Consider the following 47,160-nt stretch of genomic DNA (forward strand, 5'->3'; position numbering starts at 1 on the left):
GCGCACAAGCCGGTGTGCTCATTCGCAACGCGGCTGCACTCGAAGGACTAGCCAAAGTCGACACCCTCATCGTTGACAAGACCGGGACGTTGACCGAAGGCAAGCCTACGGTGACCGATGTGGAGGCCGTGAACGGCTACACAGAAAGCCAAGTGCTTGGATTTGCAGCAGCGCTTGAGAGTGGCAGCGAGCATCCGCTAGCTGTCGCTATTCTCAAGGGCGCTGCAGACAAGAAGATCAAGGTGGAGAAAGCGCGGGATTTTGAGTCCGTTACTGGCAAAGGCGTTGTTGGCCGGGTTGGCGGGAGCATTGGCGGTCATGCGGCTCGGCTGGGCAACAGCCTCCTAATGGATGACCACCGCATCAATATTCTCAGCGTGAAGGATTCGGTCGCGCGACTCCGCGGAGAGGGAAAAACCGTGATGTTTCTCGCGGTGGACAATCGGCTCGCGGGAATCGTCGCGGTAGCTGATTCGATCCGGGAGGGCACGTCGGACTCAATATCGATGCTGCATGATTTGGGTCTGCGGGTCGTGATGGCGACGGGCGATAACGCGACGACGGCCAAAACGGTGGCAAGCAAGCTTGGGATCGACGAGGTTCATGCTGGCCTGACGCCGGGCCAGAAGCTGGAACTGGTTGAAGATCTCCAGAAACAAGGCGCAGTCGTCGCCATGGCGGGAGACGGCATCAACGATGCCCCAGCGCTCGCGAAAGCAGATGTGGGCATCGCCATAGGCACAGGCGCCGATGTCGCGGTTGAGAGCGCAGACATCACCCTACTGAGGAGCGATTTGCGCGGTGTCGCACGCGGCACAAAACTGGCTCGAGCTACCATGCGCAACATCAGACAGAATCTCTTCTTTGCATTCGTCTATAATGCAATTGGTGTCCCTATTGCCGCTGGTGTGCTCTACCCTGTCGCCGGCATTGTTTTGTCACCGATGATTGCGGCCGCGGCCATGAGCCTTTCGTCCGTTTCCGTCATCGGGAACGCCCTTCGCCTACGTCGTGTCGAATTGTAACCGGAGGCCCCACGGATGAGCGCCGAGAGTCGCACCACGAAGTTTCTCAAGGACTACGCGCCGCCAGACTACCTGATCAGGGATGTGACCCTCGACGTGCAATTGGCACCAGAGAACACGCGTATCTCATCGAGTCTCGCAATCGAGCCGAATGCGGGAACAGTGGCCGGTACACCGCTCGTCCTGGACGGTGAGGAGCTGACACTCGAGAGCATCGCGGTCAACGGTCAGGCGCTCGAGGCCGGTCGCTATGCACTCTCGTCCGGAAAGCTCACGATACCAAATCCGCCTGTGGAATCATTCACCCTCGACATCACAACGGTGTGCAACCCCGAAGCGAACTTGGAGTTATCGGGCCTCTACCTTTCCAACGGAACGTACTGCACACAGTGTGAACCGGAGGGTTTTCGTCGAATCACATATTTCGTCGATCGTCCGGACGTACTGGCAACTTACACTGTACGCATTGAAGCGGACCGAGATGCGGTCCCGGTATTGCTCTCGAACGGCAATCCAGTCGACGCAGGCGATGTCGCAGGACCTGGCCGGCACTATGCGATCTGGCACGACCCACACCCTAAACCCTCTTACCTTTTTGCGCTCGTCGGCGGTCGGCTTTCGTCGATCCACGATACATTCACAACAGCCTCGGGGCGCGAGGTTGCACTTGGTGTTTATGTGGAGCCCGGCAAGGAAGATCGCTGCGACTGGGCGATGGAGTCCTTGAAGCGCGCCATGCGCTGGGATGAGGAACGGTTCGGTCTCGAATACGATCTCGACGTGTTCAACATCGTTGCCGTCTCCGATTTCAACATGGGAGCGATGGAGAATAAGGGTCTCAACATCTTCAACGATAAGCTCGTACTCGCCCGGCCCGATACAGCGAGCGACGGGGATTATACCTCCATCGAAAGTGTGATCGCACACGAGTACTTTCACAACTGGACCGGCAACCGCGTCACGTGCCGCGACTGGTTTCAGCTTTGCCTTAAAGAGGGACTGACAGTCTTCCGCGATCAGGAGTTCACTGACGATGTCCGCATGGGCCCTGTGATGCGCATTCTTACGGCGCGGTTGCTAAAGGCCCGCCAGTTTCCGGAAGATGCAGGACCACTCTCGCACCCTGTCCGGCCTGCCTCGTACATCGAGATCAACAATTTCTACACGGCGACGGTCTATGAGAAAGGCGCCGAGCTCTGTCGGATGCTACAGACACTTTTGGGCAAGGACGCGTTCCGACAGGGAATCGCTTTGTACTTCGAGCGCAATGACGGAATGGCCGCGACCGTAGAGGACTTCGTCTCCGCCATGTCAGATGCGTCGGGCCGCGATCTCACCCAGTTCATGCGCTGGTACACGCAGAGTGGGACGCCAGAGATCGCTTGCACGCTCGATTACGATGAGTACGGCAAGACGGCGCGGCTGAAGGTAAGCCAGGTAGTCCCGCCAACCCCTGGTCAGGGCAGCAAAGAGCCCATGCACATCCCCCTGAAGGTAGGTCTTATTGGCGCCAATGGCGACGAACTGCCACTCAAGCTAAATGGAGAACTCGTTCCCGACGGCCTATTGGAAGTCACGGATCGAGAGCAAATCTTCGAGTTTGAAGATATTCCTGCCCCGCCAACGCCGTCCATCTTGCGCGATTTCTCTGCGCCCGTGCGGGTAACAACAAGTCTGAAGCCGGAACAGATCGAGTTCCTGATGGTCCACGACAGCGATCCCTTCAATCGCTGGCAGGCGGCTCAGACCTATGCGACAGACTTAATCGCGGCTGCATCAAGAGACGGTCTCGACGCCGAAGCTGTCAGCGGCCCCCAGGCAACACGCCTAGCTCAAGCTCTGGAACCAACGCTCCGTGACGAGACATTAGCGCCAACATACCGTGCCGAGACTTTGAAACTGCCGAGCGAGTCTGACATTGCACGTGAACTTGCGCGCAATGTTGATACGGACGCCATTCTAGTAGCCCGCAACACGCTGCGCGCAACGTTGAGCGCAGGCATGGCCGATACGCTGTCAGACATCTATCAACGCAACGCAACGCAGGGGCCCTACTCGCCGGATCCGGAAAGTGCCGGCCTGCGGGCGCTCCGCAACGCAGCGCTGGATCTCATTGCTGCAACCGGCACGGATGACGCCATAGACCTCGCATTTCAGCACTATCGCAGCGCGACAAACATGACCGACTCCATCATGGCGCTGTCGACGCTCTCACATATACCGTCGGATGCTTGCGACGAGGCGCTCCACGACTTCTACACGCGCTGGGAAAACGATCCGCTCGTGCTCGACAAATGGTTCGCAGTGCAGGCGCGTGCGGGCAGGCCCGACTCGGTCGAAACCGTTCGCCGACTTCTTGGCCATCCAAAGTTCTCGCTGAAAAACCCGAACCGTGTCCGAGCCCTGATCGGGTCCTTTGCCATGGCGAACCCATCTGGCTTCAATCGAGCCGACGGCGCTGGCTATGATTTCTTGGCGGAGCAGGCGCTCGAGATCGACGGTTTCAATCCGCATGTCGCCGCGCGCTTACTGGGCGCCTTCGAAAGCTGGAAAACCCTGGAGCAAGGGCGGCAGTCCCGTGCGAAAAAGGCTCTTCAGAGCCTCTCTTCAGCGAGTTTGTCGACCGACGCTTACGAAATCGTGACGAAAACGTTAGGCGGCAGCTAGAATCACTTCTCTCTGTCAACGAGTTGTTAATCTAATTTCCACAGGTTTTTACTAGACAGATGCTTCAGTCCTCGATTCCATGGACAGAAGTGATTCGGAGATGCGGCAACTTCTCCGAGACGGCGACAGGAGAAGAAAGGGGACCCAATGGCGCGGGCTCGTCCTGCGCGAGGTGCGGGGATCTATTCCATCACAGGGCCACGATGGCAGGACATCCGCGCGCTCGTCGATCAACACCTCCCATCACAGGAGAGGTTGCGCCAACTCGTTCCTATCCTCGTCTTTGGCTTCCTAATCGTCGCAAGCCTCGGCTTTAACTATCAGATCGGTTCCAGTAAGGACGCTCGGATGACCGCCGCTCAGCGGCAGCTGGCTCTGAACGCTGATATTGCCTCTCTGAAACTCCGTGCCGAGGTCCTGGCCTCAGGCACCGATTGGCAAGGTGAACTGGCGCAGAGTCTGCCTCTTCGCGCCGCGCGCGAGGGTCGTGTCGTACTGTTGTCTGATGCCGCAGGCAGCATTCAGGCTCGCGTACCGATCGGCAGCCATTATCAGGGCAATCTGCTGACAGTCCTCGGCCCAGGTCAGCCTTTGACCATTATGGGCGCTGACGCGGGCGTGATGCGCATAGCTTTAAACGACGGCACGGATGCGCTGGTAACGGTACGCAACGTTCCGCGTACCGACGCGCAGTTGACATTCATTCAGCCAGTCGCAAGCGCGCTTGCCGGATGGCGTAGCGGCGCCACAATAGAAGTCTTGCTGCTTATTTGCGGTGGCCTGCTCCTCATGCTGTTCGCAGGGGCATTCTGGTACTTTGCTCCAATTCGAAAGGCGCGAGAGCCCGACGCGCTTACCCGTGAGCTAACAGAAGCCATCCCCGGCTGCGGAGTATGGCGCTGGAACCTGGCACGAGGCCATATCGATTGGTCGCCGCCAATGTACGCGCTGCTCGGCCTACAACCCGACTCATCGATGATGTCCTATGGGACGCTCGCCAGCAAATTGCATCGTGATGACGACCTACGGGCCGAGTTGGACCGCCATCTCCGCGAAGGCCTCAACCTTTTCGATCAATGCTTCCGGCTGCGTCATGCAGACGGTCATTGGGTTACGACTCGCCTGCGCGGACACATTACGCGCGACGCAGATACAGGTGAGCCCTACCTAACGGGGATGGCCGTGATGGCTGACCCCAATGCGGTTCCAGGAGCCGCGGACGCTAACGCCCGACTGCGCGATGCCGTAGAAACCATCTCCGAGGCCTTCGTCCTTTGGGACAATCACAACAGATTGGTGATGTGCAACAGCAAGTATCAGCAGTTTCACGGCCTTGCTGACGACATGGTGCAGCCCGGCAGTTCTTATGACGAAGTCATCGCCGCTGCCTCCGAGCCGATTGTATCCAAGCGCTTTGCTGTAGCGAACAAGAACGACCACCAGTCGCGAACATACGAAGCTCAGCTTGAGGACGGCCGCTGGCTGCACATCAATGAACGTCGTACGCGCGACGGCGGTTACGTGAGTGTTGGCACGGACATCACAGACCTTAAACAAAGCCAGACGAAGAATGCAGAGAGCGAACACCAACTCCGCGCAAGTGTTGCGGAACTCCGATTGTCGCGCCGCGAACTCGAGCATCAAAAACAGCAACTCGTGGACTTGGCTGAAAAGTACGCTTTGGAGAAAAACCGAGCTGAAGCCGCAAACCGTGCCAAGTCTGAATTCCTCGCCAATATCAGCCACGAGCTACGCACACCCCTTAATGCGATTATTGGCTTTTCCGAAGTCATGCAGCAGTCACTCTTCGGTCCGCTCGGTCACGAAAAGTATCAAGAGTATGCGCGGGACATCTATTCCAGCGGCGAGTACCTCCTCGAAGTCATCAATGACATCCTAGACATGTCGAAGATCGAAGCTGGCCGCATGACCCTCGATCTTGGTGACGTAGATGTAGCCGACATTGTCCAAGACAGCATGAAGGTCGTGAGCCAAGCGGCAGCGGAGCGCGGCATCGCACTAGAACGTCAAGGTCCGGAGCATTTCCCCATCCAAGCGGATCGGCGATATCTAAAACAGATCTTCCTCAATCTACTCTCTAACGCTGTGAAATTCTCTCAGGACGGCGGTCGCGTCGATGTTCGGCTCACGCGCAGCAATGGCCAGCTTAAGATCGCCATAAAGGATACGGGTATCGGCATCGCGCAGACCGATATCGCCAAGCTCGGCCGACCTTTTGAACAGGTCGAGAACCAGTTCTCTAAGAGCCATCAGGGGAGCGGTCTAGGCCTTGCCATCTCCCGCGCCTTGGTGGAACTCCACGGGGGGACAATTGAGATCAAGAGTCGCGAAGGTTACGGCACGACGGTGACATGCTCCTTACCTATCCGCACTCCACGTCCGGCCAATGTTGAGGAACCGCTGGCGAAGAGCGCCTGAGCTAACCTCATACAATGAGCCGATCGAAGGCGCTGTGTACGCGCGCCAGCGTCTCTTTCAACGTCGCCTCCAACGTCGCAAAATCAGGCATATCGGCGGACCGAGCCAACAGATCTCGCAGCGCTTGCGGCGCCTCACTGGCCTCGAAACTCTCTTCCAAGCAAAGCCGCAGAACTTGCGTCAACGACTGATACAGCCGCGCGGCAGGTATAAGCAATTCCGCGTCCGCGGGTTCAAGAACATGTGCCGCCGCGAGCTTGGTAAGAGCGACTTCGGTGTTCTGGTTCAGAATATCAGGCTGACGGGCCGCGCTCACAAGCTGGAGGAACTGCGTAATGAACTCCAGATCAACGATCCCGCCACGAACCTGCTTAAGATCCCAAATGTCTCTGGTCCCCTTTTCAACCGCGATCTTTCGGCGCATTTCGTGGACCTCTCCAGCGACGGCGCTACGATCGCGCGGTCGCGTGAGTACATTCCGAGTGGCCGCGTTGATTGCCTCACGCAATGTATCTGGCCCTGAAACCACGCGCGCGCGAGTCAATGCCAAGTGCTCCCAGACCCAGGCGGACCGCTCTTGGTATTCGATGAACCCAGATAGCTTGGTGGCAACCGGTCCCTGGCTGCCCGAGGGGCGGAGCCGCATATCGACTTCGTAAAGCGCACCTTCGGCCGTCTGCGCCGATAAAGCCGCAATCAAGCGCTGCGTAAACCGAGTGTAGTACTGGGGGCCCTGAAGACTCCGCGCACCGTCCGATACCGCATTCTCTCCGATATAGTTATAGACGGTGATCAGATCGAGGTCCGACGCGGCGGTCATCTCTTCACCGCCAAGCTTGCCCATCGCCAATACCGCCGCCATACCACCGGGCAAACGACCGTACTGACTCACTAGCTCCTCACCTACACGGTCGGACAAGGCTTGTATCAAAGTGTCGGCGAGAACCGCATAGGCCTCACCCGCCTGCTCTGCGGAAATCGTTCCTGAAATTACACGAACGCCGATAAGGAAACTCTGTTCGCGGCCAACGATACGAGCACGGTCAAGGGCATCCTGATAGTCTGTCGCACGGGCCAGAGAACTGCCAACCACAGCTGAGAGCTGTTCCTTGGTCGGAACGTCTCCGAAGAAACCGGGGTCCAGTACGGCATCCAATAGACGAGGCCGTCGTCCTAGAATCTTGGCGAGCCGAGGCGCTGTACCCATTATGTCCGCCACCAGCCGAAGCAGACTTGGATTTGCCGATAGAAGTGAAAAAAGCTGCAAGCCTGCAGGCATGTTGGCCATAACCTTGTCGAAGGTTGACAAGGCAAGATCGGGCTGCGCCGTTCGACTGAAGGCTTCGAGAAGATTTGGCAAAAACTCTGTCAGCCGCTCCCGCGCCTTGGCGCTGCGCGTGGCGGGATAACGGCCAGCCTGCCAGGCCTTGATCGCTTCGATCGCGGCACTGGGATTCTCAAAACCAAGGCTCTCAAGAGCCGCGCGGGATTCCGGGTCGAACTCGTCTCCTAAAATAAGACCGGGAACCGAAGACGGAGGCTGAGGGAGCTTTTCGAACAACGCCTCATAGTGCTTCTCGACACACTCAAAACGTGAAGTCAGCGCGTCGCCAAATGCGTCCGTGTCGGAGAAGCCGCAAAGCCGCGCAAGCCGATCCAAGTCACGAGGTTCTGCTGGAACGAGATGCGTTTGCTGGTCCCCTATCATCTGAATACGGTTTTCAACCCGGCGCAAAAACAAATAGGCCTCAGACAGCTCCTCGGCCGCTTCGGATTCTATCCAACCGTCTTCTGCAAGCCGGGCAAGCGTCTTCAAGGTTCCGCGTGTTCGCAGCTCGGGATGACGTCCGCCGGCGATCAATTGCTGCGTTTGAGCAAAGAACTCAATATCGCGAATTCCGCCGCGTCCGAGCTTGATATCGTGACCGCGCACAGCGATCGCGCCGTGGCCCTTATGTGCATGCACGCGGCGCTTCATCGCATGGATGTCAGCCACGGCTGCAAAATCTAGGTACCTTCGCCAGATGAAGGGGGAGAGCTGATGAAGGAAGGAACCTCCGAGCCCCTCATCTCCAGCCACCACGCGCGCCTTGATTAGCGCTGCGCGTTCCCAGTTTTGGCCGAAGCCCTCGTAGTAGATCAGACCCGCCTCGGTCGAGAGCGCAACCTGTGTTGCACCGGGATCCGGCCTCAGTCGCAGATCGGTCCGATACACGTAGCCGTCCTTGGTCTGCTCTTGAAGCAAGCGCACAAGGTCTCGGGTTAGTTTGACAAAGAAGGCCGAGGGCTCCTCGGACTCTTCGAGTCCCGCCCGTTCTGGGTCATAAAAAACGATGATGTCGATATCGGATGAGTAATTCAGCTCCATGGCTCCGAGCTTTCCCATGGCGATGACGAAATATCCATCGACATCGGCCGAAGACAATCGCCCCGCCTCGTGGGCCCTGCGGAACAAATAGCGGACTGCTGTCCGTATCGAGATATTGGCAGCGTAGCTCAAGCCCGAAAGCGTTTCGGCTGTCGTCCAGACACCGCCAAGATCGGCAAGCGCCGTCAATAATGCGCTGCGCTTCTTGAATTCCCGTAAGAGAGCCATGGCGGCTGCTTCAGAAGGCGCCTCGGCAATACTCGCTTCGAGCTTCGCACCTGCCTGCTCCAAATGTGTACTGGGATCCTCGGTCAAGCACGCAGCAAGAAGAGCCGGGCTGCGCTCTGACAAAGCAGCAAGAAAGGGCGAACCAGAGAAGACAGCCGTGAGGAACGAAGCAACCTTCGGCGAATCCAGGAACTCGATCGCGCGCGCAGAGCCAGGATCTTGGACCAAGCCGCCCCGCACGGTCGCCAGCACATCGGCGCCGCGATCGGCGTCGAAAACTTCGGGTGATTCACAGATCTGCTCGGCGAACGCCGTCAAGTCGGCCTCAGCTCTCCTTCTGGCGACGGTTCGTCCGCCGTCTTCGCTTGCTGTGTGTCGTTCTCTAGCGGAAGGCTAAACACGACACAGAGGCCGGGCTCATTGTCCTCAAGCCTCAAGGACCCACCATGCAACCTCGCCACCGCCGCGACAAGGCTCAATCCGAGACCGCTGCCAGGTTCCGAACGGCTAGCTTCAAGACGCACGAAGCGGCTCAGAACACGTTCTCTCTCCGATTCAGGAACCCCGGGGCCGCGATCGCAAACCGCGACCTCGGCAACTCCGTCATGGCTGCAAGTTCGGACGATGACTTCGGATGCATGACCGTTCGCTTGGCTCGCCGGCACCAAGCCGTACTTCAATGCGTTGTCGATGAGATTGGCGATGGCTTGCCCGAGAAGCTGCCGGTTGCCACGCACAGGAATATTGCCCGCAAGATCCACCTTCAGAGCAATACCCCGCTCTTCGGCAAAGGGCTCATAGAGTTCCGCTGCATCGCTGACAAGTGCCGATAGATCGAGATTATCCCGGTCGTCTCCACCGGTCCCAGCTTCGAGCCTCGCAATAGACAAGAGCGCGTTGAATGTCTTCATGAGGCCGTCAGCCTCTTCGATTGTTCGTTCTAGTGCATCGCGATAGGTTGCGGCATCGGAGGGCTCACGCAGTGCCTCCTCCACGCGATTGCGCAGCCTGTTCAGAGGCGTCTTAAGATCATGTGCGATGTTGTCGGAGACTTCGCGCATGCCGGCCATGAGTTGCTCAATACGGCCAAGCATAGAGTTGAGACTTTCCGCCAAACGATCCAATTCATCGCCGGACCCGCTCACTGGGAGCCGCCGGGAAAGATCACCCGCCATGATCGTACGCGTCGTGTCGGAGAGGTCGTCAATTCGGGTCAGCAATCGGCGGCTAACCCAATAGCCTCCGCCAAGGCCCACGAGAGCCATCACGCCAAGTCCCCACAACATCGTGGACCGGATAAGTCTCGAGAGTTCTCGTCGGTCTTCGATGTCACGGCCGACAATCAATCGGTCGCCACCAGGAAGCCTGAAGACATTTGCGAAGGCAAGCCGCTGCTCCATGCCGCCTGGCGCAGGCCGGCTATAGAAGAACTCGACCGGCCCGACGCTGTCCCAGAGCTGAGGTGAGACAGCACTCAGGTTCCCTGCAAGTTGCTTCTCGTTCCCATCCGCGACCAGGTAGAGGCTATTGCCGGGTGTGCGGCTGCGTTGCGCGACGATCCGCACAAGCTGATCACGCCCGCCCGCCCGATACTGCTCTGCTAGTCCCTTGAGCTCCGCATCAATCGTCTGGTTCAACTGGCGGGACAGCAAAACAGTCGTGTTCCAATAAAGGTATACGATTGCCACGATGGCCGCTGCACTGAATAAGGCGAAATACGTCAGTGACAGACGAAAGGTGGTCGTTCGGAATAATTTAGTGAGCGCTGTCACGGATTGTATAACCGGCACCGCGAACCGTATGGAGGAGCGGCTGTTCGAAGTTCTTATCGATCTTCGACCGGAGCCTCGAAATGTGGACGTCAATAACATTTGTTTGCGGGTCGAAGTGATAGTCCCAGACGTTCTCGAGCAACATTGTGCGTGTAACGACCTGTCCCGCGTGCTTCATCAAGTACTCAAGTAAACGAAATTCTCGCGGCTGCAATAAGATGGACTCGCCCGCTCGTGTCACCTTGTGAGACAGGCGATCTAAGATAAGATCGCCAACCGCGAGCCGGGTGGAACCCTCTTCAGGCGATGTCCGCCGCGCGAGGACCTCAACACGCGCGAGCAATTCGCTGAACGCATACGGCTTCGTGAGGTAATCGTCGCCGCCGGCCCTCAATCCCTTGACCCGATCGTCGACCTCTCCCAATGCCGAGAGGATCAAGGCCGGAGTATGTATTTCATCTGTACGCAGAGCTTTTATGACACCGAGTCCGTCGAGCTTTGGCAACATGCGATCCACGATCAGGACGTCGTACGCATTCGCCTTTGCAAGCTCGAGGCCGGAGTCACCATCGGCAGCGTGCTCGGCAATGTGGCCCGACTCTTTAAGGGCCCGCTTTAGAAACGCTGCCGTTTCGAGATCATCCTCGATAACCAAGACCCGCATATCGCCTCAGCTCACTCTCGCTCTTAGTCTGGACTCTCGAGTCTAATCAATCGAGGGGAAGCAAAAAAGGGCGGGCGGCGCGGTTTGGGGGGGAAAACCGCGCCGCCGTCCAACAGAAGAGAGGCGATTCTAGCCCTTCTTCTGGGAAAGCGCGACGAAGCGCGTTTGGTCGCCGGTCTTGACCTGCATCAACACCTTAACTTCGTCCTTTTCACCTTTGGCCGACTCGGTCGCCTTCTTTAGTCCCTTTGCCACATCGCTCGGATTTGAGACGGCCACGCCGGCGACCTGGAGAATGATGTCACCGGGCTTCAAGCCCTTGTCGGCGGCATCACTTTCGGAGTTAACCTCCAAAATCACTACACCGTCTTCGCCGGCGCCCGGGATCTTACCAGCCGGCGCAAGCGATAGGCCTAGCTTCTCCACTTGCTCGGGCTCGTCAGCGGGCTCTTCGGTCCGTAGCGATGCCAACTTCTTGGCACTTGGGAACGAGCCCAGTGTCATGTTGACTTCGCGCCGGTCGCCATAACGGACAATCGCGAGGTTCACCGTCGTGTCAGGCTCCAGGTCGGCGATCTTACGAGCAAGATCGCGTGAGTCTTTGACCTCATTGCCATTCACCTCAACGATGACATCGCCAGCCTTGATATCCTGGTCGGCGGCAGGGCCATCCTCGGTCACCTTCGTGATCATAGCGCCCTTCGCCTTGGCTAAGCCTACCGAGTCGGCGATATCGTCATTCACGTTTTGAATAACCACACCGAGCCAACCGCGATCGACGCTACCATCATCTTTCAGATCGGCGATGACTTCCTTGACAAGCGCGGCCGGCACGGCAAACGCGATACCAACATTGCCGCCGGACGGCGAGAAGATCGCCGTGTTGACGCCGACAACATTGCCGTCGAGGTCAAAGCTTGGGCCACCTGAGTTGCCGCGGTTCACCGCAGCATCGATCTGGAGATAGTCATAGGGGCCAGAGCCAATGTCGCGGCTACGCGCCGATACAATGCCGGCTGTAACCGTCCCGCCAAGGCCGAACGGGTTTCCGACCGCGAGCACCCAGTCGCCAACTCGGGGGTACTTCTCCGACATGTTTACGAAGGGGAACTTCTTTCCGTTTCCATCAGTGACCTTAATGAGCGCGAGGTCCGTGCGTGGATCTGACCCGATCATCTTTGCATCGAACTTCTCGCCATCTTCCATCGTGACGGTGATGTCCTCTGCATCCTCAACGACGTGGTTGTTGGTGACAACGAACCCATCCTCAGAGATGAAGAAGCCGGATCCCTGCGCAAGACTCGGCATGCGCCTCGACGGCCCCTTGGGCTGCCCCTTGAAGAACTTTTCGAAGAAGTCCCGCGGGATGCCTTCCGGCAGGTTTGGCATTCCAGGAATGGGTGAATCGTCGTTGGATGCCGTCTTGGTCCCGCCTTTAACATTGATGCTAACGACTGCTGGCTTCACCTTTTGCACCAGATCTGCGAACGACAGTGGAGCGCGTCCATAGGGCGTCTCGATCGTCTGCTGCATCTGGGCCGTTTCGGCGACGGCCAATGGCACACGCGGGTTGAACGAAAGGCCAATCGCCCCTGCGGCGACCAGCGCCGTAGCGGCAAGGATAACGGGCCTTCGAACCAACTTCCGCGACCGGTTGTTCTCGTTCGCTGCTGGGTTCGTATGAGATGTCATTCGATTCCCCTCTCTTGGGACGGCAAAACCACTCCGGCAGTGCTACGACAAGCCGGAAATTCATCGTGATCTTAGGAATATAGGGAACCGCCAATTACGCTGCGGTTTCGGCGTCATTAATTTTCAGTAAGGTTGAGCGCGCAATTGTCTTGGGAAAAGTTGCGATCACATCTTGTCGGCTCCGTTGACGGCCCTCTTGTCAAGCAGTCGGTTTAACTGGGCCTGCTCGCTCTCCGTCAAAGCCGACGGGGTCGCTGTGGCCGTTGCGCGCCGGATGTAGGCGTAAAGTATGCCGCCGATGGCCAGGATTAGCAGAAGCGGGGTCGCCAGCCACAGCACCCACGTATAGGGCGTAAACCTCGGCTTCAGCAGCACAAACTCCCCATAGCGCGAAACCACGAATGCAATGATCTCTTCGTCGTTATCTCCCGCCAAGAGCCGCTCGCGCACAAGAACACGCAAGTCTTTCGCTAGAGGAGCGTCGGAATCGTCGATTGACTGATTTTGACAAACGAGGCAGCGCAATCCCGCAGACAACGCCCGCGCCCGCTCTTCTAGCGCTGGGTCCTTCAACACCTCGTCCGGCTGAACGGCGTGCGCGCTTGGCGCAGCGAGTATGAATGCCGCAAAAACCGCGAGAACCAGCGACAGGCGGTTGCTCATGGTGAGTTGCCCGCCGATAGGGCCGATTGCGTCTTTGGCTTGGCGCGTTTGGGGGCCCCTACCCGCAGTCGACGGTCTGACAGCGACACGCCCCCACCCAAGAACATGAGCAACGCGCCAAGCCAGATGAGCCGTACTAGCGGGTTAAAATAAACCCTCACGCTGTAGCCACCATCTTTCAACGGGTCACCAAGCACGATGTAGAGATCGCCGCGCCAGCTGTTGTAGATCCCGGCCTCGGTGGTCGCACTCTTCTCGACAGAATAGGCACGTTTGGACGGGATCAGCGTGGTAACCGGCTGGCCGGCCCGTGTCACACTAAAGAGGCCGGCCAATTCCTTATAGTTCGGCCCCTGCCTCTCTTTCACACCTTGGAAGGTGAGCTCATAGCCTGCGATATCAACAGTGCCGCCCGGCACAAGGGCCTCAATCCGCTCGCTCCGCCAGGCCGTGGTTCCGACGAGACCCAGCACCATCACGCCAAGTCCCGCATGAGCCAAGGCTGTCCCATAGGCCGCGCGGGGAAGATTGCGCAAGCGCCGCCAGCTTTCCGCCAAGCTCACCTCCGTCAGCTTTGACCGCGTGGCGAGTTCGGTCGCGGCGCCAACGATGAGCCACAAGCCAAGACCGATACCGAGCGGCGCCAGCCATGGGCCACTTTGATGCGTAGCGAGGATGGCAATCATCGCGGCGAGACTCACGACTGCCGCAACCGTCAGGCGCTGCGCGGCCGCGAGTAGATCACCGCGCTTCCAGGCAAGTAGCGGGCCGAATGGTACGGCCATAAGAAGAGGTATCATCAACGGCACAAAAGTGAGGTTGAAGAACGGAGCACCAACCGAGATCTTTTCCCCGCTCACAGCCTCCAAAGCGAGGGGGTAGAGCGTGCCGACGAAGACAGCCGCACATGAGACTGTCAGCAGAAGGTTGTTTAAGACCAGCGCACCCTCGCGGCTGATGGGCGCAAACAAGCCGCCTTGCGACAATGTCGGGGCACGCCAGGCAAACAAGACGAAGGAGCCTCCGATAAAGACAGCCATTATGCCCAGAATGAAGACACCACGTTCGGGATCCACTGCAAAGGCGTGAACGGATGTCAGCACGCCTGAGCGAACCAAAAACGCACCCATCAAACTCAGAGAAAACGTGATGATGGCCAGCAGTACCGTCCAGACCTTTAGTGCGTCCCGCTTCTCCATAACAAGCGCGGAGTGAAGAAGCGCTGTTCCCGCAAGCCAAGGCATGAAGGAGGCATTCTCAACTGGATCCCAGAACCAGAACCCGCCCCAGCCGAGCTCGTAATAGGCCCACCAAGAGCCCATCGCGATTCCAAGTGTCAGAAACATCCACGCCGCGAGCGTCCACGGCCGAACCCAGCGCGCCCAGGCTGCATCGATACGGCCGTCGATAAGTGCGGCAACCGCGAAAGAGAATGCCATGGAGAAGCCGACGTAGCCCGCATAGAGAAACGGCGGATGGAACGCCAGCGCGGGATCTTGAAGGACCGGGTTCAGCCCCTGTCCGTCGAATGGCGCCGGATCGATCCGCAGGAACGGGTTGGACGTCATGACGATAAAGAGCAGAAACGCTACGGCGATAGAGCCCTGAACCGCCAGCACGTTCGCCTGCAGTCGACGGGGAAGGTTGGAGCCGAACGTGGCGACGGCTGCACCGAACAACGCCAGGATCAACACCCAAAGGACCATCGACCCCTCATGGTTTCCCCACACGCCGGAGATCTTATAGATCATCGGCTTGGCCGAATGAGAGTTCTGCCAGACGTTCAGAACAGAGAAGTCGGACGTGACATAGGCGACCGTCAGAGCCACGAAGGCGACACAGACGAGAATGAATTGAAGCTGGGCAGCGGGAATCGAAACGGCCGCTAACCGAGGATCGTTGAGGCGCGTTCCGATAATCGGCAGAACCATCTGAACAATGGCAACACCAAGCGCGAGGATAAGAGCGTAGTGGCCGGTCTCTGCGATCATTGCGTCTTGACCTCCGCGTTAGTGTCGCCGTGGCGCCAGATACCCTGCTCCTTTAGTTTGGCAGCAACTTCGGGCGGCATGTAGTTCTCGTCATGCTTCGCAAGCACGTTATCGGCCTTGAAGGTTCCGTCGGGCATTAATGCGCCTTCTGTCACGACCCCCTGCCCCTCCCGAAATAGATCCGGCAGCACACCGGTAAAGGTGACGGGGAGAACCTCGGCGCCATCCGTTACCGCGAAGCGAACGGTGGTGCCCTCATCTCGTTTCACGCTGCCGGTCTCGACAAGGCCTCCGAGCCGGATTCGCTGTCCCGGCGTAATCTCCATCTTCGCAATGTCGCTAGGGCTGTAGAAGAACACGATGGAGTCGCGCATCGCGTATAAGACGAGTCCAACGGCTACGCCCAAAACAACAAGGCATGTCCCGATCAATACCCCCCTGCGCTGTTTGCGTGTCATGAAGTCAATCCTAAATCTTCCGCAAGGATATCAAGCTCTTCAATTGCCTGCGCGTTCCCCCGGAACTGATCCTTGGCCCGAGCCAATGCCTCCTTAGCATCATTGCTTCTTCCCAGTACTGAGTACGCGCGAACGAGGCGAAGCCAACCTGGCAAATCGTCACCGTTCGTCTCGAGCCTCTCCGCCAGTCTTTGAACCATGTTATCGACCATGGCTTGGCGCTCAGCGGGGCTCATGCTCTGCACCGCGGCGATATCGGCCGCGGACGGGCCCGGTTGAGGGACGGGAGGAGCCACTCCGCTCGGAACCTCTCCCGAGAGTTGTGCTTGTGCCCTCGCGATGCGCCCCTCAATCATCGCAGTCCAGCGCGCATCGTCTTGCCGGAGGTTTAGCAGATCACGCCAGTCCGTCAGCGCGTCTTCGAATTCGCCACCTTGTTCTTTTGCGATGGCCAATAGAATACGCGGCTCAACGAGCGTCTCGTCATACTTGAGCGCCTCCTTAAGCGCTTTGCGTGCTGACTCCGTGACGAGGCCCTGCTGCTCCATCACAAGGGCTTGGCCAAGCCCCGCGAGGCGTTTCGCCGAAGGGCCAAGTAGTCGAATAGCCTGGCGATAGGCATCCGCTGCATCTGCATAGCGCTGACTACCCAAGTAGATTGGTGCAATGGCATCCCACCCAGCACCCTCGTCCGGCTTCGCGCGCAGCCGCGCCTCGACTCGAGCGACGAGAACACCGATGTCTTTTTCGTTTGCGGGATCAGTCAACCGCGCGACCAAAGGCTGATCGGGCAAGCGCGGAGAGCCGTAGAAGAGGTATGCGCTCAACGCCGCAAGCGGCAAGCCAACGGCCACCGCAACAAACGCCACGCGAGGCAGCACGCCGCGTGCAGCGTCGCTCGCAGCTTCCGCACCCTTCTCATCCGCGGCCAGCAAACGTCGGGAGACTTCGAGCCGGGCAGCTTCTGCCTCGGCTTCACCGATTAGTCCACGCGCACGGTCAGTCTCGATTTCGTCGAGCTGATCTCGGTAGACCGCAGCATCAAATGCATTGCGCTCATCGGCGGCTTTTTGGCCGCCAACGAGCGGATAGAGCAGGAAGCACAAGACGGCGGCGGTGAGAGCCGCCAGGATGACCCAAAGCAGCACGAACAGGCCCTAACCTTCAGAGTTCAGACGGGTTTCTTAGGCATAAGACAGGGGTGCTAGCGAGGGCAAGCCGAAGGCCCCGCCGAAAAGATGAAATCGCGGCAATGTTTGGTCGTTAAGTCCTATCCGACTTGGCTCCAGCGCCCATCAGGTTGCCGGCAGGCCGTCCCGTTCGTGGTCTGAGGCGCACCATTGATGAACATGGTATGCGTAAAAGGTCGGCAGAAAGAATCGCCTTTTTTGTAAGGTTGGCCGGGCACGATCTGGCCGTTGTGCTGGTTAGCCGGGTTGCTCCACGACGTCGCCTGCCCTGCCTGGCCAAACTCTAGCGCTTTTTGTTGAGCTTCTGCGGCGAGCTTCTGATCCTGCGCGTCCAATCCCGCAGGGCCGGAATTTCCTGTCATCGAACCCCAAAGGGCATCCGTGCCGAGGTTGCCTCCGGTTCCGCAGGCCGCAAGCCCCAAGGGCAACAAGACAATTGCAAGAATGCTTCTCATCGGTCTTTTCCGAGTTCAGAGGGGCCCAGATGTCCCTCTGCTAAAGGCCGCAATGTTAAGTGTAACCTCTCATCGGAGTGTTAAGAATAGAAAATCGGCCTAAATTAGATTTCGGACCGGTTCTGCAAAAAACTTAGGCAGCAGGAAGATTTAGCCGAGCGCTAAGGCCCCCCTTGGGCCCGTCCTCCAGCACAAATTGCCCTTTGTATAGATGGGCTAAGTCCGCAACGATCGAGAGGCCAAGGCCCGAGCCCGGCTTGCTCTCATCGAGACGCTGACCGCGCTTAACCGCCTTTTCGCGCTCCTCTCGTGTGAGACCTGGACCATCGTCTTCTACCATCACGCAGATGGTGTCGTCCCCCAAGCACCTTGCCGTGACCGCGACAGAGCTTTCAGCCCATTTGCAGGCATTGTCGATGAGGTTTCCCGTCATCTCTTCGAAATCCTGCTTCTCACCTTGAAACTTGAGATCGGGATCGACGAAGACACCCAACCTGATGCCCTTTTCGCCATAGATGCGATCGAGTGCGCGCTTCAGAGCCATCAATGTGGGCTCGACTTCCGTTACACCGCCAATGACCCCAGAGCGTGCCGCGACCCGCGCTCGGTCGAGATGATGCGTAATCTGGGTTCGCATGAGCTCGGCCTGTTCCACGACCTTGTCCGAAAACTGCCCGTCATGCACGCGCGCCTCATTGCTAATCACGCTGAGTGGCGTTTTGAGCGCATGGGCGAGGTTGCCCACATGCGTTCTCGCTCGTTCGACAATGTCACGGTTTGATTGGATGAGTGCATTCAGCTCGGTCTGCAGAGGCTTGATCTCATCGGGAAGCTCACCCTCCAACTGCTCGGCGTCACCTGAGCGGATTGCCGCAAGGTCTTGGCGGATGGCTCGCAGGGGTAGCAGGCCAAACCGAACTTGGAAGAATGTCGCGACAGTAAGGCCCACACCAAGAACGACCAACGCCAACACAAGCATTGTTGTGAACTGCGCGAGATCTTCATCAATCTCGGCAGAGTTCCCAGCAACGGCATAGGAATAGGCTGGCTCTTCTTGGCCTCCGGGCCGAATTTCACGTTCTTCGATACGCAAATTCTCATCGTCTGGCCCCAGCACATAGCTACGCCGAGTCAACGTCTCGTCAGGAAGAATGTCGTCGTCGCTTGGGAGATCGAGCTGCTGGTCTAGCAACGACTCGGATGCGAACAGCAGGCCTTCTTCGTCTTCGTCCAAAGCCTTGATTTGCCAGTACCAGCCAGAGAATGGAATGTCGAAAAGTGGTGCGCCCAAGCTCTCAGGGGATTCCGGTTCGTCACCACCCTCGGCCGTGCTCGCGGCGATCAAGCTTGTCATGTAGACGTCGAGCCGTGCATCAAAATTGCGCTCAATGCTCTGGCGATAGAGCGACGTCAGCAATATCGCCGCAATCGGAATCACCATGAGGACCCACGCGGCTGCGGAGACGAAGAGTCGAAAGGCGAGAGATTTTGGCCCCATCGGGCTAGGCCCCATCGGGATCGTCCGTGAGACGGTAACCTAGGCCGCGCACGGTCTTGATCAGATCCACAGGCAGCTTCTTGCGCAAGCGACCGATGAAGACCTCAACAGTGTTCGAGTCCCGATCGAAGTCTTGCTCATACAAGTGCTCAACCAGCTCGGTGCGGGACACGACCCGGTCGCGCTGCATCATTAGATAGTGCAGCACACGATACTCGTGCGATGTGAGTTTGATCGCTCGACCATCGACTGTAACCCGAGCCGCTTTCGTATCGAGCACCAACGGGCCGCAAGAGAGGTCGTTGCTCGCGTGGCCCGCAGACCGCCTTAAAAGCGCGCGAACTCTGGCCAGTACTTCTTCCATATGGAACGGTTTAGCGACGTAGTCATCAGCGCCGGCATCCATGCCTGCCACCTTGTCGCTCCACCGCTCGCGAGCGGTCAAAATCAGTACGGGCATCTTGCGGTCATCGCGCCGCCATTGCTCGAGGACCGAGAGACCGTCTTTCTTCGGCAGGCCAATGTCGAGGACGACCGCGTCGTAGGGCTCCGTATCGCCGAGGAAGTGACCCTCTTCGCCATCGAACGCCGAATCGACGGCATATCCTGCGTCGCCAAGCGCGGTGACGAGCTGACGATTGAGATCTGGATCGTCCTCTACGACGAGAAGCCTCAAAGAACTGTCCTCCCTTGGCGTCTGGAATTACGGAATTGCTGAAGCATGTGCCTCAGGCTCGTGGCGATTGTTGGAACACATTCGCACTCGCGCATCGAGCTAAGACCCTACTGTCCTGTTTTGGCATTCACCGTGACATTCTTAACGGCGCCCTGTTTGCCGAGGACGGTGGCACGATAGACAAAATTGTTGCCGTTCTGGCAAAGCACAATCTTGATCACCTTCCCTCCACCCTTGGATTGGGCCTTGTTGACCGCCACTCTTCCGGGAACTAGTCCATTCTTTGAGATGAGGCCGCCGGCAGAGCCCACCGGCATGCACTGCGCGTGAGCCGGCGTTGCCGCCGAAATGGCAGCGAGGCCCACGACCACAATGGCCGCCAACATTCTGAACGCCTCAAAGCTCATACCGGTCCCAAACATCTCATCATGGGCACAAACATAAGGCACCACCCATGAACGGCTCCTGAACGTTTCCGGGGCTGATCTTCGCTGAACACATTGGCCCCAAACGTCTTTTCCAACTTACTCAATATGGTTCGACTCTACCCCGAGCATCGCAACTCATCACCGTCTTTTTCCTCGCGTCCAGACAAACAAAAGGAGCGGCCCCAGGGGACCGCTCCTCGAAATCTCGTGTGTATGCTGTGCGCCAGCGTCAGTTTGCTAGGCGCGCCTCCACCATCTTGCGCAGGACCACACGGTCGCGGGTGGAAACGCCGATGAGTTCGGCGACGCGCCAGACGAGGTTGGATTCAAACTCATCCACAACGCCGTCGGCCATGACGACTTCCCACAGCATCTCAACAATCCGTTTGCGTCCGTTCTGATCCAACTCACGGGTAAGCACCTTTGTGAATCGATAAAGATCCACGGCATTGCGCTCCTCCGCGGTCGCCTCTTGGAACAAGCGCTTGAGCTCGTCCGCCGACAGCTCAAACCGGCGCTGGAGCAACGCCTTGACCTTCTGTCTTTCGTTGCTGTCGAAGTTGCCGTCGATGCTGCCGGCATTGATCAACAACGCGGCCGAAGCGATCCGCAGCTCTTCTTCATGCAGATCCTTCAGGTCCGTCTCATCGTCGACACCCTCGACGAAGTTCACCAGTTTTGTCCAAAGCGACATTCAGACCCCGTCGGTCGGCGTTCCCTCCGAACACCCCTAATAAACAACAAAGGCCGGGACAAGCCCGGCCATTGCAGAAAAAATTCTGTTTTGACGCTTAAGCCGCAGCTTGCTGGAGCGGCTCTGTTACCGCGCGAAACCGCACGATGCCATGCATCGCCTCGCCATCGGGATCAATCCGAGCCTCGGAGAACGCATGGCGTAAGTTGACAAGGTAATGGCCGTCCAAACTCAGTGGCTGATCGTGAAGCAGCGTCCTCACCCCGTCCATGATCTCATGAACGGGATCGTCACTGTCTGCGTTGGTCCATATATGAAGCGTTAGATCGTGCTCGGAACCGTCGTCGGTGCCAGTGCTCCAATCCAGGTTCACTGTCTGCCCAAGCGTGATGTACGGAAGCGCTTGGGCCTGCGGCGCCTTGTTGTAGATCCGCGCGCCGCCCAGCTGAGATGTCAGCGCGGCCGAGTTGGAAAGCGTCTGATAGATGCTGCGTTGGAGCGCCCAGCTTGCTGCCGTCATTGCTATCCTCCACGAGAATTGTTGTCAGTCATGTGGGGACGCAGGCGCTGAATACAATGGGATGGCTCAGCGCTTCGCCCAACGCGCGCGTAAAGTATTTGTGAGGTCATGCTTAATGCGGGGTAAACGCGCGGGGAAAACCGGCCAAAGAAAGGGCCGCGCCCGCATTTTCGGCGTACCAAACTCCAGAAATCGCGCAGCCCGATGGGGCGTCCCGCCCGCTTCGACGGTCTGCGGATTGGCGGGCGCCAATTTAATCTCGCGCTCCGGCGCCATTTCGCCAAAGCGTTGCAAAATTTGATGGTCTTTCTTTGGGGGCGGGGCTGCCCACGGCATCAGACCATGGGAGCCGCGTGTGTTGGTGTCAGACGCCCTTCATCACAACGCCTGCGGTCAGCATGGCCCAGCCGAGCACAGCAGCCCAAAACGCGAAATGCGCAACGGACGCGAAGCCACCTTCGACGCCACCGAACACGCCGAAGAAGTATAACAAGACCGCAAAGACGATGCAGACGATGGAGACGTAGAAGACGTTCTTGGTCGGTGGTGTTAGCCGGATGGCCATTGCCCCTCCTTGGCACTGAGCTTCGAGTAGTACGTTGCGTTAAGCTAGCATGCACTCTGTGTTGCGCCCAACAGCCCGCGGCAGCAAGCCTGCCGCTGATCTAGACAGCCATGCCCAGGAGCGCAATAGGCTTGCCCCGACGGCAGACGAGTTGATGTGTGAAGAAGTGTGCGTTTCGTTCTTTAAGTCCTGCCGAGGCGCTCCAGTGGGCTACGGCAATGCAACGGCCCCAACAGAAAAGCTTTGGACCTAGTGGCGCACTGGCATGCCTTCAAACCAACAACGCCGCCCCATTTCTGGAAGCGGCGTCTAAACGCGATCAGCGACTCGGAACTAGGAAGAACACCACCTCAAGGGGCCGTGCCCCTCGCCCAACTGACGCGTTGTAGCACCAACCTAGCCAAACAGCGTCACGCTGTCAAGGACTTTTTTCCTAAGAAAACCCGCTCTCGGTGAACAGGCCTCCCCACCGTATCGGCAGAATCCTAGCTAACTCTTTGGCTTACAGGGGATGCCGTCAGCAAAACACTTCGAGTAGAGCCCCTGCACAACGCAACTGAGATTGGAGTCCTTAGCGAGGTCGAAGTCCAAATCCGTGTCCGGGAAAATCTTTGCCGCTTTCTGTTTCCAGCTCGCGATGGCCACGTTTTCAGCCTCGTCGCGATCGGAGGTGAAGCCCGGTCCACTGCCGGAGAGCATCTCGGTGCTGCAATCCACATCCCTAGGCGTCGCCTCCTCGAACTCGGGTTTGGGCACGGAAAGATTGAAGGCGTCATCTTGGGCAACGGCGCCGTTCCACGGGGTCATCAGCGCCAACGCGGCAATCGCGACGAATCTACTCAAAGCAAAGCACGGCATGGTTGGCACGCTCCTTCCCGGTGACCCTTGTCAATTGAGAGGCAATCTCCGCTCAGAAAACCATTCTTCCCGGCCTTTTTCGGTTATTCAAGCACACCCCGTCACCGGCAGTCCGGTATGCCCGCTGGCACGCTCCGGGCCCCAATCTCACGCAACTGTGATGCGCCTGGCCGGGAAGCAGCACCTGAGGCATTGGGACGCGCGTATGTCCTTGTTAAAGCCTTTCTTTATTACGACTATCGCAAAGTTGAGTGGCGCTTGGGGACACTTCTAGCACAGGATTTCCACGGGCTCTCGACAGCGGGTTGCTCTTCGGGTCATGGCTACATCTCGCGCGCGAACTGTATGGCGCTCAATGTTTGCCCAGCCCGTCAGGTCTGCTGGCAAACGAATTGTAGAACGAATTGGCCATGCTCACACTGCATAGAGCGCCGGTGGGGGACTGTACGATCTTGCGGAAGCTCAGCACGACATTGATGGTCGCCGCTATAATGGGGTCAGCGCTTAGTGCCTGTAGCCGCAAGGGTCTGGCCCCCGACGTCTCTTTCCTACCCACAGCTGCGGTTGAGGCTGAGGACAAGAGGGCTGCGTTCGAAGCGGCCAAAGCTGCCTGTCTCGAGCAGGCTCGTCGGAAAGGTATCTCGTCCGTAACCCGAATCCTCCTCTTCAAGGGGAAGATCTCCGAATCCGACTACGTAGATTGCATGGAATCCAAGGGCTTCGCAGAACTCGACTAAAGCGAGAATAGCGCGAGTTACGCTGCTAAGACTGGTCAGATTTTGGCTGGAACCCCTTGTCAAATCTCCATAAATGGCCGTATTCGGTGTATACGTAAGACTGGTCAGCTCTCAGGAGGCGGTCAGGTTTTGCATGGGCGGATCGTGCACCCGAAGGAGGTCGAATTCCATTGCGGGACATCCAAGGCAATAATCGCGGCAAGATAATCGATTGGCTCAAGATCGATTCATGGATCGACTCTGGCCTCTATGCCGCCCTGACGAGCTTCCGCGATTGGTGGGGCGCCTACTCTTCGTTCTTCGGCCGTTTCGAGGTCAAGGGCTTCTGGCGGGCCTGCAATGAACTTGTCTGCGACGGACTGTCCCTGTGTGTAGCCGGTTTGATGGTCGTGCTTGCCTTCGCTCTCCCATCGTTCGAAATCGCGCAAGGCAAGATTAACCTCTCTGACGAATTCAGCGTCACTTTCCTCGACCGCTATGGCAACGAGATTGGAAAACGCGGCCTCTTGCGCGACGACTCTGTGCCCTTGGAGGAAATTCCCGATCACATGATTAAGGCGACGCTCGCCACGGAAGACCGGCGCTTCTTCGATCATTTCGGTATCGACCTGATGGGCACGACCCGCGCCCTGGTGCAGAACGCACGCGCGGACACGGTGGTACAAGGCGGAAGCTCGATAACACAGCAGCTCGCCAAGAACATGTTCCTATCGCCTGAGCGAGCCATTACGAGAAAAATCAAAGAGGCGTTTATCGCCATCTATCTCGAAAACCACTACACGAAGCCGGAGCTGCTCAAACTCTACTTCGATCGCGCCTATCTCGGCGGCGGTTCGTATGGTGTGGAAGCCGCGGCTCAATACTACTTCAACAAGTCGATACGCGAAGTGACCCTTGCAGAGGCGGCAATGCTCGCCGGCATGTTTAAGGCGCCAACGCGCTATGCGCCGCACGTCAACCTCGCCGCGTCTCGCGCACGCGCAAACGAAGTGCTGAGTAACATGGTTGAGGCAGGTTATCTCAGCGAGGGCCAAGTCTACGGTGCCCGACTCAATCCGGCGCGCGTTATCGAGCGCGGGCAGACGAATACACCCGACTACTTCCTCGACTGGGGCTTCGAGGAAGTGCGTCGGATCATGGAAGGTCGGCCGAATCGTATCGTTGTTGCGCGAACAACGGTCGACCTCGGGCTTCAGAAGGTGGCGGACGACGCTGTCGAAGGCATCATCTCCAAGTACGGACGCTCTCGGAATTTCAATGCTGGAGCCCTAGTGTCCATGGAGACCAATGGCGCCGTGCGAGCCATGGTCGGTGGAAAGGACTATGGCGTTAGCCAATTCAATCGCGCCGCTCAGGCCTATCGGCAGCCGGGCTCCTCGTTCAAACCCTATGTCTATCTGAGCGCGATCGAGCATCTTGGCTACACGCCCAACAGACGCGTTGTCGACGGCTATGTAAGTTGCGGGCGTTGGTCCCCTAAGAACTACTCCGGCGGCTATCGCGGCGCGATGTCTCTCCGCACCGCGCTAGCAAAGTCCATCAACACCGTGGCGGTGAAGCTATCGCTTGAAGTGGATCGCCAGACCGTGCTTGACGACCTAAACAAAATGGGGGTCAAGCATCTCAAAAAGACGTGCTCCATGGCGCTTGGCGACAATGGCATGACGCCGTTAGAGCACGTAGGTGCTTGGGGCGTATTCGCATCCGGTGGCCTTGCCATCCGCCCCTATGGTATCGAGGAAATCAGCACGATCGGCGGCCAGCTTCTGTACAACCACGATAGGGACGAGCCCCGACCGAAACGAATCTTTAAGCGCGAGTCCGTCGAAACGCTGAACACCATGTTGCAGTCTGTCGTCGATGCCGGAACCGGCCGTCGGGCGCGACTTGACTACACCAATGTCGCGGGCAAGACCGGGACGAGTACTGCCTATCGCGATGCCTGGTTCCTCGGCTTCACTGGTCAATACGTCACTGGTGTTTGGTATGGCAACGACAACTTCTCGCCAATGGGCCGCGTAACTGGCGGTAGTTTCCCGGCCCAGACGTGGAAGACATTCATGGATGCAGCTTACGACGGTGACAACATCCCAACCGCGCCTGGCGTCGACCCGCATCCGCGTCAGATAAAGGAAAGACAGCGGTTGGCCGCCGTCATGGCGCAGAATACGAATGCGGACCTGCCATTACCGCCGCCTGTCGATACGTCCAAAGACATGTCAAAAGCGACACGGCAGGTTCTCGGCAATATCGCAAACCTCCTGCAGAATGCGCCTCCGGTGTCGCCGCGCGGAGCCGATCGGCAAAGCCGAGCCACGCAGCCTGAGAGTGTTCCGCGCGAGTCTGCCTCCAACCGCAAACCGGAGCGGGCGGCGCGTACGGCAAGTACCGACCGCCGCTAAGACACTGGCGTTGAGCCTTATGCGAAAGACGATGCTCGCGTGACAGCACTCCAAGACATGCCGCTCTCTAGCACGCAGGCGAACAACAACCTTTGGCAGGACGAAGGCGGTACGTCCATGCGTGCGCTGGGATACTTCATTGGGGCTTTTGTCATCGCATTGCTCTTGGGCATCGGGTCGGCATGGTACATGATTGAACGTGGCTCCTTGTTAACCACTACGCGAATAGGCCCATGGACAAGTTGGCTCAGCGAAGGGAACCCCAACGCCGACCCCTATACCCGCGCTCATCTCGCTCGCAGCGGACGTCTACCGCTTTCGTCAACGGCAGCGCGCTACTTCACAGCCAGCACAGATTCCAGCGGCAGTCAGCTGAGTGCAGGGTGTGAGTACATCATTTCTGGGGCCCCGCTGAATGCGCGGTGGTGGTCCCTCGCACTGTACGACGCCCGCGGGTCGATTATTCCAAACCCGTCCAACCGGTACAGCTTCAACAGTGAGGAAGCCATCCGCCGTTCGGACGGAAGCTACGAGGTCCACTTGTCGCGGAACGCTAGGCCTGGGAACTGGCTTCCTACCGGGCGCGACTCAGATCGACGGCTCACGCTCATGCTGCGGATCTATGGTCCTCGCGATACCGATGCCAGCGGCATTGGGCAGATCCTACCCGAGAGCCTTCCGAGAATCGAGCGGAAAGAATGCGCGTAAGACTTCCAGGACTCTATATCGCAATGGCTATCGTGCTCGCCGGCCTGATCCATGTGATCGCCGTCCTCATGTTGCCTTTGCTGGCACCGCGCAACGCTTATGCTCGGCTCGCGGACATGGGTCCAGCCAACACCATCATTCAGCTGCCCGCTCTCGAACCAGGGCAGCAGGTGATGCCGCAAATGGCGCCAGACGTACGCTACGCAATGTGTCTTTTCGACCTCACCGAGGGGCCGATCTACCTTCGAGCCAATGTTCCTGATGAGCTGTGGCTAATCGCTTTCTACACCCCCATCGGGGAGAACTTCTACACGGTGATCGGAGCCGACATGAAGCGCAGCAATGTTGATCTAGTCGTCACCACCGAAGACCAGTCCGTTGCGGACGCGACCGGCAACTCCGCTGAGGCGCTCGAGAACCTCGTCGTAGTCAACTCGCCTGTGAGTAAAGGGGTTGCCCTTATCCGCGCACCTCTGGCCGGCGCCAGTCGCAGCTTCGAGGCTGAGCGCGCGCTTGAAGCAACCTATTGCGGGCGGCAGCAAGCGCGAGCCAACGTTCCCACTACAACGATACCCCAACCCGCGTCCGCACGCTCAGCCCCGTGAATCTGCGCGGGCCTCGGCGGATGCCTGGTCGTCGTCGTGTTGCGATGCGCGTGGGTGTGCACCGTAACGCTCGATACGCACGCCCGGAAAAATGATGATCTCGCCAAGCGCCCTCGCAGACTGGGGCTCCTTTCGGCCGTCACACTGTGTCACGCGGAATTCCAATATGGTACCCATCTCAGGTCTCCACGGCTTGCTTCACGCGATGCGCAAACTAAGCCGACGCATCGTGCGTCTTTTCTGGATTAGGGCCTAGTTAAGGTTAACGAAGCCCTAATGAAGGCGCCTCGTTCATGCAGCGACCAGTGCATCGCCTAAGAAGTGCCGACCAAGCTTGTCCTCAACCGTGATTACCCATAGGTCTGGATCGAACTCGGTCTGGCGATTGAGGTATTGGGTAACAGAGTCCTCGTCGGCGCTATCGCCCTCGAAGCACCGTAGCCAGCGGCGTTCCGAGTCTACCGCCGATAGTCCAGCCGGCGCTGGCCCGTAAAGGTCGACCGTCCCATCCAGCCTATCGACGGTGATGAAGATTACGCCTGCCTCGTCGTGGCCGCGTCGAGCGACGATTGCCGGAACGTTTTCGGCCGCACACCGGCGCAGGAATGCGCTGACCCAAATCCCGCTCCTCAAGCGCATGCGCCGACTCTCTCCAAAAATTAGATGCGAAGGTGCAGAAGCTAGCGGCGTGCGGCTGTTCGTGTCAGGTCGCGTCCCGTCACTCTCTGAAACTCCGCAAGAAGCTCCGGCGTAAGACCGCCCGTTACTGCCATATTGCGATCGCGCTGAAATGCGCGGACTGCCTCAGCGGTCCTGTGCCCCCATGCGCCGTCAATAATCCCTGGAGCATAGCCAAGTTCGGCCAGAACTTGCTGCACACGAAGTACGGTGCTGCCGTCCGGCGCGTTCGCGGCAATACTGTCGTTCGCTGGAATGGAACTAGTTGCGTCCGACGTACCAATAGTGTCACCAAGCAGAATCTGACGCAGAACGTCGTCGGTTGGAAGACCCGTGACAGCGAGCCCCTCGCGCATTTGGAATGCAGAGATCGCCTTACGCGTCTTCTCAGATAGTTGGCCGTCAACCGGCCCGACGTCGAACCCGCGTAGCGCAAGTTCCCGCTGAATCGCGCGAACAACCAATCGCGACTCGCCAGCACCCTGAGGTGGCAAATCTGTCCCGACCGGACCTCTCGCTCCGCCAGGTTGTGTCGACTTCTTATATTCGCTAGCGGCGCTGCTGGTAGCTGACCCCGCGCTCGGGGACTCAACGCCAATGACGCGCGTATTAGCCGGGCCTGCCGAGCTTGCGCCGGCCATGTCGTGCAACGCATGCTCTTGTAGGTAGAGCGCGTTGTAAACGATGGCCGCGGTCATAACGAAAAAAGCCAGGAATAGAAGCCGCGCTGTAACTACGCCCATTATCCTCACGAGCCGGTTGCTAAGGTCTAGTCTGGTCGAATCGAGAAGAGCGCCACGCTCTCCCCTAGCGCATCTTGGCGCTGGAAAATAAAAAGTTACTAAACGCAGGTGCGCCACTAGGCCGCTGCAGCACTGTCTCCTAGTTTTTCTGCAGGAGTAGCCTCTGTCCGTTGAACGAGCGGTAGAATGATGCGCGCCGTTGTGCCCTCGCCCAAAGTGCTTTCGAGTTTCAGCGAACCGCCGTGGAGCTTCGCCAACCCTTGGACGACGGACAGCCCAAGGCCCGCACCCTCATGGCTCCTGTCGTAACAGCTGGCCGCTTGGACGAACGGGTTGCCAAGATGCGGAAGGTCTTCATCAGGGATACCAATCCCGTTGTCGGAGACGGTGAAGACCATTTTGTTGCCGCTCACCTTCGCCGCAACGGTGACTTGGCCCCCGGCCTCGGTAAACTTTATGGCGTTTGAGATCACATTGAGCAGCATCTGCTTACAAGCGCGTTTGTCCGCCGCGAGCTCACCCTGATTGTCGTCTAGTTCAACCTTCAGCGCTAAGCCCTTCGTCTCCGCTGTGTGACGGAGAACATCACAGCATGACTCCACCAAGGAGGCGACACAGAATGGCTCTCGGACAATGGTGAACTTGCCTGCCTCGATTTTCGACATGTCGAGGATGCCGTTGACAACGCTGAGCAGATGTTCGCCGCTCTCATGGATCAGCCGTGCATAGTCACGATAGCGCTCCTCGCCGAGCTGACCGAAAAGCTCCCGCTTTAAGATCTCCGAGAACCCGATAATTGCGTTGAGTGGTGTCCGCAACTCATGACTCATGCTCGCAAGGAACTGGCTCTTTGCACGATTTGCGCCCTCAGCCTCTCTGCGCGCTCGGAGTAGATCAGCTTCGTATTCCTTGTATTGAGAAACGTCTCGCGTGACGGTGACGACTGCGGAATCACCCCAGCTGTTCGTCTTCGGCATGGGCTGACACCGCATCTCAACCCAGACATTGCCTGGCTCATCGTCGGATGCATCCCGGCGAAGACGGAGTTCGACCGACGTCGGCTCATCGTCTGCGCTGCAGCGATTGAGTGCGGAAAGATAGGCGGGGCGGTCCCCAACATGGACATGTTCCAGTAGGCCGCCGCCAAGCACGTTAGGCGCTGTAGCACCAAGAAGTTGTTGGGCCGCCTGAGAGACAAACATCACTTGCCCGCGGCGATCATGGACTGTGATCATGTCGTTTGCGCACTCCGCAAGGAGGCGGTATCGCTCCTCGCTCTTTTCACTTACCTGTTCAGACTGGCGCTGAGCGCGTTGAGGGGCCAGCACAGGCCTAGCTACGTAGATCATGGTGATGCCAACGCCGAGAAAGGCGAGTGCGCCCCAGAAAGAAGGGTGGCCGCCTGTGACGAGATATAGAGACAATACGCAGAGTGCTAATGGGCCCGCCGGCAGTGCAGACGCGATGAATTTCCGACAATACGCCATTGTCAACGCATAGCGGCGCGCCGAAACTTCGACCAGCGATCGGATAGAGGCCGACACCTCGCGAATACTCTCTCGTTTCAACACACGCAACTCGGAGCGGCACGCAGCCGCTGCGCCCCCAAGGTCTCTTACGGCGTCGCATTATTCACTCGCCCGCTTAAGGAAAGCATAAAGGCGCGGCCTCCCGCCGCCTGAAAGCGGCTCTGCGCGGTGAGGCTCGAAGAACCTTCGTCTGCCGCTGTTCGAGATCGTCGAAGCGCTTCGTCACGCAGACCGGCGCATATAAACTTAATCTTCACTTTAAATGACGGGACTCAGCGTCCCTTCTGTAAATAATTCGAGTAAAGTTTTACATGGTCCGCGGAAAGAAGATTATTGTCCGAGGGGTATTGTTCGCTGAGCTGCCGATATGTGCAGCGTAACGAGCGGCAATGGAAAGGCCGCCGGTGACAGCGAGGGCAAACAAATGATGTTCCTAGTGCGATCCGCGTTCTGGCTTGTGCTACTTCTTGTTCTGATCCCGACGGATGCAGAACAACAAAAAAAGATGCTTAAGATGGCGCAGACGGCTGTGGCCGACATTCGCGGCTTTTGCGTGCGCAATCCGGCAACCTGCGACTCCGGTCAGTATGCCGTGAATGTGCTTGTCCAGAAGGCGCAGCATGGCGCTCATATGATCCAAGACCTGGTCAGTCCCCAGGCGGGGCCCCTCGCACCTTCGCAGCTAGCAAGTGACGTCGATAGACAAACTGCGGATCAGGCGTTGGCAAGCGAGGCGCCTAAGCGCGGCGCCGTTATGCCTGTTCCCTCGGCAGTACCGATTGAGCCAACGCCCTGGCTGCAAGGTGGGTCGCAGAATACACTAAGCCCGGAAGACCTCCAGACGGAGTGGAGCGATCCCAACGTATAGAATCCAGGGCATCTGCCGGTTCCAGGATCCTCGCAGATTGGTCCGTTTCCGACGCTGTTTGTGCCTATTGCTCCGGTTGCAGACGAGCCGGTCTATCTGTCAAAAAACCACGCGGGCGTTATCTTTAGCCGGTTCTCTCACAAGCCACTCGTCGCCAGTGAATAGCGGACCTATATTGAAGCCATGGACACCGCAACAACCACCGACTACCCGTCGTTTGAGGACATCCTCGAAAACTTCGAACTGCTCGATGATTGGGAGGACCGCTACCGCTATGTCATCGAGCTTGGGAAGATGCTCGAGCCGCTGCCGGACGCACTTCGCACGCCCGACACGAAAGTCCAGGGCTGCGTCAGTCAGGTCTGGCTCTCTACAACAGTCCACCCGGAGGGCGTTCCGCGGCTGAGCTTTGTCGGCGACAGCGATGCCCACATTGTACGAGGCCTGATTGCGATTCTGCTCGCGATCTACTCTGACAAAACCGCAAACGAAATCCTAGACATCGACGCCGTCGCGACGCTGGGCAAACTTCACCTCAACGACCATCTGACGCCGCAGCGGTCAAATGGGCTGATGGCAATGGTGACACGCATTCGTACCGATGCCGAGAGAGCTCGCTCAGGCGCAGCCTAGTCGATGGGCGGGCGATAATTTGCCCGCCCCGAGTGACTAAGTTTCTGCCCTACGCGCGGGCAGTCGCGCGCGTTTCCCCCCTGCGCAATACACCGTGAACTCAGAAGCGGCTTTTGCACCAGAAAATCGCTCAGGCGAGTGCTGCAAGCTGCCATGGCGTATGTCATGGCAAAGAATTCGATCGACTCGCGTACCATTGTCCGAGAGGGGCAAACGCAGCCATTGAACGACCACATGATCGCCTTTCTCTTCTCGAGCCTGCAACAGGCCCTGAGCACACACGGCCTCTGTCGCAATGCGCGAATGAACCGTTCGCCATGGCGCAGCGCGAGTTCCTGAGAATACCTCCGAGAGGCGTAGCCCTGTAATTTCTCGCTTATAGACGTGCCGCAACCGCGTGCCCGCGAGCCGGAAATGCCGCGGTAAAATTCTTCGCGCAGATCGATTAGCCCGAGATCCGGCAGAAGATGAGGGAATTTCAGCGGATCGAAGTGTGCGCGGACCGGCATTGCCCGATCCTCAGAAATGTCCTGCCAATAGTCGAAAAGCATACGCTGTCCCGGCAGCGCCAACTGTGCCCGAAAGGCGCAATTGGACAGCATCTGTTTCCCTCGCTTGATCGAATCGTACCGCTGCGACTGTGGGCGGGTTGCATCGTCACATTCAAGGGAAGCGCTGAATTTATCGAGATATCACAATAGGTTGTTGCGCCAATCGCCTTCGACACCGGATATTGCGCTTGGGGCGTGGCATCACTGGCTGCTCGGCCGGATGTCTCTAATCCACCGACCTACGAATATGACAGCTAAAGCTCGATACGCACGCTGGCCGCTGTCACCGACAAAGAGAGCAATCAACTAGCGGCGCCGCTGTCCAAGTCCCATGCGCTTAGCAAGATCTGACCGGGCAGCCGCATAGTTGGGCGCGACCATCGGATAGTCGTGCGGCAGCCCCCACTTCTCGCGGTACTCCTCCGGCGAGAGATCGTAATGGGTCCGAAGGTGACGTTTGAGCGACTTGAATTTTTTGCCGTCTTCGAGGCAAATGATGTATTCGGCCGTCACGGACTTCTTGATCGGAACAGCTGGGCGCAGTTCTTCTTTTGCCAGCTGCATGCCGGACGTAGAAGCCTTCTTCAACGCGTCAAACACATTGTTGATCAGGGCTGGCAAATCTGTCGCCACAACAGTGTTGTTGCTGACATAAGCCGAGACGATATCAGCTGTCAGTTCAACAAGCTCGTCCTTTTCTGCCGCTGCGTCCATGATTTAGCTCCTTATGATTTCGAGCTTCCGGTTGGAATGCTCGAAAAAGGGATTCCGCGCCGCAATTCGCGTTCACAATAATTGATTCCGCCCTAACAATCGTTTGATCGCGCCGTTTTTGTGGCTGGAACTTGGAAACTCTAGGAACTAAATGCGCCCTTGCGCAATTTGTTCCTTAGATTTGCTTCGTATAGCACTTCCTTGGCGAATCGCAACGAGTCTTTTTCTCACGAAGACTGTGGAAAAGTAAGGTTGGCTCTCAGTTTTTTTACTTTCACTGCGGTCTGAGACAGTTCAATTCTCTTGCATTCACGGAATGCTCAGCTTCACACAGAAAGCTTGAGGTAACGGTCGCGCGTTGCTGGATCAAGCTTGCGTGACACCTCCTACGGAACTGTGCAGGCTGCCCTATATTCTGCGCGGAACATCAAGACGACAGATAAGACGGTAGGTCATGACCAAAACTCACAAAAAGACCGGCTTGCCAATTCCCACCTCAAAGGGCGATTGGCGCGAAAGCCTGACGCCGGAGCAATTCCACGTCATGCACGAGCACGGGACGGAGCGCGCCTTCAGCCATCCGTATCATGAGGAGAAGCGCACTGGCATGTATCGCTGTGCCGGCTGCGGTGCGAATCTGTTCCACTCAGATACAAAATTCGACTCGGGAACTGGTTGGCCGAGCTTTACCGACGTGGCTGTCGCCGACACTGTGACGAAACATGAGGACACCAGCTTCGGCATGCGCCGTGTCGAAGTGCGTTGCGCCAATTGCGGAGCCCATCTCGGACATGTCTTCCCCGACGGTCCCGGACGAACGGGTCTGCGCTACTGCATCAATGGCTGTGCCCTCGACCTTGACACCGAGGACGCGGACAGCAACACCTCAGCCTAACTGCTAATCGCTTGGATGCGCCCTCTTATGGCGGGCGCATCTACGCTCTACCATGCCTCCATTGCGGCCAACTGCATCCCTTTCATGAACAAGCCTGACATCGCATTGCGCGGTCCGATCGCCCCGCGCCGCCCTTCCCACTCTCAGCATCATGGCATCGACCGGAGCGACGAGTACGCCTGGCTTCGCGCCGACAACTGGCAAGCCGTGATGCGCGATCCCACCGTTTTGCCTCAGGATATCCGCGCGCATTTGGAGGCCGAAAACACGCATACCACGGCAATCATGGGGGATAGCGAGGCACTTCAAGGCACGCTGTTTGCGGAAATGAAAGGCCGGATCAAGGAAGACGATGCATCCGTGCCAGCGCCTGACGGGCCTTTCGACTACTACACCCGTTTCGTCACCGGTGGTCAGCACCCGCTTTTCTGCCGGCGTCCTCGTGGCGGCGGCGAAGAAACCATCCTGATCGATGGGAACGCGCTCGCTGAAGGCCACGCCTATTTCAGAATCGCCCAAGTTGCCCACAGCCCAGACCACAAGCTGATCGCTTACGCGGTCGATACCAAGGGGTCAGAGTACTTCACGGCCAAGATCATCGAAGCCGAGACAGGCGCTGTTGTCGAGGCGGAGGTTACCGACGCCTGCGGTGGGATTGAATGGGCCGCCGACAGCGAGACGCTGCTCTACGTCTGGCTCGACGAGGAACATCGCCCTCGCAAGCTATTCGCTCACACAACTGGCGACGCTCACGCCGATAGCTTGATCCACGATCAGACCGATCCAGGCCTGTTTCTCGATATCGACCAAACCCAGGACGGGAAATACCTCCTGCTCAGCACGCATGACCACGAGACGTCCGAAGTCAGCCTGATTGACGCGGCCGCTCCCGAAACCGAGCCACGCCTCGTCGCACCCCGCGAAGCAGAGCACGAGTATTCCGTCGGCCATCACGAAGGTCGGTTGATCATCCTGACCAATTCCGGTGGCGCAGAGGATTTTCGTATCGTTGAAGCGCCCGCAGACGACCCGGCGCCCGCAAACTGGACTGAGATTGAGCCACATCGGCCAGGGCGCCTGATTCTCGATGTCATTGCGTTTAAGGACTACCTCGTCCGGTTGGAACGCGAGAACGGCCTGCCACGCATTGTCATTCGCCGTTTCGCAGACGGCGACGAACACGAAATTGCTTTCGACGAGGAGGCCTACGCGCTCGGTGTGAGCGCTGGTTTTGAGTACGACACCACGACCCTGCGCTTCACGTACTCGTCGATGACAACGCCATCGCAAACTTACGACTACGATATGGCGACGCGGGAGCGGGTACTCCGCAAGACGCAGGAGATCCCCAGCGGTCACGACCCGAGCCAGTATGTGACGCGCCGCGTCTTCGCCCCCGCAAAGGACGGCGAGACCGTACCCGTGACACTTCTCTATCAAAAAGACACGAAGCTCGACGGCACAGCACCGTTGCTGCTCTACGGCTACGGGTCTTACGGCATCACGATCCCGGCTGGCTTCATGTCGAACGCGCTAAGTCTCGTCGATCGTGGCTTCGTCTATGCCATCGCTCACATTCGCGGTGGCAAGGAGAAGGGCTTCGCCTGGTACAAGAACGGCAAGCGCGCAAAGAAAACAAATACGTTCACTGACTTTATTGCTGCAGGCGAATATCTCGCCGCCGAAAACATCACGTCGCGCGGGCGCATCGTGGCCCAAGGCGGTAGCGCTGGCGGCATGCTCATGGGTGCCGTCGCAAACATGGCGCCCGATCTTTTCCTCGGTGTCATAGCCGAAGTTCCGTTCGTCGATGTTTTGACGACGATGCTCGATGCAACCCTGCCCCTCACGCCACCCGAATGGCCCGAGTGGGGCAACCCAATCGATAGCGCCGACGACTATAAGACCATCGCTGCGTACTCGCCCTACGACAATGTGGGCCCGCAAGCCTACCCGAACATTCTTGCCGTCGCCGGACTCACGGACCCACGCGTGACCTATTGGGAGCCCGCGAAATGGGTCGCCAAGCTCCGTGTGAATGCCACCAGCGACAATCTCATCCTGCTCAAGACAAATATGGAGGCTGGCCACGCTGGCGCTTCGGGGCGTTTCGACCGCCTCAAGGAGGTCGCGCTGTCCTACGCGTTCGCGCTGAAATTGGCGCGACAGTCTTAGCGGCTCAGGGGGGTCGGCGCCGGTGGCTACTATGGGAGGCTTGCTTCGAGTAGGCTGATGAACTCAAGATAGAACACTTGAGTCGACAGGTTGGCACCGAACGATGAGCATTCTCGACATCCTAGCCTTTGTTTGGTTTTGCCTCTGCTATTTCGGCTACACATGGGCCGTAAACTATGGCCCCCTAAAATCGCGCCGTGGGCTCGTAGCCGCCGCCAATGACCGGCGGCTTCAGTGGATGGAAACGGCGCTCAGGCGCGACGTCCGGATCATGGACAGCCAACTTCTTACATCGCTGTCGAGTGGAAACGCCTTTTTTGCGTCCACATCCGTGCTCGTACTGGGGGCATTGACGGCAATGCTCGGGGCTGCGGACAACGTCAAAAACCGCCTCGAACAGTTGCCGTTCGTATCGGAAGCGCCCCTCGTTATGTGGGAGGTCAAGATCCTCTTCCTCATGTTCTTGATGATCATGGCGTTCTTTTCCTTCGCTTGGGCCTTCCGGCTCACGCACTACGTAGGCACGATGTTCGGTGCCTTGCCGCTTCAAGCGGACGCGAATACGGACGAGGCCCGATCCCACGCGCGCAAGACGGCCATGCTCGTCAGTGTCTCGGGGCGGCATCTAAACGCGGGACTGAGAACAATCTATTTCGCCATTGCCGGGCTGGCGTGGTTCCTCAGCCCAATACTCTTCGCTGTCGCGTGTGCCCTCGTAACCGCGATTGTCTATCAGCGGGAATACCGGTCTGAAGCATTTGCGATCCTCGATACCGAAAACAAAGGCGACGACACCATCGGAGGCAGCTAAGTACAACGCTGTCTTCCTCTAGGCGAAGCTGCGCCTGTTATGTAAAAAGTGCCTTCCATGCTTCTCTCTCGCGAAAAATCTCAGGTCCTGATCGTTGACGTTCAGGACAGACTCCTAAACGCCATCCACGGTGCGGACCGTGTTATCGACCGGTGCGTGTGCCTCGTGCTTGCTGCCAGGAAGCTTGGCATACCCATCACCATGTCGGAGCAATATCCGCAAGGCTTGGGGCCAACGCACGACTCTGTTCGAGATGCCTTCGCCAATGACGGCTTCGTTGCCGACAAGACCGAGTTTTCGTGTATGCGAAACGACATGTTGCGAGACAGGCTCCACGCACTGCGCCGCGAGGGGCGGTCCCAGGTCGTAGTTGGGGGCATCGAGGCCCATGTCTGCGTCAATCAAACTGCCATGGATCTCGAGTCTCAAGGCTTCGAAGCGTTCGTGGTCGCCGATGCTGTGGGTTCGCGAGCCAAGACCAGCTGCAAGCTCGCCCTGTCGCGCCTCCAGAAGTCCAACGTCGATATTGTGAATACGGAAATGGTGCTCTTCGAATGGATGGAGCGCGCCGGAACGCCGGAATTCAAGGCGCTGCACGCCCTCATCAAATAGGCTGAAACCCGCGCCCGCACGCCACCGAAATCGCCTGAACTGATCCTGCAGGGTCGGTTCAGGCTACATTCAGGTGGAAAAACGCACTCTCCACGGCGTCAGATCCCTGTACCTGATTGTAGCGAACCTTCCTCGGCACCGGGCGTGGAGTTCAGGGGCTCCACGCCCACCCTTTCCCGACCATTCCAGATAACCGCCATGAGAGAGCCGCCTGGCTTGCGTCGCCTCGAGGGACGCTTTAGCTTCGCGCCCGTTGTTCCTGTTCACTCAGTTCGCGGAGACCCGAAAGTGGCATTCGAACTCGCACCCCTCCCCTACGCTTACGATTCCCTCGCTCCATACATGTCGGCGGAAACGCTGGAGTACCACCACGACAAGCATCACAAGGCTTACGTGGACAATCTCAACAAGCTGATTGCCGGTACCGACTACGAGGGCAAGGACCTCGAGACCATCATCAAGACAAGCTTCGGCACAGACGCCGGCGTCTTCAACAACGCCGCGCAGAACTTCAACCACATCCACTTTTGGCCCTGGATGACAAAGGATGGCGGCGGCAAGAAAGTGCCGGGATCGATCCTCGCACTGATCGACCGAGATCTCGGTGGTTTCGACAAGTTTCGCGCGGACTTCCTCCAGGCTGGCGCGACGCAGTTCGGCTCGGGCTGGGCGTGGCTAACCTTGAAGGACGGCAAGCTAGAAGTGACCAAGACGCCGAATGGCGAGAACCCGCTGGTCCATGGCGGCTGGCCGCTGCTCGGCTGCGATGTCTGGGAGCACTCCTATTACATCGATTACCGCAATGCGCGTCCGAAATATCTGGAAGCGTGGTTCGACAATCTCATCAACTGGGATCACGTCGAAGAGCTTTACACCCAGGCGCCAGGTACGTAACCGCGGCGCTTTGAGCGAGCATTGAGACGGGCGCCTTTAGGGCGCCCGTTTTTTTGCCCAGTTGCATTCAGCGCAAAAGAGCCATAATTCTATAGATCAATAGAGTATTAGAGTGCTATGGTCAAAACGATCACTGCCGAGCAGCGCGATGAGGCAGCGGCCATTTTCAAGGCGCTGTCGGATCCTGCACGGCTCCAAATGTTGCTCATTTTGGCGGATGGCGAACGCAACGTGAGCGAGCTGGCCGAAATGGAGGGTGACAAGACGGGAACCGTCTCTGCGCGTTTGCAGGTGTTGCTGAATGCACGCCTAGTAACGCGACGGCGTGAAGGACACACGGTGATCTACGCCATAGCGGACGACCATGTGTTGAATCTAGTCACAAACGCGATCGAGCATGCGTGCGAACACTGAAGCACGGAGACAGAAGAGTGAGCTGTAATCTACCACAACACGAGCCCCACCCTCATAAGCACGGTCCGAATTGTGGACACACCGCGATCAAGCACAACGATCATGTGGATTATCTCCATGACGGGCATCTGCATCACCCGCACGAGGACCACGTGGACGAGCACACGATCGAAGCCTCACACGCAAATCCCGATCGCTGCACGCCGGACCACGACTGCGGGGGCCACGAAAAGGGCCATGTGCATGGCCCGGGTTGCGGCCACGAAGCCGTGCCTCACGGCGATCACGTTTGCTACCTGGTGAATGGTCATCTGCACCATCCGCACGGCGATCATTGCGACGATCATGGTCCGCTTGAGGTCGTGTCTGGCTGACTCAGAGGTTCAGGCTGAAGCTGCGCAGCGGGCGTCCTTCAGGGCGCCCGTTTTGTTTAAACTTCGACCCCGGCCATGGCGGCCTCGACCGCCTCGCTCGCTTCTAGCCAACGCGCTTCTGCATCCTCCAGCGCGCGGGCCAACTGACCGCGCTGCTTCATCAGATCGCTCGCCGCGGCGGGCGGCGCATCGATGAGTTTCGCGTCAACCGCATCGCGTTTTGCCGTCAGCTGCTTCATGTCGGCTTCGGCCTCCGCGATGGCTTTCCGCAGCGGCTTCGTGCGCTCCCGCGCTTCGGCCGCGGCCTTTCGCTTCTCTTTTCGATCAACCTTTATTGGGGCGCTTTCTGGCGCTGGCGCCTTTGCCGCTTCCGTCTTTCCGCGGCCTGATCTGGCCGCGCCCAAGATGCTGTCACGATAATCGTCGAGCGTCCCGTCAAACTCCGTTGCGCGGCCGCCATCGACCACCAGCAGGCGATCCGCGATGAGGCTCAAGAGGTGCCGATCGTGGCTTACCACGATGACCGCACCGCCAAAGCCCGCAAGCGCCTGTACCAAGGCTTCGCGCGCGTCGACGTCCAGATGGTTTGTGGGTTCGTCGAGGATAAGGATGTGGGGCGCATCGCGTGTCACCAGCGCAAGCGAAAGACGCGCACGTTCACCGCCTGACAACGCACTGATTCGTACGCTGACTTTATCGCCGGAAAAGCCGAACCGAGCGAGGTGATTTCGAACCTCCCCGGGCTTCGCAAAAGGCATGACCCGCTCCATGTGCTGGAGCGGCGTGTCTTCAGGGACAAGCTCCTCGATCTGATGCTGCGCGAAATAGCCCACGCCTAGCTTACCGCTCGCCTTGATCCGCCCGTCCATGGGAGAGAGTTGTCCCGCGAGCGCCCGCGCAAGGGTCGTCTTCCCGTTGCCGTTCCGCCCGACCAGCGCAATGCGGTCGTCCGGGTCGATACGAAGATCGATTTGCGACAAGACAGGCGTACCGGGCTCATAGCCAATCGCCAGCTTGTCCAGCATCATCAGCGGCGGCTTCACTTCTTTTGGCGAAGGAAAGTCAAACACAAGCGAGGCATCATCAAACACCTCTGCGGCCGGCGCCATGCGCTGCAACGCCTTGAGCCGGCTCTGTGCCTGCCGTGCCGTGTGGGCTTTGTAACGCCAGCGATCCACATAGGCTTGCAGCTTTCTGCGCTTTGTTTCCCGCTTCGCACGCATTGCCGCGTCCTGAGCCTGGCGTTCATTGCGTTGCCGTTCGAACTGATCGTAATTGCCCACATATAGAGTCGTCTTGCCGCGATCCACATGCACGATGTGGCTGACGACGTTGTTCAGCATATCGCGCTCATGGCTCACGATGATGAGGTTTGCAGGGTACGCCCTTAGAAAGGATTCGAGCCACAGCGCCGCTTCCAAATCGAGATGGTTCGATGGCTCGTCGAGGAGAAGCAATTCGGGTTCCGAGAACAGCAGCGCCGCGAGCGCGACCCGCATGCGCCAGCCGCCGGAGAACTCCGTCAGCGGCCGATGCTGATCGTCTTCCGGAAAGCCCAGCCCTGCGAGAATGCGCGCAGCACGCGACGGCGCTCCGTGTGCGTCAATCGTATTGAGCCGCTCGTGAATTTCAGCAATGCGATGCGGGTCAGTCGCCGTCTCGGCCTCGTCCAGAAGAGCCGCACGTTCCTCGGCGGCCGCGAGGACGGTCTCGAATGGGGTCGCGCTCCCACTTGGCGCTTCCTGACGGAGATAGCCGATTTTCATTCCGGCCGGTGCGTCGATGCGCCCTTCGTCGGCCTCGTAGATCCCCGCGATCATCTTGAGGAGCGAAGACTTGCCCGCACCATTGCGCCCGACAAGGCCTACACGGGCCTTCGGCGGCATTGCGACGGAGGCGTGGTCAAGGATTACGTGGCCGCCAAGCCGCAAGGTAATGCCATCGAGCGTAAACATGGCGCCCGTGTAGCACAGGCGCGGAGGGCTCCACTAGCGACCACAGACGCACCTCCAAGCGTCGCTGCGCCTACCGACGGCGCGAATGGCCGCCTAACGTATTGCGCCTGATTGCATCTTCCAGAACGCGCGTGGCCATGGGCACAACAGACCGGACAACCGACTTGCCGAGTGCTGTCCAGAAACTGTCGCCCCGAGACCCACCGGGCCGTTTGGCCGTCTTGCCTACGCCTTGCGCCTTCTCCTCGGCCGCCTCTAACTCGGCCGCAAGCTTCGCACGTTCTTCTGTGCGCTTTTTCAGGATCTCATGGGCCGATTCCCGATCGATGACCTCATCATAAGCCCCGGCGATTGGGTCCTTGGCCATAAGAACCTTGCGCTTTGCCTTGGTGATGGGACCGACTTGGGAAGATGGCGGCTTTACGAATGTATGCTGGACCATGCTGGGCTGGCCCTTCTCGTCCAAGGTCGAGACAAGCGCTTCGCCAATACCCATCGACATGATCATTTGCTCGGTGTCGAGATTGGGGTTTGGCCTGAAGGTCTCAGCCGCCGACTTCACCGCCTTCTGCTCCACGGGCGTGAAGGCGCGCAAGGCATGCTGGATGCGGTTCCCGAGCTGGCGCGAGACCGTATCTGGGATATCGCGGGGATTCTGCGTCACGAAATAAACACCGACGCCCTTGGAGCGGATGAGACGCACCACCTGCTCGACCTTCTCGAGTAGGACCTTGGGAGCATCGCGAAACAGAAGATGCGCTTCGTCGAAGAAAAAGACCAGCTTCGGTTTGTCCGGGTCGCCGATTTCGGGCAGTTCCTCGAACAGTTCCGACAACAGGAACAGGAGGAACGTCGCGTAGAGCCGGGGGCTCTGCATGAGTTTGTCGGCCGCGAGTACGCCAATATAGCCTCGTCCCTCGTCGTCGGTACGCATCAAATCCCTGCTCACATCAAGCGCCGGCTCACCGAAGAAATGGTCTGCCCCCTGCTGTTCCAGCACCAGCAGCTGACGTTGAATGGCGCCGACCGAGCGCCTGCCGACAGTTCCGTACTTCGTGGTCAGATCTTTGGCCCGCTCGGAAATATTGACGAGCAAAGACTGCAAATCCTTGAGATCGAGCAGCGGTAGCTTCTCTTCATCGGCAATACGGAAGGCGATATTCATCACGCCCTCCTGCGCCTCGCTCAGATCCATCAAGCGCGACAACATCAGCGGACCAAGCTCCGATACCGTTGTGCGAACCGGGTGCCCCTGCTCTCCAAACAGATCCCAAAAAATCACTGGGTGGGCGGTGAACGTCACGTCGTACCCGATCATGGCCGCGCGCTCTTTGATCCATCCCTTCTCTTTCCCCATCGCCGCGACGCCCGAAAGATCGCCCTTCACGTCCGCACAGAAGACGGGCACACCGGCATCGGAAAAACTCTCTGCGAGGCCCTGCAAAGTGACTGTCTTGCCGGTGCCTGTGGCGCCGGTGATGAGGCCGTGCCGATTGGCGAGCTTCAGTCGAATGAATTCAGGTTTGCTGCTCTTGCCAATGAACACGGAGTCGTTCGGGATCTCGACTGGCTCCACTTCGGGCGCCTCTTGCGTCTCAGCTGTGTGCTTAGCCTTTGCGGAATCCTCTGCCTCAAGGCTCTTGGCCGGCTTCTCATCATTGATCGCAGCATCCTTGTCAGACGCTTTGGTCCGCCTTGCCATCCGCTGAACTCCTTCATTCGCCCATCTGTCCCGAAACGGCACACTACTGCCGCGCGCTCCCAAGGCCAACATGGCCGTTGCGCCCTGCCAGACCAACGTCCGCCTGGTCCGGTGGGTTTATCGCTTCGCGGGCTTCGTGCTAGGAGAAAACTCAGAACCAATCTAGGCTTACTCGCATGTCAGACTTGTCACTCGTCTCCGCCTTTCCGAAGGCCGAAGATGCCGCGTGGAAGGCGCTCGTAGAAAAAGCTCTCAAGGGAGCGCCGTTTTCCGTCCTGGAATCAAAGACCTATGACGGCGCCGTCATTGAACCGCTCTATCCGCCGGCGAAGAGTGGCGCTGTAATCCCGGGCCGCGACCCCGGCGCGCCCTGGGAGATCACTCAGCGCATCGATATCGCCGATCCCGGCACGGCGAACGGCCAAATTCTTGAGGATTTGAACAACGGCGCCTCGGGCATCGTGCTCGTTTTTCAGGGTGCCGTCGGCGATCGCGGGTATGCGCTTCCTGGTGATGCCGCAACACTTGCCGCTATACTTGAGGGTGTACACTTGGAATGGGGCGTCCCGCTAGAACTCCAGTTCGGGACAAGCGCGCCGACAATTGCCAACTTGGTGGCCGATCTCGTCGAGACGCGCGGACTTCCCGCGAACCACACGAATATCCGCTTCGGCTTCGACCCTCTTGGCGTGCTCGCCGCAAAAGGCGCAACCGACGCCTCGCCTGACGATGTTGCGACTCTGGCCAAGAGTCTTTCCGCGCGGGGTTTCAGGGGTCCGTTTGCGGCCGCCGATGGGCGTCCCGTGCACGAAGCTGGAGGGACCGAAGCCCAGGAGCTCGCCTTCGCCCTGTCGTCTGCCGTCTCTTACCTGCACGCATTCGAGGCCGCTGGTATTCCACTCGACGACGCACGGACGATGCTTTTCTTCCAGCTTGCCGCAGATCAAAATCAGTTCCTGACCACCGCCAAGTTCCGGGCTATGCGGAAGCTTTGGTCGCGCGTGGAGGAAGCTTGCGGCCTAACGCCCAAGCCTGCCTTCGTTACCGGCGAAACGGCTTGGCGGACGATGACCAAGCGCCATGCGCAGGGAAACATCGTCCGCGGAACGATCGCGACGCTGTCAGCCGCCGTGGGCGGAGCAAATGCAGTGACTGTGCTGCCGTATACGGCGGCGCTCGGTCTACCAGAAGCATTCGCGCGCCGCGTTGCTCGAAACACACAGACCGTGCTCTTGGAGGAGTCGAACCTCTTCCGCGTCGCCGATCCCGCAGCCGGATCCGGTGCAATGGAAGCTCTCACTAGCGACCTGTGTAGGGAGGCTTGGCGCCTCTTCCAGAAGTTTGACGAGATGGGCGGTGTAGAAGAGGCGCTTAAGTCCGGACTCTTTCAGGACGCCGTCGCAGAGACGCGCGCGGCGCGAGAGACAGCGATGGCGCGCCGTAAGGAATCGTTGATCGGCACATCTGAATTCCCTGACCTCGGCGAAGACGATCTTGCAGTAATGGATGTAGCGCCGTCCGCGACTGAAACTGGTACGGAGACTGTTAAGCCGCTTATGCCGATCCGTCTCGGCGCGCCTTTCGAAGCGTTGCGCGATCGCAGCGACGCGGCCCTTGCGAAGTCCGGCGCGCGTCCGAAAATCTATCTCGCCTGTCTAGGCAGACCGGCTGACTTCAACGTGCGGGCGGCCTTTGCCAAAAGCCTGTTCGAGGCTGGCGGCATTGAAACAATTGCGGCGACGTCTGAACAAACGCTTGACGAGATTCTCGAGGGCTTTCGTTCCTCAGGCGCGGCCCTCGTATGTCTGTGCTCATCGGACAAGGTCTATGCGGCAGAAGGCGCCGAAGCTGCCAAGGCGCTTAAGGGGGCCGGTGCGACTCACATCTATCTGGCCGGCAAACCGGGAGAGCTAGAAACGCTACTCCGAGATGCGGGTGTCGAAAGCTACATTGCCGCAGGCGAAAACGCGCTAGAAACACTCAATGGCGCCTACGAAAAGTTGGGGGCTTAAGTGACAAACATTCCGAACTTCACCGACATACCGTTTCGCGAGCCGCAAGAGCCTCCGCTCGGACACGCACCGGAAGCTTGGGAAACTCCCGAAGGCATCGCCGTGAAGCCCGTCTACGACGAGGACGACCGGAATGGCCTGGACTTTCTCGACGGGCTGCCGGGACTGCCGCCCTACCTGCGCGGTCCCTACCCGACCATGTATGTTCAGCGGCCTTGGACGGTGCGTCAGTACTCTGGCTTCTCGACCGCCGAAGATTCCAATGCCTTTTACCGGCGCAATCTCGCGGCAGGCCAACAGGGTGTTTCCATCGCGTTCGATCTCGCGACACATAGGGGCTACGACTCCGACCATCCGCGTGTCACTGGCGATGTGGGCATGGCCGGCGTGGCGATCGACTCAATTTACGACATGCGCGTCTTGTTTGACGGTATTCCGCTCGATCAAGTCTCCGTCTCCATGACCATGAACGGCGCCGTACTACCGGTGCTCGCTCTGTTTATCGTCGCAGGCGAAGAGCAAGGCGTGGGCCACGATCAGCTCTCCGGCACGATCCAGAACGACATCCTGAAGGAGTTCATGGTTCGGAACACCTATATCTATCCGCCCGAACCTTCGATGCGTATCGTCTCGGACATTATCGGCTACACGTCGAAAGAGATGCCGCGCTTCAACTCGATTTCGATCTCCGGCTACCACATGCAAGAGGCCGGCGCGACAGCGGACCTGGAGCTTGGCTATACGCTCGCCGACGGCATTGAGTACGTGCGCGCGGCAATCGCCTCCGGGCTGGATGTGGATACGTTTGCCCCGCGCCTGTCTTTCTTCTGGGCCATTGGCATGAACTACTTCATGGAGATCGCCAAGATGCGGGCGGGCCGCATTCTCTGGGCGAAGCTAATGCAGGAAGAGTTCGCACCGAAGAACGCGAAATCTCTGGCCCTGCGGACACACTGCCAGACGAGCGGATGGAGCCTGTCGGCGCAGGATGTCTACAACAATGTGGTCCGCACCTGCGTGGAAGCCATGGCGGCGACTCAAGGCCATACCCAATCGCTACACACGAACGGCCTCGACGAAGCGCTTGCTCTGCCCACCGATTTCTCGGCGCGCATTGCCCGCAACACACAGCTAATGCTGCAAAAGGAAAGCGGCACCACCCGTATCATCGATCCGTGGAGCGGTAGCTTTTACGTGGAACGCCTTACCCACGACCTCGCTGCGAAAGCCATGGAGCACATCAAAGAGGTCGAGGAGTTCGGTGGGATGGCCAAAGCCATTGAGGCAGGTATTCCTAAACGCATGATCGAGCAGGCTGCGACGGCCACACAAGGCCGCATCGACTCTGGCCGGCAGACCATTGTGGGCGTCAACAAGTACCGGTCCGAAACAGACGCCGATATTTCCATTCTGAAAGTCGACAATCGCTCTGTACGCGAACAGCAGCTTGCCAAACTCGACCGTCTCCGGGGCGAACGTGACGAAGCGGCTGTGACGGAAGCGCTCGACGCTCTCACCCAATACGCGGAGTCCGCTAAGGGCAATCTGCTCGAAGGCGCCGTAAGCGCTGCGCGTGTGAAGGCAACGGTCGGCGAGATTTCCTACGCGCTTGAGAAGGTGTACGGTCGCCACCAAGCGAGCATCACAGCGATCACCGGCGTGTACAAATCCGAGATGAAGAAAGACGGCAATATGGGCCGTGTGGCCGAATTGATCGATGCCTTCGAGTCAGAGCATGGGCGTCGTCCGCGTATCCTCGTAGCCAAGATGGGCCAGGATGGCCATGACCGTGGCCAGAAGGTCATCTCGTCGGCGTTTGCCGATCTCGGTTTTGACGTGGATATCGGGCCCCTCTTCCAGACACCGGAAGAAGCGGCCCGCCAAGCCATCGAAAACGACGTACATATCCTCGGTGTGTCGTCGCTAACGGCCGGTCATCTGACCTTGGTGCCGACGTTGCGCCAAGCGCTGGAAGATCAAGGCCGCGGTGACATCATGATCGTTGTGGGTGGCGTTATTCCGCCGCAAGACTATCCCGAGCTTTACGAAGCGGGCGCCAAGGCCATTTTCGGTCCCGGGACCCCGATCGCCAATGCCGCTATTGATATTCTCGACAAGCTCGGCGCCTCCTCCCAAGCCGCTGCGGAGTAGTGCACAACCTGTATGACTCTATCGTCCCGTGTATACCGTCAGAAGACATGCATTAGGGCCGCGGTGAAGTCTGGAATCCCGCCGGGCTCAAGGCTGTATTTCATCAACGTGTCATATAACGGAAGCAGATCAGGTGGCCTGGTTAG

At 58.5% G+C, this 47,160-nt stretch carries 42 protein-coding genes; 18 read left to right on the forward strand and 24 right to left on the reverse strand.

Annotation, left to right across the window (positions count from 1 at the left end; genetic code table 11):
• The 3 genes from AC33YF_RS03915 to AC33YF_RS03925 all read left to right on the forward strand — a co-directional run.
• Positions 1-1,025, forward strand: a 1,025-nt coding sequence (locus tag AC33YF_RS03915; RefSeq protein WP_491775892.1) for a heavy metal translocating P-type ATPase, incomplete at its 5' end; no start/stop codon positions are given.
• A gap of 15 nt (positions 1,026-1,040) precedes the next feature.
• The gene (gene pepN, locus AC33YF_RS03920; protein WP_491775893.1) at positions 1,041-3,692 is read left to right on the forward strand and encodes an aminopeptidase N; all 2,652 of its coding nucleotides are present in this window, start codon (positions 1,041-1,043) and stop codon (positions 3,690-3,692) included.
• Positions 3,693-3,839: 147 nt separating this feature from the next.
• Positions 3,840-6,131: a PAS domain-containing sensor histidine kinase gene (locus AC33YF_RS03925; protein WP_491775894.1), complete on the forward strand. Its 2,292-nt coding sequence runs from the start codon at positions 3,840-3,842 to the stop codon at positions 6,129-6,131.
• A 7-nt stretch (positions 6,132-6,138) separates the two neighbouring features.
• On the opposite strand, the gene AC33YF_RS03930 is transcribed toward AC33YF_RS03925, so the two are convergent.
• From AC33YF_RS03930 to AC33YF_RS04005, 16 genes are all read right to left on the reverse strand, one after another.
• Positions 6,139-9,045, reverse strand: coding sequence for a bifunctional [glutamine synthetase] adenylyltransferase/[glutamine synthetase]-adenylyl-L-tyrosine phosphorylase (locus AC33YF_RS03930; RefSeq protein ID WP_491775895.1), 2,907 nt, complete (start codon positions 9,043-9,045; stop codon positions 6,139-6,141).
• The gene (locus AC33YF_RS03935; protein ID WP_491775896.1) at positions 9,042-10,415 is read right to left on the reverse strand and encodes a sensor histidine kinase; all 1,374 of its coding nucleotides are present in this window, start codon (positions 10,413-10,415) and stop codon (positions 9,042-9,044) included. Before AC33YF_RS03935 ends, AC33YF_RS03930 begins: the two co-directional genes overlap by 4 nt.
• A gap of 67 nt (positions 10,416-10,482) precedes the next feature.
• Positions 10,483-11,163, reverse strand: a complete 681-nt coding sequence (locus tag AC33YF_RS03940; protein WP_491775897.1) for a response regulator transcription factor — start codon at positions 11,161-11,163, stop codon at positions 10,483-10,485.
• A gap of 129 nt (positions 11,164-11,292) precedes the next feature.
• The gene (locus tag AC33YF_RS03945; RefSeq protein WP_491775898.1) at positions 11,293-12,855 is read right to left on the reverse strand and encodes a Do family serine endopeptidase; all 1,563 of its coding nucleotides are present in this window, start codon (positions 12,853-12,855) and stop codon (positions 11,293-11,295) included.
• A gap of 165 nt (positions 12,856-13,020) precedes the next feature.
• Positions 13,021-13,518 carry a cytochrome c-type biogenesis protein gene (locus tag AC33YF_RS03950; RefSeq protein WP_491775899.1) on the reverse strand — a complete coding sequence of 166 codons (498 nt, stop codon included), beginning with the start codon at positions 13,516-13,518 and terminating at the stop codon, positions 13,021-13,023.
• Positions 13,515-15,509 (reverse strand): heme lyase CcmF/NrfE family subunit, encoded by a 1,995-nt coding sequence (locus AC33YF_RS03955; RefSeq protein ID WP_491775900.1) that lies wholly within the window; start codon positions 15,507-15,509, stop codon positions 13,515-13,517. The genes AC33YF_RS03950 and AC33YF_RS03955 overlap by 4 nt, the downstream gene beginning before the upstream one ends.
• Entirely contained in the window at positions 15,506-15,967 is a 462-nt protein-coding gene (ccmE, locus tag AC33YF_RS03960) for a cytochrome c maturation protein CcmE (RefSeq protein ID WP_491775901.1), read from the reverse strand. Before ccmE ends, AC33YF_RS03955 begins: the two co-directional genes overlap by 4 nt.
• On the reverse strand, positions 15,964-17,115 hold the full coding sequence (gene ccmI, locus AC33YF_RS03965; RefSeq protein WP_491775902.1) for a c-type cytochrome biogenesis protein CcmI: 1,152 nt from the start codon (positions 17,113-17,115) through the stop codon (positions 15,964-15,966). Before ccmI ends, ccmE begins: the two co-directional genes overlap by 4 nt.
• 122 nt (positions 17,116-17,237) lie before the next feature.
• Complete coding sequence (locus AC33YF_RS03970; protein ID WP_491775903.1) at positions 17,238-17,612, reverse strand: RT0821/Lpp0805 family surface protein; 375 nt, start codon at positions 17,610-17,612, stop codon at positions 17,238-17,240.
• A gap of 133 nt (positions 17,613-17,745) precedes the next feature.
• The gene (locus AC33YF_RS03975) at positions 17,746-19,110 is read right to left on the reverse strand and encodes an ATP-binding protein (RefSeq protein ID WP_491775904.1); all 1,365 of its coding nucleotides are present in this window, start codon (positions 19,108-19,110) and stop codon (positions 17,746-17,748) included.
• 4 nt (positions 19,111-19,114) lie between these two features.
• Positions 19,115-19,786: a response regulator transcription factor gene (locus AC33YF_RS03980; protein ID WP_491775905.1), complete on the reverse strand. Its 672-nt coding sequence runs from the start codon at positions 19,784-19,786 to the stop codon at positions 19,115-19,117.
• A 107-nt stretch (positions 19,787-19,893) separates the two neighbouring features.
• On the reverse strand, positions 19,894-20,172 hold the full coding sequence (locus AC33YF_RS03985; protein WP_491775906.1) for a PepSY domain-containing protein: 279 nt from the start codon (positions 20,170-20,172) through the stop codon (positions 19,894-19,896).
• Positions 20,173-20,443: 271 nt separating this feature from the next.
• Complete coding sequence (locus AC33YF_RS03990; RefSeq protein WP_491775907.1) at positions 20,444-20,908, reverse strand: tellurite resistance TerB family protein; 465 nt, start codon at positions 20,906-20,908, stop codon at positions 20,444-20,446.
• A 97-nt stretch (positions 20,909-21,005) separates the two neighbouring features.
• Entirely contained in the window at positions 21,006-21,428 is a 423-nt protein-coding gene (locus AC33YF_RS03995; protein WP_491775908.1) for a DUF3168 domain-containing protein, read from the reverse strand.
• Between the two features lie 364 nt (positions 21,429-21,792).
• Positions 21,793-21,993: a DUF1328 domain-containing protein gene (locus AC33YF_RS04000; protein ID WP_491775909.1), complete on the reverse strand. Its 201-nt coding sequence runs from the start codon at positions 21,991-21,993 to the stop codon at positions 21,793-21,795.
• A 489-nt stretch (positions 21,994-22,482) separates the two neighbouring features.
• A complete protein-coding gene (locus tag AC33YF_RS04005; RefSeq protein WP_491775910.1) occupies positions 22,483-22,851 on the reverse strand; it encodes a hypothetical protein in 369 nt (122 codons plus the stop codon).
• Between the two features lie 410 nt (positions 22,852-23,261).
• On the opposite strand from AC33YF_RS04005, the gene AC33YF_RS04010 reads away from it, so the two are divergent.
• The 4 genes from AC33YF_RS04010 (at position 23,262) to AC33YF_RS04025 (ending at position 27,303) form a co-directional block, all read left to right on the forward strand.
• Entirely contained in the window at positions 23,262-23,588 is a 327-nt protein-coding gene (locus tag AC33YF_RS04010; RefSeq protein ID WP_491775911.1) for a hypothetical protein, read from the forward strand.
• A 170-nt stretch (positions 23,589-23,758) separates the two neighbouring features.
• Positions 23,759-25,990: a transglycosylase domain-containing protein gene (locus AC33YF_RS04015; protein WP_491775912.1), complete on the forward strand. Its 2,232-nt coding sequence runs from the start codon at positions 23,759-23,761 to the stop codon at positions 25,988-25,990.
• Between the two features lie 57 nt (positions 25,991-26,047).
• A complete protein-coding gene (locus AC33YF_RS04020; protein ID WP_491775913.1) occupies positions 26,048-26,698 on the forward strand; it encodes a DUF1214 domain-containing protein in 651 nt (216 codons plus the stop codon).
• Positions 26,689-27,303, forward strand: a complete 615-nt coding sequence (locus AC33YF_RS04025; protein WP_491775914.1) for a DUF1254 domain-containing protein — start codon at positions 26,689-26,691, stop codon at positions 27,301-27,303. The genes AC33YF_RS04020 and AC33YF_RS04025 overlap by 10 nt, the downstream gene beginning before the upstream one ends.
• Here the strand turns inward: AC33YF_RS04025 and AC33YF_RS04030 are convergent.
• The 4 genes from AC33YF_RS04030 to AC33YF_RS04045 form a co-directional block, all read right to left on the reverse strand.
• A complete protein-coding gene (locus AC33YF_RS04030) occupies positions 27,292-27,480 on the reverse strand; it encodes a hypothetical protein (RefSeq protein ID WP_491775915.1) in 189 nt (62 codons plus the stop codon). The two genes, AC33YF_RS04025 and AC33YF_RS04030, sit on opposite strands and share 12 nt — an antisense overlap.
• A 114-nt stretch (positions 27,481-27,594) precedes the next feature.
• Positions 27,595-27,942: a DUF1491 family protein gene (locus AC33YF_RS04035; RefSeq protein ID WP_491775916.1), complete on the reverse strand. Its 348-nt coding sequence runs from the start codon at positions 27,940-27,942 to the stop codon at positions 27,595-27,597.
• A 41-nt stretch (positions 27,943-27,983) separates the two neighbouring features.
• Positions 27,984-28,724: a peptidoglycan-binding domain-containing protein gene (locus AC33YF_RS04040; protein ID WP_491775917.1), complete on the reverse strand. Its 741-nt coding sequence runs from the start codon at positions 28,722-28,724 to the stop codon at positions 27,984-27,986.
• Between the two features lie 116 nt (positions 28,725-28,840).
• A complete protein-coding gene (locus AC33YF_RS04045; RefSeq protein WP_491775918.1) occupies positions 28,841-30,268 on the reverse strand; it encodes a PAS domain-containing sensor histidine kinase in 1,428 nt (475 codons plus the stop codon).
• Between the two features lie 352 nt (positions 30,269-30,620).
• Between AC33YF_RS04045 and AC33YF_RS04050 the strand changes: the two genes are divergently transcribed.
• Complete coding sequence (locus AC33YF_RS04050) at positions 30,621-31,121, forward strand: DUF5330 domain-containing protein (RefSeq protein ID WP_491775919.1); 501 nt, start codon at positions 30,621-30,623, stop codon at positions 31,119-31,121.
• A 183-nt stretch (positions 31,122-31,304) separates the two neighbouring features.
• Positions 31,305-31,754, forward strand: a complete 450-nt coding sequence (locus tag AC33YF_RS04055; protein ID WP_491775920.1) for a SufE family protein — start codon at positions 31,305-31,307, stop codon at positions 31,752-31,754.
• A gap of 36 nt (positions 31,755-31,790) precedes the next feature.
• Here the strand turns inward: AC33YF_RS04055 and AC33YF_RS04060 are convergent, their stop codons facing one another.
• Together AC33YF_RS04060 and AC33YF_RS04065 are read right to left on the reverse strand one after the other, a co-directional pair.
• Entirely contained in the window at positions 31,791-32,231 is a 441-nt protein-coding gene (locus tag AC33YF_RS04060; RefSeq protein WP_491775933.1) for a PAS domain-containing protein, read from the reverse strand.
• Between the two features lie 380 nt (positions 32,232-32,611).
• A complete protein-coding gene (locus AC33YF_RS04065) occupies positions 32,612-33,019 on the reverse strand; it encodes a Ros/MucR family transcriptional regulator (protein ID WP_491775921.1) in 408 nt (135 codons plus the stop codon).
• 454 nt (positions 33,020-33,473) lie between these two features.
• Between AC33YF_RS04065 and msrB the strand changes: the two genes are divergently transcribed.
• The 7 genes from msrB (at position 33,474) to AC33YF_RS04100 (ending at position 39,194) form a co-directional block, all read left to right on the forward strand.
• Positions 33,474-33,914 carry a peptide-methionine (R)-S-oxide reductase MsrB gene (msrB, locus tag AC33YF_RS04070; RefSeq protein WP_491775922.1) on the forward strand — a complete coding sequence of 147 codons (441 nt, stop codon included), beginning with the start codon at positions 33,474-33,476 and terminating at the stop codon, positions 33,912-33,914.
• Between the two features lie 84 nt (positions 33,915-33,998).
• A complete protein-coding gene (locus tag AC33YF_RS04075; RefSeq protein WP_491775923.1) occupies positions 33,999-36,089 on the forward strand; it encodes a S9 family peptidase in 2,091 nt (696 codons plus the stop codon).
• Positions 36,090-36,192: 103 nt separating this feature from the next.
• A complete protein-coding gene (locus AC33YF_RS04080) occupies positions 36,193-36,900 on the forward strand; it encodes a DUF599 domain-containing protein (protein WP_491775924.1) in 708 nt (235 codons plus the stop codon).
• Positions 36,901-36,957: 57 nt separating this feature from the next.
• Complete coding sequence (locus AC33YF_RS04085; protein ID WP_491775925.1) at positions 36,958-37,512, forward strand: isochorismatase family protein; 555 nt, start codon at positions 36,958-36,960, stop codon at positions 37,510-37,512.
• Positions 37,513-37,800: 288 nt separating this feature from the next.
• Positions 37,801-38,406, forward strand: a complete 606-nt coding sequence (locus AC33YF_RS04090) for a superoxide dismutase (protein ID WP_491775926.1) — start codon at positions 37,801-37,803, stop codon at positions 38,404-38,406.
• A gap of 117 nt (positions 38,407-38,523) precedes the next feature.
• Positions 38,524-38,820 carry an ArsR/SmtB family transcription factor gene (locus AC33YF_RS04095; RefSeq protein ID WP_491775927.1) on the forward strand — a complete coding sequence of 99 codons (297 nt, stop codon included), beginning with the start codon at positions 38,524-38,526 and terminating at the stop codon, positions 38,818-38,820.
• Positions 38,821-38,837: 17 nt separating this feature from the next.
• The gene (locus AC33YF_RS04100) at positions 38,838-39,194 is read left to right on the forward strand and encodes a hypothetical protein (protein WP_491775928.1); all 357 of its coding nucleotides are present in this window, start codon (positions 38,838-38,840) and stop codon (positions 39,192-39,194) included.
• Positions 39,195-39,250: 56 nt separating this feature from the next.
• On the opposite strand, the gene AC33YF_RS04105 is transcribed toward AC33YF_RS04100, so the two are convergent.
• Complete coding sequence (locus AC33YF_RS04105) at positions 39,251-41,149, reverse strand: ABC-F family ATP-binding cassette domain-containing protein (protein WP_491775929.1); 1,899 nt, start codon at positions 41,147-41,149, stop codon at positions 39,251-39,253.
• Positions 41,150-41,219: 70 nt separating this feature from the next.
• The gene (locus AC33YF_RS04110; protein ID WP_491775930.1) at positions 41,220-42,851 is read right to left on the reverse strand and encodes a helicase HerA-like domain-containing protein; all 1,632 of its coding nucleotides are present in this window, start codon (positions 42,849-42,851) and stop codon (positions 41,220-41,222) included.
• 176 nt (positions 42,852-43,027) lie between these two features.
• Between AC33YF_RS04110 and AC33YF_RS04115 the strand changes: the two genes are divergently transcribed.
• Complete coding sequence (locus AC33YF_RS04115; protein WP_491775931.1) at positions 43,028-44,863, forward strand: methylmalonyl-CoA mutase family protein; 1,836 nt, start codon at positions 43,028-43,030, stop codon at positions 44,861-44,863.
• Positions 44,864-47,014 carry a methylmalonyl-CoA mutase gene (gene scpA / locus AC33YF_RS04120; protein ID WP_491775932.1) on the forward strand — a complete coding sequence of 717 codons (2,151 nt, stop codon included), beginning with the start codon at positions 44,864-44,866 and terminating at the stop codon, positions 47,012-47,014.
• Positions 47,015-47,160: the final 146 nt, after the last annotated feature.

The sequence above is a fragment of the Methyloceanibacter sp. genome (assembly GCF_058506495.1).

Excerpts from the sequence above, each read along its gene's own strand:
- AC33YF_RS03950 (WP_491775899.1), bottom strand. The coding sequence starts at position 13,518 with ATGAGCAACCGCCTGTCGCTGGTTCTCGCGGTTTTTGCGGCATTCATA.
- AC33YF_RS04005 (WP_491775910.1), bottom strand. The coding sequence starts at position 22,851 with ATGCCGTGCTTTGCTTTGAGTAGATTCGTCGCGATTGCCGCGTTGGCG.
- AC33YF_RS04055 (WP_491775920.1), top strand. The coding sequence starts at position 31,305 with ATGGACACCGCAACAACCACCGACTACCCGTCGTTTGAGGACATCCTC.
- AC33YF_RS04035 (WP_491775916.1), bottom strand. The coding sequence starts at position 27,942 with ATGCGCTTGAGGAGCGGGATTTGGGTCAGCGCATTCCTGCGCCGGTGT.
- AC33YF_RS04115 (WP_491775931.1), top strand. The coding sequence starts at position 43,028 with ATGTCAGACTTGTCACTCGTCTCCGCCTTTCCGAAGGCCGAAGATGCC.
- msrB (WP_491775922.1), top strand. The coding sequence starts at position 33,474 with ATGACCAAAACTCACAAAAAGACCGGCTTGCCAATTCCCACCTCAAAG.
- AC33YF_RS03970 (WP_491775903.1), bottom strand. The coding sequence starts at position 17,612 with ATGAGAAGCATTCTTGCAATTGTCTTGTTGCCCTTGGGGCTTGCGGCC.
- AC33YF_RS04110 (WP_491775930.1), bottom strand. The coding sequence starts at position 42,851 with ATGGCAAGGCGGACCAAAGCGTCTGACAAGGATGCTGCGATCAATGAT.
- AC33YF_RS04020 (WP_491775913.1), top strand. The coding sequence starts at position 26,048 with ATGCCGCTCTCTAGCACGCAGGCGAACAACAACCTTTGGCAGGACGAA.
- AC33YF_RS04025 (WP_491775914.1), top strand. The coding sequence starts at position 26,689 with ATGCGCGTAAGACTTCCAGGACTCTATATCGCAATGGCTATCGTGCTC.
- AC33YF_RS03945 (WP_491775898.1), bottom strand. The coding sequence starts at position 12,855 with ATGACATCTCATACGAACCCAGCAGCGAACGAGAACAACCGGTCGCGG.
- AC33YF_RS04085 (WP_491775925.1), top strand. The coding sequence starts at position 36,958 with ATGCTTCTCTCTCGCGAAAAATCTCAGGTCCTGATCGTTGACGTTCAG.
- AC33YF_RS04030 (WP_491775915.1), bottom strand. The coding sequence starts at position 27,480 with ATGGGTACCATATTGGAATTCCGCGTGACACAGTGTGACGGCCGAAAG.
- AC33YF_RS03955 (WP_491775900.1), bottom strand. The coding sequence starts at position 15,509 with ATGATCGCAGAGACCGGCCACTACGCTCTTATCCTCGCGCTTGGTGTT.
- AC33YF_RS04010 (WP_491775911.1), top strand. The coding sequence starts at position 23,262 with ATGCTCACACTGCATAGAGCGCCGGTGGGGGACTGTACGATCTTGCGG.
- AC33YF_RS04105 (WP_491775929.1), bottom strand. The coding sequence starts at position 41,149 with ATGTTTACGCTCGATGGCATTACCTTGCGGCTTGGCGGCCACGTAATC.
- ccmE (WP_491775901.1), bottom strand. The coding sequence starts at position 15,967 with ATGACACGCAAACAGCGCAGGGGGGTATTGATCGGGACATGCCTTGTT.
- AC33YF_RS04040 (WP_491775917.1), bottom strand. The coding sequence starts at position 28,724 with ATGGGCGTAGTTACAGCGCGGCTTCTATTCCTGGCTTTTTTCGTTATG.
- AC33YF_RS04075 (WP_491775923.1), top strand. The coding sequence starts at position 33,999 with ATGAACAAGCCTGACATCGCATTGCGCGGTCCGATCGCCCCGCGCCGC.
- AC33YF_RS03975 (WP_491775904.1), bottom strand. The coding sequence starts at position 19,110 with ATGGGGCCAAAATCTCTCGCCTTTCGACTCTTCGTCTCCGCAGCCGCG.
- pepN (WP_491775893.1), top strand. The coding sequence starts at position 1,041 with ATGAGCGCCGAGAGTCGCACCACGAAGTTTCTCAAGGACTACGCGCCG.
- AC33YF_RS04000 (WP_491775909.1), bottom strand. The coding sequence starts at position 21,993 with ATGGCCATCCGGCTAACACCACCGACCAAGAACGTCTTCTACGTCTCC.
- AC33YF_RS03990 (WP_491775907.1), bottom strand. The coding sequence starts at position 20,908 with ATGTCGCTTTGGACAAAACTGGTGAACTTCGTCGAGGGTGTCGACGAT.
- AC33YF_RS03995 (WP_491775908.1), bottom strand. The coding sequence starts at position 21,428 with ATGACGGCAGCAAGCTGGGCGCTCCAACGCAGCATCTATCAGACGCTT.
- AC33YF_RS03985 (WP_491775906.1), bottom strand. The coding sequence starts at position 20,172 with ATGTTGGCGGCCATTGTGGTCGTGGGCCTCGCTGCCATTTCGGCGGCA.
- AC33YF_RS03925 (WP_491775894.1), top strand. The coding sequence starts at position 3,840 with ATGGCGCGGGCTCGTCCTGCGCGAGGTGCGGGGATCTATTCCATCACA.
- AC33YF_RS04050 (WP_491775919.1), top strand. The coding sequence starts at position 30,621 with ATGTGCAGCGTAACGAGCGGCAATGGAAAGGCCGCCGGTGACAGCGAG.
- AC33YF_RS04065 (WP_491775921.1), bottom strand. The coding sequence starts at position 33,019 with ATGGACGCAGCGGCAGAAAAGGACGAGCTTGTTGAACTGACAGCTGAT.
- AC33YF_RS04080 (WP_491775924.1), top strand. The coding sequence starts at position 36,193 with ATGAGCATTCTCGACATCCTAGCCTTTGTTTGGTTTTGCCTCTGCTAT.
- AC33YF_RS04095 (WP_491775927.1), top strand. The coding sequence starts at position 38,524 with ATGGTCAAAACGATCACTGCCGAGCAGCGCGATGAGGCAGCGGCCATT.
- AC33YF_RS03940 (WP_491775897.1), bottom strand. The coding sequence starts at position 11,163 with ATGCGGGTCTTGGTTATCGAGGATGATCTCGAAACGGCAGCGTTTCTA.